The 53,149-nt window shown below is 57.9% G+C and carries 68 protein-coding genes and 1 tRNA gene (1 of these 69 cut by a window edge); 46 read left to right on the top strand and 23 right to left on the bottom strand.

Annotated features, from left to right (window positions below; genetic code table 11):
- Nucleotides 1-52, top strand: the end of a protein-coding gene (locus BLU28_RS17595) for a DUF2087 domain-containing protein (RefSeq protein WP_034495776.1). Its footprint begins 491 nt before the window's first position; only the last 52 of its 543 coding nucleotides appear in the window; the start codon falls outside the window, past its left edge; the stop codon is at nt 50-52.
- 42 nt (nt 53-94) lie between these two features.
- On the opposite strand, the gene BLU28_RS17590 is transcribed toward BLU28_RS17595, so the two are convergent.
- From BLU28_RS17590 to BLU28_RS17580, 3 genes are all read right to left on the bottom strand, one after another.
- The gene (locus tag BLU28_RS17590) at nt 95-2,083 is read right to left on the bottom strand and encodes a bifunctional 2',3'-cyclic-nucleotide 2'-phosphodiesterase/3'-nucleotidase (RefSeq protein ID WP_077987794.1); all 1,989 of its coding nucleotides are present in this window, start codon (nt 2,081-2,083) and stop codon (nt 95-97) included.
- Between the two features lie 207 nt (nt 2,084-2,290).
- Nucleotides 2,291-2,626: a PilZ domain-containing protein gene (locus BLU28_RS17585; RefSeq protein WP_004441225.1), complete on the bottom strand. Its 336-nt coding sequence runs from the start codon at nt 2,624-2,626 to the stop codon at nt 2,291-2,293.
- A gap of 99 nt (nt 2,627-2,725) precedes the next feature.
- Complete coding sequence (locus BLU28_RS17580) at nt 2,726-3,193, bottom strand: DUF1203 domain-containing protein (protein WP_004441226.1); 468 nt, start codon at nt 3,191-3,193, stop codon at nt 2,726-2,728.
- 162 nt (nt 3,194-3,355) lie between these two features.
- Between BLU28_RS17580 and BLU28_RS17575 the strand changes: the two genes are divergently transcribed.
- Both BLU28_RS17575 and BLU28_RS17570 read left to right on the top strand, forming a co-directional pair.
- Nucleotides 3,356-4,243 (top strand): DUF4344 domain-containing metallopeptidase, encoded by an 888-nt coding sequence (locus BLU28_RS17575; RefSeq protein WP_092651359.1) that lies wholly within the window; start codon nt 3,356-3,358, stop codon nt 4,241-4,243.
- A gap of 54 nt (nt 4,244-4,297) precedes the next feature.
- A complete protein-coding gene (locus tag BLU28_RS17570; protein WP_045534286.1) occupies nt 4,298-4,942 on the top strand; it encodes a dihydrofolate reductase family protein in 645 nt (214 codons plus the stop codon).
- A 64-nt stretch (nt 4,943-5,006) separates the two neighbouring features.
- On the opposite strand, the gene sseA is transcribed toward BLU28_RS17570, so the two are convergent.
- The 4 genes from sseA to BLU28_RS17550 all read right to left on the bottom strand — a co-directional run bounded on the left by sseA (nt 5,007) and on the right by BLU28_RS17550 (nt 9,794).
- Nucleotides 5,007-6,428 (bottom strand): 3-mercaptopyruvate sulfurtransferase, encoded by a 1,422-nt coding sequence (gene sseA / locus BLU28_RS17565; protein ID WP_022556006.1) that lies wholly within the window; start codon nt 6,426-6,428, stop codon nt 5,007-5,009.
- Nucleotides 6,429-6,444: 16 nt separating this feature from the next.
- Entirely contained in the window at nt 6,445-7,182 is a 738-nt protein-coding gene (locus BLU28_RS17560) for an alanyl-tRNA editing protein (protein ID WP_077987795.1), read from the bottom strand.
- A gap of 12 nt (nt 7,183-7,194) precedes the next feature.
- A complete protein-coding gene (locus BLU28_RS17555; protein WP_006697960.1) occupies nt 7,195-8,232 on the bottom strand; it encodes a cysteine synthase A in 1,038 nt (345 codons plus the stop codon).
- Between the two features lie 122 nt (nt 8,233-8,354).
- On the bottom strand, nt 8,355-9,794 hold the full coding sequence (locus tag BLU28_RS17550) for a cryptochrome/photolyase family protein (RefSeq protein WP_077987796.1): 1,440 nt from the start codon (nt 9,792-9,794) through the stop codon (nt 8,355-8,357).
- Between the two features lie 188 nt (nt 9,795-9,982).
- On the opposite strand from BLU28_RS17550, the gene BLU28_RS17545 reads away from it, so the two are divergent.
- The 3 genes from BLU28_RS17545 to BLU28_RS17535 all read left to right on the top strand — a co-directional run bounded on the left by BLU28_RS17545 (nt 9,983) and on the right by BLU28_RS17535 (nt 11,500).
- Complete coding sequence (locus BLU28_RS17545) at nt 9,983-10,252, top strand: DUF982 domain-containing protein (RefSeq protein WP_006697962.1); 270 nt, start codon at nt 9,983-9,985, stop codon at nt 10,250-10,252.
- Nucleotides 10,253-10,385: 133 nt separating this feature from the next.
- A complete protein-coding gene (locus tag BLU28_RS17540) occupies nt 10,386-10,943 on the top strand; it encodes a methylated-DNA--[protein]-cysteine S-methyltransferase (protein ID WP_077987798.1) in 558 nt (185 codons plus the stop codon).
- 113 nt (nt 10,944-11,056) lie between these two features.
- Entirely contained in the window at nt 11,057-11,500 is a 444-nt protein-coding gene (locus tag BLU28_RS17535) for a TIGR02594 family protein (protein WP_004441240.1), read from the top strand.
- A 49-nt stretch (nt 11,501-11,549) separates the two neighbouring features.
- Here the strand turns inward: BLU28_RS17535 and BLU28_RS17530 are convergent, their stop codons facing one another.
- Nucleotides 11,550-11,789: a hypothetical protein gene (locus BLU28_RS17530; RefSeq protein WP_077987799.1), complete on the bottom strand. Its 240-nt coding sequence runs from the start codon at nt 11,787-11,789 to the stop codon at nt 11,550-11,552.
- A 170-nt stretch (nt 11,790-11,959) separates the two neighbouring features.
- Here BLU28_RS17530 and BLU28_RS17525 point away from each other — a divergent pair, with 170 nt between their 5' ends.
- A complete protein-coding gene (locus tag BLU28_RS17525; RefSeq protein ID WP_077987800.1) occupies nt 11,960-12,364 on the top strand; it encodes a DUF2934 domain-containing protein in 405 nt (134 codons plus the stop codon).
- Nucleotides 12,365-12,578: 214 nt separating this feature from the next.
- On the opposite strand, the gene BLU28_RS17520 is transcribed toward BLU28_RS17525, so the two are convergent.
- The 11 genes from BLU28_RS17520 to BLU28_RS17470 all read right to left on the bottom strand — a co-directional run bounded on the left by BLU28_RS17520 (nt 12,579) and on the right by BLU28_RS17470 (nt 19,007).
- On the bottom strand, nt 12,579-12,791 hold the full coding sequence (locus BLU28_RS17520; RefSeq protein WP_077987801.1) for a hypothetical protein: 213 nt from the start codon (nt 12,789-12,791) through the stop codon (nt 12,579-12,581).
- Entirely contained in the window at nt 12,788-13,351 is a 564-nt protein-coding gene (locus BLU28_RS17515) for a hypothetical protein (RefSeq protein WP_139190409.1), read from the bottom strand. The genes BLU28_RS17520 and BLU28_RS17515 overlap by 4 nt, the downstream gene beginning before the upstream one ends.
- Nucleotides 13,329-13,745 (bottom strand): DUF4031 domain-containing protein, encoded by a 417-nt coding sequence (locus tag BLU28_RS17510; protein ID WP_077987803.1) that lies wholly within the window; start codon nt 13,743-13,745, stop codon nt 13,329-13,331. The genes BLU28_RS17515 and BLU28_RS17510 overlap by 23 nt, the downstream gene beginning before the upstream one ends.
- A 188-nt stretch (nt 13,746-13,933) precedes the next feature.
- Nucleotides 13,934-15,106 carry a DNA polymerase III subunit beta gene (gene dnaN / locus BLU28_RS17505; protein WP_077987804.1) on the bottom strand — a complete coding sequence of 391 codons (1,173 nt, stop codon included), beginning with the start codon at nt 15,104-15,106 and terminating at the stop codon, nt 13,934-13,936.
- 24 nt (nt 15,107-15,130) lie between these two features.
- Complete coding sequence (locus tag BLU28_RS17500) at nt 15,131-16,096, bottom strand: DUF5131 family protein (protein ID WP_077987805.1); 966 nt, start codon at nt 16,094-16,096, stop codon at nt 15,131-15,133.
- Nucleotides 16,089-16,379: a hypothetical protein gene (locus BLU28_RS17495; protein ID WP_077987806.1), complete on the bottom strand. Its 291-nt coding sequence runs from the start codon at nt 16,377-16,379 to the stop codon at nt 16,089-16,091. Before BLU28_RS17495 ends, BLU28_RS17500 begins: the two co-directional genes overlap by 8 nt.
- Nucleotides 16,380-16,477: 98 nt before the next feature.
- Entirely contained in the window at nt 16,478-16,828 is a 351-nt protein-coding gene (locus tag BLU28_RS17490) for a hypothetical protein (RefSeq protein ID WP_077987807.1), read from the bottom strand.
- Entirely contained in the window at nt 16,825-16,986 is a 162-nt protein-coding gene (locus BLU28_RS26370) for a hypothetical protein (protein ID WP_175477708.1), read from the bottom strand. Before BLU28_RS26370 ends, BLU28_RS17490 begins: the two co-directional genes overlap by 4 nt.
- The gene (locus tag BLU28_RS17485; RefSeq protein ID WP_139190408.1) at nt 16,983-17,183 is read right to left on the bottom strand and encodes a hypothetical protein; all 201 of its coding nucleotides are present in this window, start codon (nt 17,181-17,183) and stop codon (nt 16,983-16,985) included. Before BLU28_RS17485 ends, BLU28_RS26370 begins: the two co-directional genes overlap by 4 nt.
- Nucleotides 17,184-17,564: 381 nt before the next feature.
- Nucleotides 17,565-17,747: a hypothetical protein gene (locus BLU28_RS17480; RefSeq protein ID WP_077987809.1), complete on the bottom strand. Its 183-nt coding sequence runs from the start codon at nt 17,745-17,747 to the stop codon at nt 17,565-17,567.
- Between the two features lie 558 nt (nt 17,748-18,305).
- Nucleotides 18,306-19,007, bottom strand: coding sequence for a S24 family peptidase (locus BLU28_RS17470; RefSeq protein WP_077987811.1), 702 nt, complete (start codon nt 19,005-19,007; stop codon nt 18,306-18,308).
- An 86-nt stretch (nt 19,008-19,093) separates the two neighbouring features.
- On the opposite strand from BLU28_RS17470, the gene BLU28_RS17465 reads away from it, so the two are divergent.
- The 39 genes from BLU28_RS17465 to BLU28_RS17280 all read left to right on the top strand — a co-directional run bounded on the left by BLU28_RS17465 (nt 19,094) and on the right by BLU28_RS17280 (nt 50,162).
- A complete protein-coding gene (locus BLU28_RS17465; protein ID WP_077987871.1) occupies nt 19,094-19,339 on the top strand; it encodes a hypothetical protein in 246 nt (81 codons plus the stop codon).
- 17 nt (nt 19,340-19,356) lie between these two features.
- Nucleotides 19,357-19,432, top strand: a tRNA-Met gene (locus BLU28_RS17460).
- Between the two features lie 324 nt (nt 19,433-19,756).
- The gene (locus BLU28_RS17455; RefSeq protein WP_077987812.1) at nt 19,757-20,233 is read left to right on the top strand and encodes a phage regulatory CII family protein; all 477 of its coding nucleotides are present in this window, start codon (nt 19,757-19,759) and stop codon (nt 20,231-20,233) included.
- Nucleotides 20,234-20,241: 8 nt separating this feature from the next.
- Nucleotides 20,242-20,397, top strand: a complete 156-nt coding sequence (locus BLU28_RS26365) for a hypothetical protein (RefSeq protein ID WP_175477707.1) — start codon at nt 20,242-20,244, stop codon at nt 20,395-20,397.
- The gene (locus BLU28_RS17450; protein WP_077987813.1) at nt 20,394-20,630 is read left to right on the top strand and encodes a hypothetical protein; all 237 of its coding nucleotides are present in this window, start codon (nt 20,394-20,396) and stop codon (nt 20,628-20,630) included. The genes BLU28_RS26365 and BLU28_RS17450 overlap by 4 nt, the downstream gene beginning before the upstream one ends.
- On the top strand, nt 20,630-20,953 hold the full coding sequence (locus BLU28_RS17445) for a DUF2312 domain-containing protein (RefSeq protein ID WP_077987814.1): 324 nt from the start codon (nt 20,630-20,632) through the stop codon (nt 20,951-20,953). Before BLU28_RS17450 ends, BLU28_RS17445 begins: the two co-directional genes overlap by 1 nt.
- The gene (locus BLU28_RS17440; protein WP_077987815.1) at nt 20,950-22,464 is read left to right on the top strand and encodes an MT-A70 family methyltransferase; all 1,515 of its coding nucleotides are present in this window, start codon (nt 20,950-20,952) and stop codon (nt 22,462-22,464) included. Before BLU28_RS17445 ends, BLU28_RS17440 begins: the two co-directional genes overlap by 4 nt.
- On the top strand, nt 22,461-24,380 hold the full coding sequence (locus BLU28_RS17435; protein ID WP_077987816.1) for a DNA cytosine methyltransferase: 1,920 nt from the start codon (nt 22,461-22,463) through the stop codon (nt 24,378-24,380). The genes BLU28_RS17440 and BLU28_RS17435 overlap by 4 nt, the downstream gene beginning before the upstream one ends.
- Nucleotides 24,377-24,670, top strand: coding sequence for a hypothetical protein (locus BLU28_RS17430; RefSeq protein ID WP_077987817.1), 294 nt, complete (start codon nt 24,377-24,379; stop codon nt 24,668-24,670). Before BLU28_RS17435 ends, BLU28_RS17430 begins: the two co-directional genes overlap by 4 nt.
- A 13-nt stretch (nt 24,671-24,683) precedes the next feature.
- Nucleotides 24,684-25,928 (top strand): helix-turn-helix domain-containing protein, encoded by a 1,245-nt coding sequence (locus BLU28_RS17425; protein ID WP_077987818.1) that lies wholly within the window; start codon nt 24,684-24,686, stop codon nt 25,926-25,928.
- Complete coding sequence (gene nusG, locus BLU28_RS17420) at nt 25,915-26,568, top strand: transcription termination/antitermination protein NusG (RefSeq protein WP_077987819.1); 654 nt, start codon at nt 25,915-25,917, stop codon at nt 26,566-26,568. The genes BLU28_RS17425 and nusG overlap by 14 nt, the downstream gene beginning before the upstream one ends.
- Nucleotides 26,569-26,930: 362 nt before the next feature.
- Nucleotides 26,931-27,554, top strand: coding sequence for a winged helix-turn-helix domain-containing protein (locus BLU28_RS17415; protein WP_077987820.1), 624 nt, complete (start codon nt 26,931-26,933; stop codon nt 27,552-27,554).
- Nucleotides 27,554-29,572 (top strand): phage terminase large subunit family protein, encoded by a 2,019-nt coding sequence (locus BLU28_RS17410; protein WP_077987821.1) that lies wholly within the window; start codon nt 27,554-27,556, stop codon nt 29,570-29,572. Before BLU28_RS17415 ends, BLU28_RS17410 begins: the two co-directional genes overlap by 1 nt.
- A 5-nt stretch (nt 29,573-29,577) precedes the next feature.
- Entirely contained in the window at nt 29,578-29,778 is a 201-nt protein-coding gene (locus BLU28_RS17405) for a phage head-tail joining protein (protein WP_077987822.1), read from the top strand.
- The gene (locus BLU28_RS17400; protein WP_077987823.1) at nt 29,778-31,274 is read left to right on the top strand and encodes a phage portal protein; all 1,497 of its coding nucleotides are present in this window, start codon (nt 29,778-29,780) and stop codon (nt 31,272-31,274) included. Before BLU28_RS17405 ends, BLU28_RS17400 begins: the two co-directional genes overlap by 1 nt.
- On the top strand, nt 31,267-31,896 hold the full coding sequence (locus BLU28_RS17395; protein ID WP_077987824.1) for an HK97 family phage prohead protease: 630 nt from the start codon (nt 31,267-31,269) through the stop codon (nt 31,894-31,896). The genes BLU28_RS17400 and BLU28_RS17395 overlap by 8 nt, the downstream gene beginning before the upstream one ends.
- An 83-nt stretch (nt 31,897-31,979) precedes the next feature.
- The gene (locus BLU28_RS17390; protein ID WP_077987825.1) at nt 31,980-33,614 is read left to right on the top strand and encodes a phage major capsid protein; all 1,635 of its coding nucleotides are present in this window, start codon (nt 31,980-31,982) and stop codon (nt 33,612-33,614) included.
- 63 nt (nt 33,615-33,677) lie between these two features.
- On the top strand, nt 33,678-34,013 hold the full coding sequence (locus BLU28_RS17385; protein ID WP_077987826.1) for a DUF2190 family protein: 336 nt from the start codon (nt 33,678-33,680) through the stop codon (nt 34,011-34,013).
- Nucleotides 34,014-34,017: 4 nt separating this feature from the next.
- Nucleotides 34,018-34,419 (top strand): hypothetical protein, encoded by a 402-nt coding sequence (locus tag BLU28_RS17380; protein ID WP_077987827.1) that lies wholly within the window; start codon nt 34,018-34,020, stop codon nt 34,417-34,419.
- A 15-nt stretch (nt 34,420-34,434) separates the two neighbouring features.
- Entirely contained in the window at nt 34,435-35,160 is a 726-nt protein-coding gene (locus BLU28_RS17375; RefSeq protein WP_077987828.1) for a hypothetical protein, read from the top strand.
- A 12-nt stretch (nt 35,161-35,172) separates the two neighbouring features.
- The gene (locus tag BLU28_RS17370; RefSeq protein WP_077987829.1) at nt 35,173-35,355 is read left to right on the top strand and encodes a hypothetical protein; all 183 of its coding nucleotides are present in this window, start codon (nt 35,173-35,175) and stop codon (nt 35,353-35,355) included.
- A 4-nt stretch (nt 35,356-35,359) separates the two neighbouring features.
- Nucleotides 35,360-36,838, top strand: coding sequence for a hypothetical protein (locus BLU28_RS17365; RefSeq protein ID WP_077987830.1), 1,479 nt, complete (start codon nt 35,360-35,362; stop codon nt 36,836-36,838).
- 49 nt (nt 36,839-36,887) lie between these two features.
- Nucleotides 36,888-37,259, top strand: a complete 372-nt coding sequence (locus BLU28_RS17360; protein ID WP_077987831.1) for a phage tail tube protein — start codon at nt 36,888-36,890, stop codon at nt 37,257-37,259.
- Nucleotides 37,260-37,268: 9 nt separating this feature from the next.
- Nucleotides 37,269-37,589, top strand: coding sequence for a hypothetical protein (locus tag BLU28_RS17355; RefSeq protein WP_077987832.1), 321 nt, complete (start codon nt 37,269-37,271; stop codon nt 37,587-37,589).
- 124 nt (nt 37,590-37,713) lie between these two features.
- Nucleotides 37,714-38,256: a hypothetical protein gene (locus BLU28_RS17350; protein ID WP_077987833.1), complete on the top strand. Its 543-nt coding sequence runs from the start codon at nt 37,714-37,716 to the stop codon at nt 38,254-38,256.
- 9 nt (nt 38,257-38,265) lie between these two features.
- Nucleotides 38,266-40,290: a phage tail tape measure protein gene (locus BLU28_RS17345; RefSeq protein ID WP_077987834.1), complete on the top strand. Its 2,025-nt coding sequence runs from the start codon at nt 38,266-38,268 to the stop codon at nt 40,288-40,290.
- Between the two features lie 24 nt (nt 40,291-40,314).
- Entirely contained in the window at nt 40,315-40,773 is a 459-nt protein-coding gene (locus BLU28_RS17340) for a DNA circularization N-terminal domain-containing protein (RefSeq protein WP_077987835.1), read from the top strand.
- The gene (locus BLU28_RS17335; protein WP_077987836.1) at nt 40,773-41,396 is read left to right on the top strand and encodes a hypothetical protein; all 624 of its coding nucleotides are present in this window, start codon (nt 40,773-40,775) and stop codon (nt 41,394-41,396) included. Before BLU28_RS17340 ends, BLU28_RS17335 begins: the two co-directional genes overlap by 1 nt.
- Nucleotides 41,396-42,460 carry a phage baseplate assembly protein gene (locus BLU28_RS17330; protein ID WP_077987837.1) on the top strand — a complete coding sequence of 355 codons (1,065 nt, stop codon included), beginning with the start codon at nt 41,396-41,398 and terminating at the stop codon, nt 42,458-42,460. Before BLU28_RS17335 ends, BLU28_RS17330 begins: the two co-directional genes overlap by 1 nt.
- A complete protein-coding gene (locus BLU28_RS17325) occupies nt 42,457-42,945 on the top strand; it encodes a phage baseplate assembly protein domain-containing protein (protein ID WP_077987838.1) in 489 nt (162 codons plus the stop codon). Before BLU28_RS17330 ends, BLU28_RS17325 begins: the two co-directional genes overlap by 4 nt.
- A gap of 10 nt (nt 42,946-42,955) precedes the next feature.
- The gene (locus tag BLU28_RS17320) at nt 42,956-43,492 is read left to right on the top strand and encodes a phage GP46 family protein (protein ID WP_077987839.1); all 537 of its coding nucleotides are present in this window, start codon (nt 42,956-42,958) and stop codon (nt 43,490-43,492) included.
- Nucleotides 43,464-44,549 (top strand): baseplate J/gp47 family protein, encoded by a 1,086-nt coding sequence (locus tag BLU28_RS17315; protein WP_077987840.1) that lies wholly within the window; start codon nt 43,464-43,466, stop codon nt 44,547-44,549. Before BLU28_RS17320 ends, BLU28_RS17315 begins: the two co-directional genes overlap by 29 nt.
- Entirely contained in the window at nt 44,539-45,243 is a 705-nt protein-coding gene (locus BLU28_RS17310; protein ID WP_175477706.1) for a putative phage tail protein, read from the top strand. The genes BLU28_RS17315 and BLU28_RS17310 overlap by 11 nt, the downstream gene beginning before the upstream one ends.
- 12 nt (nt 45,244-45,255) lie before the next feature.
- Nucleotides 45,256-46,512, top strand: a complete 1,257-nt coding sequence (locus BLU28_RS17305; RefSeq protein ID WP_077987842.1) for a hypothetical protein — start codon at nt 45,256-45,258, stop codon at nt 46,510-46,512.
- A 7-nt stretch (nt 46,513-46,519) separates the two neighbouring features.
- Nucleotides 46,520-47,101 carry a hypothetical protein gene (locus BLU28_RS17300; RefSeq protein ID WP_077987843.1) on the top strand — a complete coding sequence of 194 codons (582 nt, stop codon included), beginning with the start codon at nt 46,520-46,522 and terminating at the stop codon, nt 47,099-47,101.
- 187 nt (nt 47,102-47,288) lie between these two features.
- Nucleotides 47,289-48,092 (top strand): methyltransferase domain-containing protein, encoded by an 804-nt coding sequence (locus tag BLU28_RS17295; protein WP_175477705.1) that lies wholly within the window; start codon nt 47,289-47,291, stop codon nt 48,090-48,092.
- 218 nt (nt 48,093-48,310) lie between these two features.
- On the top strand, nt 48,311-49,312 hold the full coding sequence (locus BLU28_RS17290) for a glycoside hydrolase family 19 protein (RefSeq protein ID WP_077987845.1): 1,002 nt from the start codon (nt 48,311-48,313) through the stop codon (nt 49,310-49,312).
- The gene (locus BLU28_RS17285) at nt 49,312-49,566 is read left to right on the top strand and encodes a hypothetical protein (protein ID WP_077987846.1); all 255 of its coding nucleotides are present in this window, start codon (nt 49,312-49,314) and stop codon (nt 49,564-49,566) included. The genes BLU28_RS17290 and BLU28_RS17285 overlap by 1 nt, the downstream gene beginning before the upstream one ends.
- 164 nt (nt 49,567-49,730) lie before the next feature.
- Nucleotides 49,731-50,162, top strand: coding sequence for a hypothetical protein (locus tag BLU28_RS17280; RefSeq protein WP_077987847.1), 432 nt, complete (start codon nt 49,731-49,733; stop codon nt 50,160-50,162).
- Between the two features lie 19 nt (nt 50,163-50,181).
- Here BLU28_RS17280 and BLU28_RS17275 read toward each other — a convergent pair whose 3' ends face one another.
- The 4 genes from BLU28_RS17275 to BLU28_RS17255 all read right to left on the bottom strand — a co-directional run bounded on the left by BLU28_RS17275 (nt 50,182) and on the right by BLU28_RS17255 (nt 53,049).
- The gene (locus BLU28_RS17275) at nt 50,182-50,853 is read right to left on the bottom strand and encodes a phosphoribosyltransferase (protein ID WP_077987848.1); all 672 of its coding nucleotides are present in this window, start codon (nt 50,851-50,853) and stop codon (nt 50,182-50,184) included.
- Between the two features lie 4 nt (nt 50,854-50,857).
- The gene (locus tag BLU28_RS17270; protein WP_077987849.1) at nt 50,858-51,613 is read right to left on the bottom strand and encodes a DNA-processing protein DprA; all 756 of its coding nucleotides are present in this window, start codon (nt 51,611-51,613) and stop codon (nt 50,858-50,860) included.
- A gap of 144 nt (nt 51,614-51,757) precedes the next feature.
- Nucleotides 51,758-51,940, bottom strand: a complete 183-nt coding sequence (locus BLU28_RS17265) for a hypothetical protein (RefSeq protein ID WP_077987850.1) — start codon at nt 51,938-51,940, stop codon at nt 51,758-51,760.
- 482 nt (nt 51,941-52,422) lie between these two features.
- Nucleotides 52,423-53,049 (bottom strand): hypothetical protein, encoded by a 627-nt coding sequence (locus BLU28_RS17255; protein WP_077987852.1) that lies wholly within the window; start codon nt 53,047-53,049, stop codon nt 52,423-52,425.
- Between the last annotated feature and the right edge of the window lie 100 nt (nt 53,050-53,149).

Below are 53,149 nucleotides of genomic sequence, written 5' to 3'. Positions count from 1 at the left end.
GCCGCCGCAGGAACTGCCGATGCTGTTACGCACGTTGGCTGGGCGCGACTAGGAAAATACCTCCCGGCGACAGGTCGCCGGGAGGGCACGGTCGTTAAAGAATCAGGCGGAACTTCGCGAAACCTTCCGCGCCGTCGCCGGCATCCTCGATCCTGGCGCCCTTGATGTCGGCTGCGTAATGGCGTCCCTTGGGCCCGGTCTCGAAGACGGCGGTGGTGTTTTCCACCGGTGCAAAGGACCAGTTGGCATCCGCGGACGGGTTGATGGTGCCCTGATCGATGATATAGCGCACGATCACGTCGCGGTTTGTATCGGGCGCGACGAAGATCACCTTGTCGCCGGCGATATCGGGGAATTTGCCGCCGCCGCTTGCACGGTAATTATTGGTGGCAACCACGAATTTCTGTTCGGGATCGATCGGCTTGCCATTGAACTGCAGATTGACGATGCGGTTGCTGTCCGGGTTGACCGCCTTGCCGTCCTTGTCAAATTTCGCCGGTTTGGAAATGTCGATCTGATAAGTCACGCCATCGATCACGTCGAAATTATAGGACGGGAAGTCTGGGTTGAGCAGTGGCGCATCCTTGGCACCGGCCTCAACCGTATTGAACATGCCGGCGGACATTTCCAGCCAGTTCTTCACCTGCGCCCCGTCGATCAGCACTGCCTGCACCGTGTTGGGATAAAGATAGAGATCGGCGACGTTCTTGATGGCGATGTCACCGGCGGGGACATCGGTGTAATAATCCGCGCCGCCACGACCGCCCGATTTGAACGGTGCCGCTGCCGAAAGCACGGGCAGATCCTTATACTGCCCTTCCTTCAGCATGTCCTTGATGTACCAGGTCTGGGCGTTGGAGACGATCTGCACGGACGGATCGTCTGCCACCAGCGCGAAATAGGAATAGAGCGGCGCGGATGTCTTGCCGACCGGGCGGCGCACATAGGCAAGGGCCGCTTCGTGATCCACCTTGGCTGCGGCGAGAACCTCCGGCTTTTCGGTATAGTCAGCAACGACCTTGCGATTTTCATCGCGATGGTAGATCGGGCGGGCTTCTGAGGTGAAGTCGACGATCTTCCAGCTCTTGCCATCCTTTTCAAGCAGCAGGTCGATAAGGCCCATATGGGAGCCCCAGAAGCCGGCCATGACCGCCGGCTTGCCCATCAGCGTACCCTTGACCGCATCAGCACCCTCGATGCCGTCCCAGGTCTTCGGACCGGGGAAAACAAGGTGCTGGTGGCCGGTGAAGATCGCATCAATGCCTTCAACGGCTGCGAGATACAGCGATGCGTTTTCCATGCGCTCGGTCTGGCCCTTGCCGTCGATGCCGGAATGGGAAAGGGCGATGATGATATCCGCGCCTTCCTCCTTCATGACAGGCACCCAGGCTTTCGCCGCCTCGACGATGTCACGCGTCTGCGCCTTGCCCTCGAGATTCTTGGAATCCCACATCATGATCTGAGGCGGCACGAAACCGATGATGCCGACCTTGACCGGGCTGGTGACGCCGCCGCCATCGCGGATCTGTTTTTCCAGAATGACATAGGGCTTGAAGAACAGCTCGTCGTTCTTCGGATCGGAAGCCAGCTGCCCCTTGGTGAGGTTGGCGCACACATAGGGGAAACCGGCGCCCGCCAGCGTGTTCGACATATAGTCGAGACCGTAGTTGAATTCGTGGTTGCCAAGCGTGCCGCAATCGTAGCCCAACACGTTCATGGCGTTGATGACAGGGTGCTTGTCGCCGGCCTTCATGCCGCGCTCATAGGCGATGTAGTCGCCGAGCGGGTTGCCCTGCAGGAAGTCGCCGTTATCCACCAGCATCGAGTTCCCGGCTTCGGCGCGGATGGTGTCTATGATCGAGGCAGTGCGCGCCAGACCCATCGTGTCGTTCGGCTTGTCGGCGTAATAATCATAGGGAAAGACGTGAACATGGATATCGGTCGTTTCCATGATGCGCAGATGCGCCTGGTTGGCCGCCGCACGCGCAGCAAAAGGGTGCAACATCACCAGCGCCGAAGTGGCTGCAATGCCACCCAGAAGCGAGCGCCGGGTAATGGGGTGGAGGGCGAGAAGCGACGACATGGGAACTCCTTCGGATGAAGCTTGCTCTGTCTTTAAAGACGACAGGGTAGAAGCAATCGCAGAGGAGTCCATCACCAAAATGACAGGCCCATGACAGATGGGCCGGTTTTCAACCGTTTGATAAATTTTTTGTCAGTGACGTGCGGCGCAGGTTCCGCCGCACTGGAAAATGCGCGTCATTTGTTCCGCGCATTGTAATGCTCCGGATCAGCGGGCCAGTGTCGGTTTCACGTCTTCGTGGAAGAAACGGAAATAGGAAGAGAGCTGTGCCAGCGTGTTGGTGGAAAGCTTGAGCTGCAGACCAAGACGGTTCATGTGTTGCCACTGCACGACGCCCTCGATGAAGCCCAGATCCTCACTCTGCACCTTGACCCGGCTACCCTTGGCGGCAGCGAAAGGCCCGTCCAGCTCGAGCGCCATTCCGGTTGCCGACAGATCGACGACACGTCCTCTGGTCGACTGGCTGAAATAATGCACAGTCGCAAAGATCCTTGTCTTGCTGCGAGGCGCGGTCCGGGTCGCCATATTGAGGTTGTTTGTCATTTTGCTACTCAAATCAATTGTTTCCGATGCATGCAGATTAACCTGTAAAAGTTTGAAACCCGTTTAGCCGTTCGGTTAAAATTCTAGACAATGCTGTGATTATGCTTTGGCGATACGGCATTGGTAACAGTTGTTTCGTGCGGAACGGACGTGGACATAGGCGACGTCTTCGCGCCCCAGAAGTGCCCGCGCCCGCGAGGCGATCTCGCCGGTGGCCGTTACCGCACCCGTGCCATAGACAATACGGTCATCGTCGCCATATCCGCGCACGATATAATCGGGGCTGTCCAGCATCGGCGGAAGGATATCTGTCAGTGGATAACGATCGCAGGCTTCGGCATGCAGGAAGACCGGCCCAGTCTCGGCGTAGGGCTGCAGCGAGGGAAACGGCCGGTAGGCGAGTACGAGCATGGCTTCACCCGCGCCGATCTGGTCGAGGCAGTGGCGACACGGCATGCCGCCGGGAGAAACGGCTGTTTCCGGTCGATTGCCATAGGCATCGGCGGCGCCCGCGCGGAAATCCTCGGCGTCCTTAGCCGGCATTGCGGTGAAAACGATATTGGTCATGGCGGCCTCTTCTGGCTGGGATCGGCGTTGCTTCTTTGCAGCTATGGTCCCGAAACGCGCTGCTATCCACCCGATTCTTGACAGCTGATGCAACCAGCCCATTGCGTGACTCGTTAGGTTCGGGAATCAGTGACGCTCCTCGTTCCCGGAAGGTCTGATTTTATGTTCCGTCGTTTTCTGGCCGCCGTTCCGCTGGCTTTCGTATCGTTGACGGCTCCGATTGATGCCGAGGCGCAGGTCGCCTCCGGTCTCGACGGCCTGTCCGACGATCAGCTCCAGCAGGCGGTCAATTTCGTCATCGGCAACGCGATTTTTTCGCTCTACCATGAGGGCGCGCGCATGCTGATCTCGGATTTCGGCACGGCGGACACGGGAAGTGTACAGGCCCCGGCCGACCAACTGGCAGGAACGCTGATCCTGCAGGCCAATGAAGAATGGCTTGACACCGCGCTCGTGAACGCCACCGACAGCTGGTATCTCGCACGTGAGGCGGAGACGCTTCCTGAGCACGAAGCCCCTGTCTTCTCCGCGTTGGTGCCCGACAGGAGCCGCGACCGCAACATGGCCTGCCTGATGGTGGGCCGCGACAAGGACGGTTATGGCGATCTCGCCGCCATGATGGGGCTTCCCAATGCCGAATTTGACAAATGCGCCGCGGCCTATCCGGCGGTCGCTTCGGCCTGGGATAATTTTCTCGCGCCCCACCGCAGTCAGACGCCTTCCAGGTTCTCCGTCAGCTACGTGCCGCCGCGCGATCCGGAACTTGAACCCTATGCCATCATGATCAAGGAATCGAAGGTCCTCGATCTCATCAGCCGCAGCTTTGGCGGTTATGGCCTGAAAGGGGACGTGAAGCTGACGGCCAAGTCCTGCGGTCGCCCGGATGTCTACTGGTCGGCGGAAAAGCGCGAGATCACCTATTGTTATGAACTCGGCAAGTTCCAGGCGGAACTCATTGCCGATCATCTATTGAACACGGTCACCGAAGACAAGGGCGCAGCCGGCGGGCAGATCCCGACTGCCGCGGTTAATCTGGAACGGGAAATCTGAGGCCAGGGTTGCAGTCGCGGATAGCCTGGCCTCCTCATGACGGAGGAGAGTGCCGTGCCGAAGGTTGTCGTTCGCAATTTCGCCATCTCGCTTGACGGATATGGGGCAGGACCAGATCAAAGTCTGCAGAACCCGCTGGGTGTGAAGGGTGAAGAATTGCACCAATGGGCCTTCAAGACCCGCACCTTTCACCGCATGTTCGGTAAAGACGGCGGCTCGACCGGCACCGACGAGGATTTTTCCGAAAAGAGCTTTGAAAATATCGGAGCATGGATTTTAGGCCGCAACATGTTCGGGCCGGTGCGCGGCGCGTGGCCGGATGAAAACTGGAAAGGCTGGTGGGGCGACGAGCCGCCTTATCATGTTCCAGTCTTCGTCCTGACGCATCACGCGCGACCGTCCTTCACGATGCAGGGCGGTACTGTCTTCCATTTCGTGACCGACGGCATCGAGGCGGCGCTCGACATGGCGCTGGCGGCGGCAAATGGCAGGGATGTCCGCATCGGCGGCGGGGTTTCCACTATCCGGCAATATATGACGGCGCGCCTGATAGATGAGCTGCATCTGGCGCTGGCGCCGGTTTTTCTCGGGCGCGGCGAACAATTATTCGAAGGCATGGATTTGCCCGCCCTCGGTTACCGCTGCACGGGAGCGGTGGCGGGCGAGGGCGCGACACATCTGATTATCGACAAAGCGTGAGCGCCGCGTCCCTTTTCCCTCCCGTGAACAACACGGGATGATAAGGCGCGTAAACCGCTACCCCTCAATTGCGTAGCGATATCTCCAGGAGCTCCGTATCGGCCAACGGCTCCACCCAGGCCTCATAGGTGCCCACGGGCGAAAAGCCCATCATCTGGTAGAGCTGCAAGGCGCGCGGATGGTCGAGCGTGTTGGTCGTCACCGTCACCCGCTGCGGATTGTCCTGCCAGGCGGCGTAAAGCGCCTGCAACAGGAACCACTTGCCGACACCAGCGCCGATCGCTTCTTCGAGCAGCCCGAAATAAGAAAGCTCTGTCACCTCGTCGCTTGTCTTGTTCAGCTCGAAGAAACCGGCGGGCGCACCGTTCATATAAAGAACCGTAACGCTGTTTTTCGGATCGCGTAGGATGGCGGAAAGTTCAGCATCGCTCATGCGCATGCGTTTTTGCCAATGCCATCGCTTTCCAACCCGCCAGTACAGATAGCGGTAAAAATGCAGGGGAATATTGTTGACCCGCATCAGCGCCGTCTGGATGTTGACGGGGATCGGCAGGCTGACCTTCGGCGGTGCCGTCATTTCGAGCTGCGTCACGTGCGCCTTCAATGGGCCGTGCGACAGCGTGGGGATCGCATCCGCCGGACCGGTAACCACCGGCGTGTCCTGTAATCCGCCCCATTCCGACCATGAGCCGTCATAGAGAGAATTGTCCTGATGACCGAGCGATTCCAGCGCCAGGGTAATGACGGCTGCCGTTACACCCGAACCGCAGCTCGTTACGACGGGCTTCGTAAGATCGATGCCGGCATCGGTCACCATTTTGCGGATTGCCGTAAGGTCCTTGAAGTGGCCGTTTTCGGAAAAGGCTGTCGCCGGCAGGCTGCGTGCACCGGGCATATGGCCCGAACGCATGCCCGCACGCGGCTCGGCTTCCTCGCCGGTAAAGCGGCCAGCACCGCGAGCATCTGCAATCTGCTTTTCGCCGCTGTCGACAATACCGCGCATGGTGCCAAGCGAGGTCACACGTTTTTCGTTGAAATCGGGTGTGAAGGTTGTGGGCTCAATTTCCGGCGCGCCGGTTTCCAGCGGCCGGCCTTCGCGCTTCCAGCCGTCCAGTCCGCCATCCAGCACATAGGCCTTGCGCACGCCCATTACCCGCAGCATCCACCAGACGCGGGGTGCGGAAAAGAAGCCCGGACCATCATAGACCACGATCGTATCGGTCTCGCTGAGGCCGAGCGCGCCGGCCTGTTCCGCGAAAAATTCAGGCGAGGGCAGGGAGTGCGGCAGGCCGGTCGTGTGATCGGCGATTTTATCCTGGTCGAAGAACACGGCGCCAGGAAGGTGACCTGCCGCATATTCTTCTGCGCCGTTGCGCTTATGCGCCGGCAGATACCAGGAGGCATCGACGATGCGAAACCCGGGCGTGCCGAGCTGTTTCTCAACCCAGTCCGCCGAAACGACGAAACGGCTCTTATCCGTGCTCACGATGTCTCTCCCGATCTCAGGCAACAGCTTCAGGCGCGCCGAAACGAATGCGGAACCGCCTGTTCTCCTTGCCCTTCTTTTCTATCTTGGCAATGTGAATATCGCCCACTTCCTGCGTTTCGGATACATGGGTGCCGCCGCAGGGCTGGCTGTCTATGCTGGAATTTTCACCGATGCAGACGAGGCTGACCCGACCGAGGCCCATTGGCGGACGCACATTCTTGGATTTGACAATGCCGGGATTGGCCTGAAGCTCCTCGTCCGTGATCCATTGCAGGAAAACGGGATGATTGGCTCTCACCAGTTCCATCAGCCTGGCGGTTACGTCGTCTTTGTCAATGGTCTCCGACATGTCGAAATCGACACGCGACTCGTCCTCACCAACGGCTGCTCCCGTGATCGGCCATTGGCAGACGACGGAGAGCAGATGGCAGGCCGTGTGCATGCGCATCAACTTGTAACGACGCGGCCAGTCCACATGCAGCGTCAGCTTTTCCCCGACTTCAGGAGACGGCTGATCCTCAAGCGGGACATGGATGATGACGCTCTTGTCGGCGCCATGCTTTGTAATGCCGAGCGCGATGCGCGAACCATCAGCGCGCTCGAGAAAGCCGGTATCGCCAGGCTGGCCGCCCGAGGTGGCATAAAAACAGGTCTGGTCGAACTCTATGCCGCCGTCCTCATGCACCGCCGTGACGATCGCTTCTGCGGTGGAAAGATAAAAATCGTCACGGAACAGGGCATTCACAGGCATTTCGGCATGTCCTCAAACGGTTTCGTACGGAACCGAAATATCGGTTTTCGTCGCCAGCCACTGCGGAACGGGAAGGCCCTTGGACCGCAGGAACTCTGGATTGAAGAGCTTCGACTGATAACGATTGCCGTAGTCGCAAAGTATCGTCACGATTGTATGCCCCGGACCAAGCTCACGGGCAAGCCGGATCGCGCCAGCGATATTGATGCCGGTGGAGCCGCCGAGGCACAGGCCTTCCTTCGTTACCAGATCGAAAAGGATGGGCAACGCTTCCGCATCCGGAATGCGATAGGAGAAATCCGGTGTGAAACCCTCGAGATTGGCGGTGATGCGCCCTTGCCCGATGCCTTCCGTGATGGAGGTGCCTTCCGATTTCAGGACGCCATTCTTATAGAATTCGTAGAGGGCCGCTCCCTCGGGATCGGCAAGGCCGATCTTGATGTCGGGATTGAAATCGCGAAGGCCGTCCGCCACACCCGCCAGCGTTCCGCCGGAGCCGACCGCGCAGATGAAACCGTCGACCTTGCCATCCGTCTGGTCCCATATTTCGGGAGCAGTGGTCTCGATATGAGCCTGTCTGTTGGCGATATTGTCGAACTGGTTAGCCCAGATCGCGCCGTTTTCATCCGTCGCCGCAAGCTGTCTCGCTAGCCGGCCGGATACTTTCACGTAATTGTTCGGGTTGGAGTATGGAGCTGCCGGGACTTCGACCAGCTTTGCGCCGAGAAGCTTCAGCGCGTCCTTCTTTTCCTGGCTCTGCGTTTCGGGAATGACGATGACCGTCCTGTAACCGAGCGCATTGGCGACCAGCGAAAGGCCGATGCCGGTATTGCCCGCCGTGCCTTCCACGATGGTGCCGCCCCGGCGCAATTGTCCGCGCCTTTCGGCGTCGCGGATGATGTAGAGCGCGGCGCGATCCTTTACGGACTGGCCAGGATTGAGGAATTCCGCCTTGCCGAGGATTTCGCACCCCGTCGCTTCAGAAGCAGCTTTCAGACGGATGAGCGGCGTATTGCCGATGGCACTGAGCGCAGAGGGGTGAATGGTCATGATTGAGCCTTCTTGTCTGAGCGGAAATTAGGTGCCGTTATGTCCCGGTACAACCGCTTCAAGGCAAGAAATTATCTTCCCGGCTTCGGCTTCGCCACGCAAAATTTTGCCGATACCCAGTTTTATGTCTTCTTCTTCACTCTGGCATAGGCAGCAAGTGCTCTCTCCCGCGCCCTGCCATGGTCGACAATGGGGTTCGGGTAGGTTTCCCCGAGCGTGATGCCCGCTTTGGTAAGCACCTCTTTCGGGGCCTCGAAGGGCTTGTGAATATATTTGCGCTCTAGCCTTGCAAGCTCCGGTACGAAACGGCGGACATAATCGCCGTCCCCATCGAATTTTTCGCCTTGCAGGATAGGGTTGAAGATGCGGAAAAATGGCGAGGCATCCGCTCCCGAACCCGCCACCCACTGCCAGTTGGCGGCATTGGAGGCCGGATCGGCGTCCACGAGCGTATCGCGGAACCATTTCTCACCCTTGCGCCAATCGATCAGCAGATGCTTGATGAGGAAGGACGCCACGATCATGCGGACGCGGTTATGCATCGTGCCGTGGCGCCATAGTTGCCGCATCCCGGCATCCACGATCGGATAGCCGGTCATGCCGCGCGTCCAGGCCGTGAAGGATTTGTCATCGTCCCGCCAGTTGAAGGCGTCGAAACTGTCGTTCCAGTTCTTTTCGTCCAGCTCGGGAAAATGAAACAGGAGGTGATAGCAGAATTCCCGCCAGACGATTTCCTTGCGAAAACGGCTGATATCGTTTGAGGCGATGTGGCGGGAAAGTCCCTTCGTGGCATGCCAGACGGTGGCGGGTGAGATTTCTCCTAATGCGAGGTGCGGTGAAAGCCGGGAAGTCGCGTCCTTCGCCGGCAGGTCGCGGCCCTCTTCATAACCTTTCAGTGCGCCGTCAATGAAATCGGAGAGCTTCTCCCGGGCCCCGTCTTCGCCAGGCGTCCAGATATCGCTAAACTCCCTTGCCCAGTCAGGCCCTTTGGGCAGCAGCTGCCATTCGTCGAGCGTTTCCGATCTTGGCCAATTCCTGGGCGCGTTGAGTCTGTCTGGCGCATCCGCAGGCGCGTGGGGCTCTTCGCCGCCCTCCAGAGCGCGCCAGAACGGTGTATAGACCCGGTAGGGACCACCGGATTTCGTCTGCAGCTTCGATGGCTCATGCAGCAGATGTCCGGAAAAGCTTCGTACCGTCAGGCCTTCATCCCGGAGCACGCGTTTTAGGGCCTTGTCGGTCGAAATACCTTCAGGATCATAGCGGCGGTTCCAGAATACGGTGTCTGCGCCGGTTTCCGCGACCAGCCTGCGCAAAACCTCCTCGGCGTCGCCGCTGGCAAGCACGAGGCGGCTGCCTGTTTTCTTGAGCGCGGCATGAAGCGCAGTGAGCGAGTGGTGAAGCCACCATTCCTGCGCACGCCCCAGCGCGCCGCAACATTTTTCCCTGATATAGACGGGGATGACGGGACCTTTATGGTCGGCCGCCGCAAGCAAAGCGAGGTTGTCCAAAAGGCGGAGGTCCTTGCGGAACCACACGATGACGGGAGAGGCTTTTGTCTGCATGGGAGGGCCCGGTTCACTTCCGTTTGAACGAGTGTTGAAACGCTTTGTTCCGCAAATCGGCTAGAATGGAAAGATGGGACACATGGTTTCTCGAGGGTTATTTTTTCGCTCTTGAAACCGCAGGTGAAGGGAACCAACTGGAGGAGCCAGCGTTTGTCGCGGGTTAATAGAGCATGGAAGTGCAATCAATGTTGCTGAATGACGTTAAGTGGGAAAAGCCCGTTACCATCTCCCTTGAAAACGGTGCCCCTCGAATTTTCACAGGCGTTTACGAAGCCTTCGATTTTCTCCAGCATGAGTGGCCCGAGCGGGGAGACAAGGCGCACGAACAGGCGCTTCGCCTGTGCCGCGCCTCGCTCATGGGCGATGTGGCGGGAGAGATAGCCCGCACGGCCTTCGTCGCCGCCAGCCGGCAGGCGCGCTGCCTCGTTGAGGAGCCGGAAAAAATCGCATCCTGAGCCGATTTTGGAACTGACGTGTGAAAGGCCACCCGCCCAAAACGGGTGGCTTTTTTGTTGTGCGGCAGGAAACGGGTTGTTTCGAATGCGGGATATGGCATCGTGCAGGCGAAAAGGCGAATGAGTGACGGTGATGGGCAGCCACTACGGCTATATTGTTTTTCCAACGGCGCTTGGCCATTGCGGCCTCGCATGGGCGGGGCGAGGTATCGTGCGTCTGCAATTGCCGGGAGCGGACGCCGGCGAAACGGAAAAGCTCCTTCAGAAGCGCCTGCCGTCCGCCTCCATCGCCGTTCCCGAGACGCGGACACGTGAGGTGATTGCGATGATCACCCGTTATTTCGGCGGTGAGGCAATCGATTTTAAGGCCGTGGACCTTGATCTCGCCGGGCAGGAACGATTTTTTCTCGACGTCTATGCCGTCGCGCGACAGATCGGTTGGGGCAACACGACGACGTATGGCGGCATCGTGAAGACACTCGGTCTTGGCATGGAGAGAGCACGTGACGTCGGCCAGGCAATGGCGAAAAATCCGGTGCCGCTGATCATTCCGTGTCACCGGGTCCTTGCCGCAGGTGGCAGGCTTGGCGGCTTCTCCGCACCGGGCGGAACCACTACCAAATTGCGGATGCTGGACCTTGAAAATGCCGGCCGTAGCCGTGCGGATGATGCGCAGGGCAGCCTGTTCTGAAGCAATGACAGATCAGCCCGCATGAATAGGCGTCTGATTTCTGCCCATTTCTCGTCAAATTGTCGCTAAATTGTCACAATACACGAACGCCCGCTAACATAAGGGCGAGACGTTTGAGAGTATCCGCGTTAATTCTATCCGTTGCCTTGTCTTTTACAGTCGTGGCACCGGCCTCGGCTGGCATGCTGAACCAGGCTGAGAAATACACCGGGCTGCATGAGTCCAAGAACAACAAGAGCCTCAAGAACATTCTTGGGGCAAATCCGAGAAGTACGCCGTGGTGCGGCCTTTTCCTGCATGCCGTAGCCAGCAAGGCCGGCCGGCAATCACCCAAATCCTACGGATTTGCGAAATCCTGGAGTTCCTTCGGTTATGCCGTCCCGGTCGGCCAGGCAAAGCCCGGTGATGTCGTCGTCATCCGCAACGGCCGGGGATATCATGCTGGTATTCTAAAGAGCATGAGCGGCAAGACCGCACAAATCCTGGGCGGCAACCAATCGGGCAGGGTGCAGGTCTCGAATTTTAACCGCAAGGCCATCGTTTCGGTTCGGCGATAAATTCCCTGCATTTCCTTGATAAAGGCGGGCCTCGACCCGCCTTTTCCTTTTAAGGCTGTTCTCTCGTGCCTGGCGCCGCCTCGCGCTGGTCGTCGTCCTCCAGATCGGTGGCGACAATGAAAGCATCCTCGTGCTGCCTTGCAGCCTGCCGGCGTGCACGCAGGTTCATGCTCTCGTCCGGATAAATCTCGCCTTCCTTGTCTTTCAACTCGCTGTCTGTCTCGAAACGCGCAACGTTGTCGTCTTCAATATCAAGCGGTTCGGTTTTCGGCTTCTGCGGGGTGTTCATGAAGCGATCTCCTGCTGGTTTCTGCGGGCCAAACGCTCGGCAGCCGATGCCGGTTCCCTTTCTCGCCAAAATGCTCATTCGTCGCAGGTCGATGCGGAACTAACTCTGGCATTTTTTGTTTTTTCAATGGCACAATTGAAGCTGGTGCAACGCAAAGAGGGAGGTCCGTTATGAGCCACGACCGCGAAGCCGCAATCCGTGAAAAAGCGCGCGCAATATGGGAGAGGGAAGGAAGACCCGACGGGCATCATGAAAGACACTGGATCGAGGCGGAACGGGAAATCTCCGCGGAGGCGGAACCGGCAAAACGCAAAAGCGGAAATGGCGTGAAGAAGTCCACTTCCGCCACCGCGTCAGGGGAGAAGGGGCCTGCAAAAAAGTCGCCCACGAAAAAAGCCAATTCGGCAAAGGTGAAATCTCCTGCGGTAAAATCGCTGGAGAAAGAGCAGAAATCCACGGACAAGAACAAGGAAGACGATTTGACCGAAAGCCTTGAGGAGAGTTTTCCGGCCAGCGATCCACCGGCATTGACCAACGCCACGAAGGCAACAAAACGGGCGGTCAAGAAAAGCTGATGGCCTGACGGCCGCAGAGAAGGAAGTCACGAAAACTTCTAGGTCACGTCGGGCGAATTGCAGCTGCACTTCGCTCGGCTGACACGCTTTTGAGAAAAATGGCTCCCCGGGCCGGTGTAGGATCTAACTCTTTCGCAACGGCGTCTGGTATGAAAATCAGATAGTTAGTATGCGGTGGCAGAATATTGCGGGCGTCGTGTAGTCAATTTTGTATCTAAATTGTAGCCCGATTGGCTCCTATTAAATTGCGGATGCGGTCGCTTTGGGAGCCTCTCTTTTTTGCTTCTATCGCCGCTAGGTACTCGCGCTCGACACGGTCGAGTAACGGTTGCGCAATCGGCCCCTTCACGTCGACGACCTTGGCGGCGAACACGAGCATTTCCTCAAGTCTCTCAATGGTGACACCCTGGTAGGTAAAGACGGTCATCGGCCGTCCTTCCATGCGTAATAATCCCGGCGCAGTCGCTTCCAGCGCGCTGCGGCCTGTTGGTCTGTTTTCAATTCGGCCCGAGACCGGATGTTGAGGATATGCCGCACGCGAGTGTTGACCCGCTCGTCGTCGGCCGCGTCTGCGAGATCGTGGCACTGCATGAGATAGCGGCGGAAGTCCTGCTTCCCGCAAAGCATCGCGCACTCTGCCGGGAAGTCCTTTTCCTTGGGCTGTGGCGGCGTTTGCGCCGGTTGCTGTTGGCTCTCCAGCCTGCGGATCTTCGCGAAGGCTTCATCAATCACCATCATCAGCGCGCGGAAATACGTCAGTGATTTCTCGACGAGCTGGCCGTCGTGGTATGGACAATCCGGGCGGATGATGACGATCGGAAAGATTTCGCCGGTCATGTCATCGCGCTGGCAGATTTCGGCCTGGCTGGTCGCGGGATTGTAAGTCCGCTCCCAGTCGTCAGAGACGAGTGGCAACAGCTCCCTGGCTTCTCGGTATGTGCGCTTGGCTTCGTCGAGGTCCATTTCAGAATAGACCTCGCTGCTCATTCTCCGCAGCCTCCTCGGCCATCATTGCTCTGCCGGTGCGGATTTCCTCGATTTGGATAATCATCGATCGTGCTCGCTCGACGATATCGGGTCGATTATTCGCCTCTCCCCAGACGATTTTAAGATTACTCGTGTGGATTACCGGGCCAAACTCATCGGTCAGGATGGCGCCCGCTGCGATTGCGAGCGCCTTTTTTGAGAGCGAAATATCGAAATGCACCCAAGAGGCATCGCGGTGTTTACCGAAGGACAGAGTTTTGTGGCCCTGTATCCATTTCCGCTGGACGCCAATCCTGTCCACCATTGCCAGAAGTTCGTCATCGGTGTCTGCCCAGAGGTGGCACATTACCATGTTTCCGAACTTGTGACGCACATCATCTACGTAGACGCTCATGCTGCGCCCTCCAATCCAAGTGGAATCTCGTATGAATGAAGACGATCTTTGCAGGCCGGGTTAACCCAAAGAACCTCTGTGCGAGTGCGGGCGCCGTCCGCCAGCGCTGTGCGTGTCACCCGCTTCCAGTCAGAAAGCGCCTTGTCGTAAAGCGATATCGCTGTCTACTGTCGCTAGCTGGTTCATGTCTAAACCCTCATCGGCATGAGGAGCCGGGTCATTTCCGAATCCTGATCTGCAAGGGCAATCGGGCCGCCATCGCCATTCAGTTGCATGGCGACAGAGCCTTGGCAGCGCTTCACCATGTCGGCCATATAGCGGCTGTTGACGCCGATCGGTGCGAGATCATCCGGCCAGTCGCAGGAGGTGGATACTTTAGCGGTGCCCAGCTCCTCGTTTTTCACCTCGACATGCAGCTTTCCCGAAACGCCGTGCAGCCGGATTGCTGAGCCGCGCCAGCCGCCAATAGCGGTAGCTTGCCGGATCGCCGGCAGCATCTCGTCGGTCCGGATCTCAAGTCGGTGGGCAAACTCTTTCGGTATCACCCGCTCGATATCGGGGAACGTGCCGTCGATAAGCTTGCTTCGCAGGACGAGTCCCGGCCCCTTGAATTCGAGAACGGTGTCGATGATCTTGTTGCCGTTGCTTACGGAGAAGATCTCTACGTCGGCGTTGGCGAGGTACTGGGAAATCACGCCCACGGTTTTGCGTGGGATGATGTAGCTGAAGGCGGTTTCGTCTTCGTTCGCTGCGTACCTGCAGAGTGCCAGGCGGTGACCATCCGTGGCGGCCATCCGTCTGCCGTTCGGCGTGGATGCCCAGTTGACGCCGTTCAGGTAATAGCGCGTCTCCTCTGTTGAGATGCAGCCGGACACTTTTTTCAGTGCAAGCGCGAAATGACCGTTGGTGAAGCGCTCGACCATTCCGGCCTTTTCGCCTGCGATCGTTGGGTAGTCCTCCGGCGCGTGCGCCTCCACCGTGTAAGAGGCAACGCCAACGCGGATCTCGGCGCTGTGTCGGACCGACGTGGCGCCTGTCTTTTCGTTCTTCGTCTCGACCTGAGCGGGCTCAATGTGAACCCATCCGGTTCCTGCGGCAGATGCAACGGCAGCAAGGAACCGAGCGGGAATGCACAGCGACCAGGCGCCAGCGCCCTCGATCTCGTCGACGTGGATGGTTGCATGCAGGTCCAGATCGGTTGCCTCGACGGACAAGCCTTTCTTGCCGTAGTTGAGGCGAATGTCGTTCAGTATCGGGATGGTGTTTCGCACCTCGATAATCGAGTTCGCCAGCTTAAGCGCCGATGCCAGTTCCTTGGCTTCAACGGAGACGTATTTTGATGCCGTCGTTTGGCTGATCATTCCCGTGGCCTTTCGTTTCAGACGTTAAGGGGTGAGTGCAGGCGGCGCGGGGCAATGCCGAACGCTGACTGTCGCAACTTCGATTTCTGGAAAAGCGTTGTGCTCGATGCCATCGAGCGTGCGGCCGGATCTTCTTTTGCCGACGCGGACAGCACCGCAACCATCCGGCCATTCGCGGTCGTCAAACCAGTGGGTGTCGGCCTTGGCGAACGCAGGCACTTTCACGCCCGGTTCGTCCGGCTTGAACACGGCCACGTCGCCGAGATCTTCAAAGAAGCCCGTCGCCCATTCGCCATTTTGCTTATGGTGAAAGGGTTTTCCTGCGGCGGCCGAAGCATCGCGGATCATGCGAAACCATTCTGGGTGCGTGGGCCGCGCCTTGTGCGTGCCTTGGTCGGTCTCGCCGCCGGTTATCAGCCAGTCAGGCAATGTGGTGCCTTCGAACCTGATTGCTCCCAGCAAAGGCTCGTAGGAGCCGAATGAGAAGATAGCGCCGGTCGCTTCCTTCGCGCGCTGCAGCTTCAGCCAGTCGCGGCTCCATTCGATCTGATTGCAGAACGTGCCGCCAATCGCGATGTTGCGCGGCATGGTTTTCCCGCTCGTCATCTTCTCGATGTTGCCGATGCGTTTCGTCAGCAGCAGCCAGACAAGAAAAGGCGTGTTGTCGATCAACTGGAAAAAGCGCTCCCGCCACTCCGCGGGCACGGCGTTGTCGAAGGGATCGCACAGCGACGGGAACACGAAAGGCGGGCGGGCAGCGTTAGCCTTTGCGGCCTTGCGGTTCCACGCGAGCGGCTTTTTCCAATAATCCTCGGACATGATACTGCGGGTGCCTTCACCGGACCCCGGCGCGCCCCACTGGGCGCGATGCATGCGGGTGTCCATCAGCTGTGCGGCATAGCAGCCATCGCATGCAGGGCTGACGCGTGCGCAGCCGGTCCACGGCGACCAGGTGTAATCCGTCCAGGAGATCGCCGTGGTGTCAGCCATGGGGACTCTCCAAGGCGGCCGCATAGATCGCAGGGCAGGGCAGGGTAATGCTGCTGCTGAAACGGCGCACAACGACCGTGTCAAAATTGAACCGCGCCTCGCGCCATGTCTTGCCATAGAGCGGAGCGACGACGCCCAGCTCGCGCAGCCGCGTCGTGACGCGCTTGATGCTGGCGCTGTAGTGGTCGGCGATCTGGGCGCGGCCCATGCCCATCTGCGCGCAGCGAGTGAGCATGACGGCGGACGGCAGCTTCGTGCCGCCAAGTTTGTTGTTCTGGCGCATGTCAGATCACTCCAGCCAGCATGCCCGCCACCATCGCGATGGTAAAGACAGAGCCGACGAGGGTCTGAAGGATGCGCGCTTCGCGCTCGATCGCGGATTTAGTCATGGTCTAGGCTCCCGTTGACCTGGAGCCATTGGCGAACGGCGCGCGAAAGATCGCGGTCGCGGTTGCTGGCTCCGGAGAGATTGAGAAGGGGAACGGCGGCACGCAGGACCGATTCCAGCGTGTCGCCCATCATCGTGGCGTCGTGTTCGGGCAGGGTTCTGCCGTTGGTCACGACCTTGAAGGCGTGCGCGATGTCGGACTGCGCGCCGATCAGGTGCGAGTTTGCTTCCGCGAGCTGGCGCTCGACGAACACGTCGCTTTCCGTCTTGCGCGGACCACCTGCTGAAAAGACGAGGCGTACGGGAGGCCTGCGAACGGGCAGGGTGAAGATCTCGGCGCTCATTGCCAGACGCCCTCCTGCTTGCGAAGGTTGATCTGCGGCGCACGGAATGCGCTGAGCGTGATGACGAACACGTCGATCTTGCAAAGCTCGACCATGTCATCGCGCATGGCGTCGGCGGCTTCGTCCAGTCGGATTCTGAGGAGAACGAGCCGGATCATATGCGCGTCGCCTGTTCAAGCTGGCGCTCAACCTCGACGACACGGACGCCGCACAGAGATGCAGCCATGAGGAGCGCCAGAAAGGCGGCGCCTGTCATGCTCACGATAGTGATGCGGGAATAGGGTGCTGGCTTGACCTTGTGAAAGGTACCGAGGTTCTTGCAGGCTAAGGGGTATGCGGGGGATATCTGGGTCACGTTGGCCTCCATCCGTTCTGGAACCGCCTCGCGTGAGGCGGAAACCGGAGCGGACGTGTCAGGCGGGCAATGGCGTCAGCCGCCGCCCGTTGTGCAGGTCCTTCCGCGCATGGAGGAGGGTGATGTAGGAGAGACGCAACGCATCGTTCGCTCTCATTCGACCTGCGACATAACGCTTGCGGATCTCCGATGCGGCTCTCAGTCGACTGAAGGCGGAAATGATGTGAGGTGCGCCAGCCGTCCAGCCGTCATCAATATACGATTGTCTAAATGCGGGTCCGCATGTTGCCTTTCGGCGCTGTGCTGGTGATGGCTTTGCCATGTCTGTCTCCATCCGTTCGGGAAACCGCCTCGGACGAGGCGGAAACCGGAACGGACGTGTCAGGCGGCTTCAAGAAGCGCGTCGTCGTTCGCCTTCATGCGCGCCTGTTCGTGCAAGCGGTCGATATCGGAGTTCAGGAAATAGAGGTTCAGCTGCTCGCGGGTGCAGCCTTCACCGAAGCGGCGCATCGCGGCGGCCATCGCTTCGATCTTTTCATTGTCATTCATCGCACTGACATTCATGCCGGTCTCCATCCGTTGAAGGGAGACCGGACGGCATCGAGGCGAGGGGAAAGGGTGCCGTCCGGTCTTTGTCCGGGCCATGTGGTTTGCTCGGATGGGGACGTTATAGTGGGATAAATCCCACTTTGCAAGATCAAAAAGTGGGATGCATCCTACCGGCGTTGAGTGATCCCACGAGCACCCGAAATTTCCTTTGTAAATTAGAGGTTTGCGAAACGGCGAAAAAAACGAATCACTTTCGACTCGACTCTCTGATTGAGTCATGTCTTTTTAACATGAACGAAATGAGAACAAACAGGAGAGGAATATGGCAACGCCGCCAGTCAGCCACCCAGACGCCATGCGGTTGGTCATCGAGCTGGATTCGCTCTACGTCGCCTGTGATGACTGCGGGCACTCGCGGTTGCTTGGATATCGAAACCTGAGGGAGGCGGCCGCCTTAGGGGTGCATAACTACATGCAGCTTTGCCGCAAGATCCGGTGTTCAGAATGTCCGAAGGTTCCTCCGACGCAGAGGAACCTCACGATCCGACCGAAGTGGATTGAATTGCCAGTCGCTCAGACTGTTGCGTGAAACACGATCTTGTGGACCGAGAACACAGACGAAGAGGGGAATGTCACCTCATTTGTTTCGCCTTCGTCTGGGTTGTGTTGCCAAAGTCGCGTGACCTTGCTCGACTGTGAGCGGAACTCCTTGATATAGCTTTCGCGCTGATTTTCTTCGTCAGTCGCTACTTGGACGATTACATCGTCGCCCGCACGGACAGGCTCGTTCGGATTGATCCAAACCGTCTCTCCGGCCTTAAAGCGAGGCTCCATCGATGTGCCGTAGACCCGCACAGCGTATGCACCCTCAACGCCTTCCAGCATCGGCGGAACGAATAGCCGGCCCACCTCAGACCCGTTCAGGATGAAGCGGCCATTTGGGCCGCCGATAGACTGCCCCAGAAGCGGAATGTAGCCGTCGCTCTCGAATTTCTGAAACCTTGGCGGAAAGCTTGCGTTCGGCTTTGTCGCGGTGGGCGCCGCGCCATCGTCTGGATGACTTAGTCGAACAACCTCTCCTCTCATCAGCGCGTCCGCATCCAGTTGAAGTGCTCGCGCCAGGTCGGGCATCTTCTTCAGCGTGACCGTGGATTTCTTGCCGTCGACTAAGTCCCGCAGGAAGGTCCGTTCCAGGCCGGCTTTCACCGCGGCCTCAACGGGTCCCAGGTCGAGTTCATTCAGTCGTTGGATCGCGATTTCTTGGAGCTTGCTCATGCCTGCATAATAGGAAATTTCCCCCTCCAAACGCGAATGGGATGTTTCCTATTGCAAAGTGGGATGCATCCCACTATAAGGGCGGCATGGAAACGCAACTCGCCGATCATCTGCTGACGCTTTCGAATGCCTTTTGTGAGGCCAAGGCTCTTGGCGAGTCCACGGTAGGCAGGCATTGCGCTGCCGACAGTCGCTTCTTCTCCCGAATCAGAGACGGGAAGACCTTCACCGCCAAAAAGTATGACGAGGTTGTTAGCTGGTTCAGCAGCAACTGGCCCGATGGATGCGATTGGCCGAACGCTGTTCCTCGCCCCCTGGAGGCCGCAGAATGACGGTGCTCCAGCTTTTCCGCTGCGTAGGGAAGCGGTCATCCCGCGTGGTTCATACCCACAATGTCGCAGGTTCGAATCCTGCCGCTGCAACCAATCCCGGCGCTTTCCTGGCAGAGCGCGCACGGGATACCGGACGGAAGAGGCTTTGCACGCCTGCGGACCCTTCCGTCCGGATCGCCTTTCCTGTTGCGCGAGAGTTCTTCCTTTCTTCTCCGCGCACCCGCCGTGACGCTTTTCCTCCGAGCTCCGGCGGCCCTTTTCTTTCATTGTCACCATTGTTGTCACTCCAGCTTGCGTCGCCGCTGATGTGGCGCGGCTGTGGTTGATCTGATGAGCAACGAATAGGCCGCGCCCGCGCGGGCTTCACCGAATCCTTTTCCGATTTTCTTTCCTTGACGCGTTTTCAGGGGTGTTTTCGTGCGCACTATTTCCGAAGAAGAAATCCGCAGCCTGAAGGGTGCAACCGAGGCAAGCTACAAGCTGGGCGGCGGTGTGACCGATTTCCCGCTGTTGACCCGCGTGAATGTCTCGACGCTGTCGAAGTATGCGAGCTTCAACGAGGAAAACAGCGAAGCTCTTATCCCGATCGATGTTGCAGTCGAGGCGGACCGCCGCGCGAAAAGTCCTGTCATTGTTGGCGCCATGGCGCGCAAGCTCGGCTTCAAGCTTGTCGTGGACGACGAGTTGCAGCCTGAGGCGCGGCCCATCAATGAAACCGACATGATGGACCTGATGTCGGAGTTCGCTGACGTCATCAAGGTTGTTCAGGAGGCCAAGCAGAGCGGCACGCTCGGCACTGCCGCCGTAACCAAGCGCATCACCAAGGAAGTTCACGAGCTTATCCGTGAACTGAAGGACCTGATGGTGAATGCACCGCAGAGGCCGGACCGATGAGCCTCTGCATGGCCGAAACAAGCCGTTCGAAGCTCGTCAAGGAGGCCCGCGCCGCGCGGGTTTTGGAGTTTTGGCGCGCCGGTCGATCCACCCATGAAATCGCAACGGAGCTTGGCCTCGACGAGATCGAGGTCTGCCGCATTGTCGAGGAGGCAGGACATTGAAAACCAGTGAAAGCGCTCTGACCCTGACGTCGATATCGGACGCCGCGCGCGCAATGCTGCGCGAAGTTCGTGCGGCCGGTGGCAAGTGTACGATCCGTGCCTCGTTTCAGGCTCGCGCGCTGGCGGCGGAACTGAAAAAGGCTGGATACGTCCAGATCGATCAGAGCGGTTCCGAGCTTCGGCTGACCGGAATGGGGCAGGCTTACCTCGATCGACTGATGAGGGCCCACTAATGTCCGATGATTTCGATCCGTACGCCATTCATCAGCCAAAGCGCGCAGGCGAACGCCCCGGAGACAAGCTGGAAAGCGAGCCGGTCGCAGCGTCGCACCTGCGTTCCTTCATCGAGCGCATGGAGCGCCTCGCTGAAGAGAAGGAAGTCATCAAGGATGACGAAAAAGCAGTGATGGCCGAAGCGAAAGCCATGGGCTTCGACAACAAGGCCATTCGCACCATTCTGCGCATTCGCAAGAAGGACCCGCAGAAGCTTGCCGAGGAGCTCTCGATTCTGGACGTCTATCTCGTGGCCCTCGGCATGGATGAGGGGCTGCGATGACGATTCAGGGAGAAAGAAAGCAGGCAATCCTCGCGGAAGCTTGCGCTAACGGCAAATTCGATGTTGCCAGCGAAGCGGATCGCAAATCGGCGACTATCCTGCATATGGCTGGTTATCTGGCGCGAGATCCGAAGGTCTCTGGGCGTTTCTATCCGACGACTTCGGGATATGACGAGGCTGGCGTGGCGCAAAAAGTTAGCGCCGGGGTGGAGCGGAAGATCTCGTCTATCATCGTGGGCAAACGACTGCGGACGCTCGACGAGGACAAGGTCGCGGCGCTTATGGTGTCGATACCGGAGCATGGTCTGCGCAATCCGGTTTCGGTCTACGGATTGGAGACCGACGAGACTGTCGAGTTATCCGCCGGAGAGCACAGACTTGAGGCAATGCGTCGCCTCGGCAAGCAAACCGTGCCTTGCGTCCATTACCAGGGTGACGCGCTTGATCGCGAGCTTTGGGAAATCGACGAGAACCTGATCCGTAGCGACCTGACGCCCGCCGACCGGGCACTGTTTGTCTTCCGTCGCAAGGAAATCTATCTCCTGAAGCATCCAGAGACGGCGCACGGCGGAGATCGATCAAGTCGCCAGATTGGCGACTTGAAAAACGACGAGGCAAAAAGGTTTACTGCCGCCACTGCGGAGGCAACTGGTCAATCGGAGCGCGCCATCCAGCGCGACGCGGAGCGTGGCGAGAAGGTCTGTGAGCGCGCGCTGCGCATGGTCTCTGGAACTCCGCTGAATACCGGCGCGACACTAGACCGACTGAAACGGCTCTCGCCAGAGGAGCAAATCGTCTGGATAGACGGCGCATTGCGCGAGCGTCGCCGGGTGCAGGATGAAGCAAAGCAGATCCGCACCGAAACAATGAAGATCAACCGGACTGTGCGCAACGAGCTCGTCAGCGCCATTGCGTCCAAGGGCCGCGTTTCGCCTGGTGAGTTGCCTCGCGCTGCGTTCCCTGTCGGCTACGTCGACGCTCCCTGGCAGCAGGAGGCGTGGTCTGACGAAACGGGGCAGGATAAGGGCTTGATGTATCCCTCGATGCCTCTGGAAGAAATCATGGCGCTTTGCGCCGGCGACAAGTCGCCATTCACGCCTGACGCCGTTCTTTTCTTCTGGGTGCCGATGAACCGGCTCGATGACGGTATTGCTGTGATGCGGGCGTGGGGCTTTGAGTTTGTCTCCGCGATCGTATGGGACAAAATCGATATTGGCATGGGCCGATGGGTTCGCGATCGTGCGGAAATTCTCCTGATCGGCAAGCGCGGCAAGATCTCGCTTGCGCCAGAGATGGGAACGCAGCCGCCCAGCCTGTACTCCGAAAAGAAGGGGCCGCATAGCCGAAAGCCGGTGTGGTTCGCTGAGCAGATCGATCGGCTTTACCCGACATTGCCCAAGCTCGAAATGTTCCAGCGCCGCGAAAGTCTCGCGGATGGCGACGTGCGCCTGAATGGAAAATGGGAGTTTTGGGGAAATCAGGCCGGTGCGCCGGAAGGCGGTGCGGCATGAACGCTTACCCGGGAAATATTTTTGACCTTCGGCATTCTGTCGCGGTGCCCGCACTGGGTCCGCATGGACCTTACATCATCGATAGTTTCGCTGGTGGCGGCGGCGCCTCGACTGGTATTGAGCAGGCTCTCGGCCGGTCTCCTGACTACGCCATCAACCACAATGCAGCGGCTTTGGCGCTGCATGAGGCAAACCATCCTGAGACCATCCACCTCTCGGAAAACGTCTACAAGATCGATCCACTCGATCACCTGCGCGGCAAGCATATCGGCCTCGCCTGGTTCTCTCCGGACTGCAAACATTTCAGCAAGGCGAAAGGCGGAAAACCGGTTGAGCGCAACATTCGCGACCTGTGCTGGATCATTCCCGGCTGGATCGAGCGCATCCAGCAGAGCGGCGGCAAGGTCGATGTCGTCATCATGGAGAATGTCGAGGAGTTTAAGGACTATGGCCCGCTGATCCAGACCGAGAAGGGTCTGCGGCCGGATCCGGAGCGCAAGGGGCAAACTTACCAGAAATGGTGCAAGAAACTGCGTCAGCTCGGCGCGAAAATGGAAAGCCGCGAGATCCGTGGGCGCGATTACGGTGCCACGACCATCCGCAAGCGGCTCTTTGTCATCATGCGTTTCGACGGCCAGCCGATTGTATGGCCGGAAAAAACGCATGGAGCGCCAGACGATGCTGACGTCATCGCCGGTCGCAAGCTTCCCTGGCCGATCATGGCCGATGAGATCGACTGGAGCCTGCCGTGCCCGTCTATCTTCGACTCGTCTGCCGAGATCTGGGAAAAATTCGGTGTTCGGTCGGTTCGGCCAATTGCCGATGCCTCGCAAGCACGCGTTGCCCGTGGGTTTGATCGTTTCGTCCTGAAGGCCAAGAGGCCGTTTCTCGTCCAGATCGGCTATGGAGAGCGAGATGGGCAGGCGCCACGATGCATGAGCCTCGACGAGCCGCTTGGCACAGTCGTCGCCGGCGGCGTCAAACATGCGCTGATTTCCCCATCCGTCCAGCGGTTCAACACTGGTGCAACCGGTGTTGCCATGGACGATCAGCTGCCGACGATCACGGCAAACAGCTACATCAAGCGTCCCGGCGGTGCGGCACCGCTCGGCTTGCTGGCGCCGGTTCTGACCTATGCTCAGCAGGGCGGCGCTTGCCGTCCCGTGGATGGGCAGTCGCATACCATCACCGCCAGCAAAAAAGATCAGAATTCCGTTCTCGTCGGCTACATGGCGCAGGCCAACAATGACAGCCGGCGCGTGGGCGGTGTCAATCCGGGGCGCTCACTGGATGAGGCGCTGTCGACGGTCACTCAGACGGGCAGCCATCAGCAGCTTGTGTCCGCCTTCATCGCGCGAGATTTCGGAACCTCGACAGGTCACAGCGTCACGGAGCCTTCCGCGACAATCATGCCGGAAGGGCAGGGCAAGAGCCGTCTCATCATGCCCTATCTGCAATCCTACTACGGGACCGGAGAGGGTGCCCGCGAGGATGACGCATGCCGCACGATCACGACGCGTGACCGCTTCGGACACATTGAGGCGACCGTGGATGTCCCGCCGTTCACTGAAGCTCAAGCGGCGCGGGCTCGGCAGGTTGCGGACTTCCTGCGGGCGCATGGCGTCTGGGATGAACGTGAATTTGTCACCATTGAAATCGATGACGTGCTGTTCGTTGTTGTCGATATTGGCATGCGTATGCTCTCGCCGCGCGAGCTGTTTAATGCTCAGGGATTCCCGCGCCACTATCAGATAGACGGGTACTTTGATCGGCCACAGGGCCACGCCCCGGTATGGGTGCAGTTCTCGAAAGAAGTGCAGGTTTCCTGCGTGGGTAACAGCGTTTGCCCGCCAGTCGCTCGGGCGCTTGTCGCTGCGAACTGCGGCCACCTTGCAGTCACGGCGGTGGCGGCATGATTGCGATTATCCCGAGAATTGAGCAACTGGAGGCGGCCAGAACGCACGAGGAGCGGGCGGCCTGGCTACTGACGTGCCCGCTCGACGTTCTGCTCTCATGTGAAATGACCATCCGCAACCGGCTGCTGAGCGCCCGGTTCCGCGAGGGCCTCGAATATCTCGAAATTGAACTGACGGATCTGCGGCGCGAGCGCGGCGCGGACGGTGACAAATCATTGCGAATGGAAGTTGGCGCAGCGCGTGGACGTATGGAACGCATCGCGCTGGGGCTTCCGGCTGCGCGCTATTAAGGGGAAGGGGCAGATGAACGAGCCAAGACTATCGATCATTCCCGGTTGGATCATCGCGGATCCACGGCTGAAGGGAAAAGACCTGCAAGTGCTGTGCATGCTTGGTCGCAACGCCAACACTCGCCACGGCTGGTGCCGTCGCAGTCAGGTCAAGCTTGCCCAGGCGCTCAATTGCTCTCGCTCGACGGTGCAATCAGCTATCGCGCGCCTGGTGGAAATCGGGGCTGTTGAGCGTCGCGAGGTCGTAAGCCAGAACGGGCGCGACAGCGCGCATTGGTATCGCGTGATCTACGATTCTGCCGTCGCAAGCTCTGCGTTTGATGCATGGGATGAGGAAGACGAAAAGGAATTTGATCCTACTTCCGAGTTCGCAAACGAGGCACCCCCTGCCGGTATATCGGCACCCCCTGCCTGCCCAGAGTCGGCACCCCCTGCCTGTTCTGGACCGGCACCTATTAACGCCTCTCCTTTAACGCCTCCTGATGAACGAAAAGAGAGAGAGACGCCTGCCGGCGCGGCTGGAAGGATTGAGGAAGAAAACCCGAAAGCCGTGGAAGCTGCGTTCAAACGGTTCTTCATCGGCTGGAAAACGGCGATCAGCGACAGCGAGCCGGAAGCTCGGAAGGAATGGCTGGCGCTTTCGCCTGATGAGCGTGGTCTGGCGCTGGAGCATTCGGAGGCGTATCAGGCTGCAGCGCTATCGATCGGTCGGAAACACCTTTGCTCTGCGGCAAAGTACCTGAAGGAACAACGCTGGACGAAGCTCTCCCAGCCCAAGCCGGTATCTCCGCAGGCCGAAAGCTCGGAAACCTTCACGGTGTTCTCGCGAGCTGGTCGCGCCATGCTCATGTCAAAGCTGCTCCAGCCCATTCGGGCGTTGTCGCTCACTCCGCTTGAGCAGAATATCGTTAATCAGAAGCCCGAAAAGCACGACCTCATCTGGCGCGATAAGAAGGAAAAACAGGGGTGGCCGGAGGCTGTGCAGCTCATAGAGCGCAGACGCTTCACGGTGGTGAACCGGATCATCGAGATCAGTAAGGATTTCGAGAAGGTCGCTGTTGGTGGCGAGGTTTGGGAAGCATGGAAACGCGCCTATGCGGAGCGGTGCTGGCCGTGGCCTGTTGCTCCTGAGCGCTTGGAGTTCGCTCAATTCCCTCCGTTGCCTGACGATGTAAACGACCTCGACGAGGCAGTGTTCGTCGCAATCGAAAACTTCAAACACAGACTGAACGAGGGACGGAACGATGATGCAGCATAAGTTTGATGATATCTCGCGCCACGTCTCTCTCAAGGGAATGCTTAAGCTTGATCGCATCGCTCAGGAGGCGGCGAGGGTCGCTCATGAACGCGAATCGGCGTCGAAAGAGAGGGCGCGAACCGTGTCTGATTCTGCTTGGGTAATAGCGCGCGTCGAGTATGGACGCGAAAAGGCTGTTGAGAACGCCATGATTGAAGCCGGTATAGAGGCGTGCGTCATCATGCGAATGGGACCTGAAAGGAAGCGCCACGGAAGGCGACTGCCTGCATCCAGACTGCCCGTCTTCAACGGAATTGTGTTCGTCTACTGCCTCCCAGACAACCACGCTTTGCGTGGCATCCTGTCGTTCGATGGCGTCAAAAGCATCGTGATGGGCGGAGAGAAGGCGGTCAAGGTCACTGTCGAAACGATCAATGAGTTCAAAGAATTGGCCGCAGATGGTGCATATGATTACGGGCGTCGATCCGACGCGATCAAGAAGGGCGACAAGGTCAGGATCACAAGTGGTCCGTTCGTCGGTTACGAGGTATCGGTTGATGCGTTTGGCGAGGGTGGGCACGGAGACGCAGTCGTAACCATCGTGATCTTCGGAAAACCATCCGTGTTTAACATGCCGCTTGCAATGCTTGAGAAAGTGTGAGTACAAATCTGCCCACGGTCGATGCGGTTCTTAGTGGCGATTACGTTTCACGCCCGCACCCAGTCCTGACAGTCTCACAAGCGAGACACCGATTCAGGGCCAGTGCTACAGCTATGCGACGATGAATGACAAGGCGGCCAGACGGTCGCCTTTTTGCATTGTGGGTATGGGCAGTCGATCGGCGACCATCGGGTACTGCCGACCAGCCGAGGCCCCTCCCTCCGGGTCGAACCTCCACCCCTCACGGGTCCTCCTCCGATCCCCTCCCCATGCGGGCCGGGACGACCCCGAAAGTTCGCTAGTTACGGCGCGCAAAAAACTGACCTGACTCACCTGACTCGAAAGCTGACGACCTGACTCAAATGGCAACAGACGCACAGCATAGCCTGCCGATGGATGGCGGCCTCTGGATTACCGTTGCTGAACTTGCCCGCCGGAAGGGGGTGAGTAAGCAGACGGCTGCCGAGAAGGTGAACCGATTGGAGACCGAGGGAAGGATTTCGACCCGCAAAGAGGGACGGTCACGGCTTGTCGAGTTGGCGGCTTATGATCGTGCCGTCGGTACGTTTGGGGATGCTGCTAAGGAGATCGGCGCGCAGACGAAGCGTGATGACGCTTCTGGTGAGAACTCCGCTTTGCGAGATGCCCAGACGGACAGGGCAAAGTACGAGGCTCGCCTGAAGGCGCTCGATTTCGCTGAACGCAGTGGTTTGGTTATTCCGCTTAAAGGCGAGCACGGCATCGAGGGCGCGTTGATTAAGATCTGCGACCAGGTGCTTCGAGATCTTGGCACGCCGATGCAATGGGTTGATGACCTGATGGAAGCAAGCCGGAAAGGTGAGCCGCACTTTCGCCGTGTGATGCGCGGGAAGGTCGCGGATCTCCGGAAGCTTGTTGCCGAGCACTTGCTGGCACTTTCGGGCGAAGCAGCCAAGGCCGAAGCGGACGGCATCAACATCAACATCCATTTCGACGGCGACGAGTAATGCAAATTTCTCTTAAGCGTTCTGCGCTCGCGGTTATCGCGGCGACGCTGGCTGCTGCGATCATGCCGCCCGAACGGCTGGATGCGGTCGAGTATGCGCGCACCATTGTTGTTCCGGATGGGCCTCGTGCGCTCGATACCTGGGATGACAGCCTGACACCGCACATCCGCGAACCATTGCTTATGACGATGGTAGAAAGCGGCCATAATGAAATCGCGGTTCGGAAATCTGCACAGACGGGTTTCACGACCCTGATGCTCTGCTCGGCAGCTTATTCGATTGCGCAAGATCCTTGCCGCATGATGATCGTCCAGCCGACGACCAACGCACTCGCGGAGTTCAACCGCGAGAAGCTCTCTGTCATGCTGCAGCAGACAGAGGGACTACGGAAGCTGGTTCGTGACCAAACCAGCAGGTCCGGTGAAGGCTCAACGGCGCTGGCAAAGCGCTTCCCGGGCGGATCACTGAAACTTGCTATCGCGAATTCTGCCGCTGATCTTCGTTCGTCCACGATCCGAAAGGCGTTCCTCGACGAGATCGACGAGTATCCCGATGACCTCGACGGGCAGGGCGATCCATTCGCTATGATCGAGGCCCGTCAGGAATCATTCCTCACCTCTGGCGACTGGCTGCGGACTTACGTATCCACTCCGACCGTGAAGGGGTCATCGAAGATCGATGACAAATTCATGGCCGGCGATCAGCGCTATTGGAACATGCCATGCCCTGGCTGCGGTTCGCATTTCAAATTCGTATTCGACCGGAAGTACTTCCGGTTTAATGACGAGTTTCCTTACGATCCGTACTACGCGACACCATGTTGCGGCACCATCATCCAGAGCCACGAAAAGGTGTCCCTGTATCGCAAGGGAAAGTGGATACCCGAGGCTTCGCGTCCCGGCGCATATCCGTCCTACCACTTCGATGCACTGACTTCTCCGTTCGTGCCGTGGGAGAAGATCGCCGAGCGCTTTATCGGCTGCAATGGCGATCCGCAAAAGCTCAAAGCTTTCTTCAACCTGACCCTCGGTCTCGCTTTCGACATGAAGGGCGACGCTCCCGACCACGTCAGACTGATGGAACGCCGGGCCAAGGATCTGAAGCGAGGCCGAATTCCTGCGGGTGGCATCGTCTTCGTTGGCACCGCCGACGTTCAGATGAAGGGCATCTGGTATCTATTTAAGGCCTACGGGCCGGATCGTCAGAGCTGGCGTGTGGACGCTGGCTATATCGAAGGTGATACGGATGATCCGCATGCAGGCGCGTTCCTCAAGCTTGAGGAGCTGCGCCAGAAACATTGGCCGGATGCTTTCGGAAGAACCCGCCAGGTTGATGTTTTTGGTATCGACTCCGGTTACCGCGCCCATGTCGTTTACACCTGGGCGCGCGGTAAGGCTGGTGTTTTCTGCCTCAAAGGCCTCGATGGATGGTCGCGTCCGCCTATGGGGCAGCCGACGCCGCAGGACATCAACTGGAACGGCAAGCGCATCCGCGATGGCGTGATGGTCTGGGGTGTTGGAACATGGTCACTAAAAGGGGCTTTCTATTCCAATCTCCGCAAGGAGGGCAGGGCCGCCGGGCATGACGTTGACCCACCCGGCTATTGTCATTTCGGCGACTGGATGGACGAGGAATATTTCAAGCAGATCACGTCCGAGTATCTTGGCGTCGAGAGCCGCAAAGGCAAAAGCAAAGGTAGAGGCAAGGGGCAAACCCAGCAGAAGTGGGTTCCTCGTATTGGATACGAAAACCATCTGCTCGACTGCGAGATCTATGGTGATGCGCTTGGGGACTATCTCGGTATTTCGCGCATGACGCCGGAAGAATGGCAGCGACTTGTCGCAATGCGGGGGGTCCCCGAAGAGGTCTTCCGGGCAGACATGTTCGCTCCGGCGCCACTCGCCGTTCAACAGGCAATTGTCGAGACGTCCTCAGGTGCTGCGAAGGCAACTGCGGAATTCGACGCGGACGAAACAGAGGGGGGTGACTGGCACCAGCCCGTATCATTCTGGGATTGACGCTCATGGCATTCACGCAGGCGGACCTCGACGCAATCAATAACGCGATCGCCACCGGCGCCAAAAAGGTTCGGTTCCAGACACATGAGGTGGAATATCCGAGCGTTAGCGAGATGCTGAAGGTACGGCAACTGATCAAGGATGAACTTGAGGGGGCTGGCGAACCGGATGGCGCGATGTTCGCTGAGTACCGAGGTGGATACTGATGAACGTCCTCGACAAGGTCATATCATTCTTCAATCCCGTGTCCGGCGTAAGCCGTGCCGCAGCGCGGCAGATGCTCACTTCATTTGAGAAGCGGGAATATTCTGCTGCCCAGTTTGGCCGCCGAAACAAAGGGTGGCGATCACGGGGGACTTCAGCAACGACCGAGGTTGCGGCAGCAATGTCCACATTGCGCGACAGGTCGCGTGACTTCGTTCGGAACGGTTGGGCGGGGCAGCGTATTCTGGATGTTCTGACGTCTCACGTCATTGGCACTGGTATTTTATCGATCCCGAATACCGGATCTGATCGGATCGACAATCGCTATCGGCTTCTTCGTGAGGAGTGGGAACAAAGCTCTGACGTGGAGCGAGTCCTGGACTATGGCGGTCAACAGGCATTGGTCCTGCGATCCATGGCGGAAGGCGGCGACAGCGTCTTGCGGTTGCTTCCAATCAAGCTGGAAGAGGCCGGAAAAACGGTCCCCCTGCGGCTTCTTGGGCTTGAGGGCGATCTGATAGATACGTCTCGCGACAGTGTCATGGTCGGTGAAAATAATGTCCGTCTCGGCGTCAAGCTTGGTGACTGGAATGCCCGAGAGGGTCTTTATCTCCATCCTTCCCATCCTGGCGACAGTGGTTTTTCATTCGGCAATAAGATGTCCAGTCTGGTTCCGTGGGATGATCTTTGTCACCTTTACCGTCCATTGAGGCTGGGGCAGCTGCGCGGCATTTCATGGTTCGCACCGATCCTTTTGAGCGCGAAGGAAATACAGGATCTGATGGAGGCGGCCATTGTCCAGCAGAGAACGCAGGCGAGCTTCGCGGGATTTCTGAAACGTCAGCCGGGATCCTCAAACCCGCTGGCGCCGAAAAAGGACGCAGATGGCTCGAAGGTTACGCGCATCGAGCCGGGACAGATTCAGGATATCGGAGACGCTGATATCGTTTTTGCCAACCCGTCGTCTCAGTCTGTGTTCGGCGAGGCCTATAAGGCTGGACTTTGGGCGATGGCAGCCGGTGCTGGCATCACCTACGATCAGCTGACGGGCGATCTCACACAAGCCAATTACTCCTCGCTGCGTGCAGGAAAGATCGAATTTCGGCGTCTCGTTGAGCAAATCCAGTGGCACATATTTGTACCCTCGGTTTGCCGGAAGGTTGATCGTCGGTTTGAAGAACTTGCGGTTATGTCGGGAAAACTACCGGCCCGCCGCGACGGGTATCGAGTTGATCACGTCATGCCTGCCATCGAACCGATCGACCCGAAGAAGGACCTTGAGGCCGATATTCTTGCTGTTCGAGCCGGGCGAATGTCGCCGCAATCGTTCATCTCTGCATGGGGCCACGACTGGCGGAAAGTTGTGAGCGATTTCGACGCCTTCTTCAAATTTGCAGACGCAAACAACGTGCTGCTCGACATCGACCCACGGAGGCCCGCTGCTGGGGCAAAAACAAGTGCCGCGCCACCTGCGGCGGAAGGAGCGCAAAATGAGTAACATTATCCGGTTGCCCCAGCTTCTCCGCGATGCGGAGGTTCGGGCGGCTTCATTCAATGAGGCTGATAATACAATTGATGTCGTCTGGACAACGGGCGCCCCAGTCCGGCGGGTCAGTTGGATCGATGGTGAATTTGATGAAGAGCTTGTCGTTTCACCGAACGCAATCCGGCTCGATCGGCTTAATGCCGGCGCTCCTTTCCTTGATACGCACGGAACTTGGAGTCTCGCTGACGTTATTGGATCGGTCGTAAAAGGTTCGGCCAGAATAGAGGGCGGCGTTGGTGTCGCAAAGGTTCGTCTCTCTACTGCGGCCGATGCTGTCGATCGGGTCGCGAAGATTAAGGAAGGCAGCGTTTCCAATATCTCGGTTGGCTATCGCATTCATGCGGTGGAGAAAACGGAACGGGAAGGACGCATTCCCGTGCATCGAGTCATTGATTGGGAGCCATGGGAGATTTCAGCTGTCCCCATTCCGGCGGATCCCGGAGCGCATGTGCGTAGCGGCAAAGATGACGCGCCGCTCTATGCCTGCCGCGTTGAGCCGGATCTCTCGACTGCAAACAACATTCGCCGCATCCGTATGCAAATGCAGATGCGACAACAGCAATTGGCAGGCTAGCGCAGGCTACCGCATGCCATGGCCGTAATTGCGGCCTCGCCCTTCCTCGCCTTTGGGCAAGGCATTCTTCAAGGAAAATATCGATGATGAAGAAAAACGTTCTGGCGGTAGCCTGCACGCTCGCTATCGCAATGGTTATTGTCGGGTTCGGTCTTTCGACCGATGCCTTCGCGGCCATGCCGCACGTGCCGTTGCATGTAACCGGGCTTGTGGTTGACGGCATCCGTGACCTCACCTCCTACATGGCTATCCCGCTGGTTGCGATGCGTGCCAATCTGGAGGACCTGCAAAAACGGGCGGCGGAAAAGCTGCTTGAGCTGAAAGATGACACCGCTCCCGATGCTGCACGCACCATTGAAGCCGATCACAAGAAGCTGCTCGAAGAAATCGAGAAGCTGAAAGGCGATATTCGTCAGGCCGAAGTCGACGAGGAAACCCAGCAGGGGGATCGCAACAATCCCCCCAGCAATACGGAAGGTGCTCGGGCAGCGGATATCCTGGATCTCGGCACTCGAGCAGGCATGCAGATTGACGCGATTCAGACTGCGCTGCGTAACGGCGTTTCGGTCGAGTCCTTCCGGTCTCAGGCTTTCGATTTCATGGCGCAGCAGGCATCGCGTTCGCCGTCCAGTTCGATCCACGTTGTCCGCGATGAAGCCGAGGCCCGCCGCTCCGGCATGGTGACTGCGATGGCGTTTCGCCTGGGCGGAATGGATCAGCCCACCGGTGATGAGGCGACGCGCGCGCGCAGCTTCATGGACAATCATGACGTTGTCGAATTCGCCGCGGCAGCCATCGGCCACCGTGGTGCGGCCCGTACCGTGCGCGAGCGGGAAGATATTCTCGTCCGCGCATTCCATAGCACGAGCGACTTTCCGGCGATCTTCTCCAGCGCCATCAATACCGTCCTCGAACGTCGTTACGCGCTGGCGCAGCCGACCTATCGTCGTATTTCGCGGCGGCGCGACTTCGTCGACTTCCGGCCGCATTACGCGGTTTCGGTCGGCGAGTTCCCGATGCTGGAGAAGCTCACGGAAGCAGGTGAGATCAAGTTCGGCACCTTCGGTGAGGGTAAAGAACAGATCGCCGTCGCGCCTTACGCGAAGGGTATCAGGGTCACCCGCCAGATGATGGTCAATGATCGGCTGAATGCTCTCGGTGAAGTCCTCGGCGGCTACGGCCGAACGGTCGCTCGTTTCGAGGAGCTGACGTTCTATACCATGATGTTGTCCGCAAATACGAAGCTCTCGGACGGCAAAACGGTATTCCATGCCGACCATGCGAACCTTGCCGGGACGGGTTCTGCGATCAGCGTCGCCAGCATCGGCGCCGGCAAGGCGGCGATGCGCAAACAGAAAGGCCTCGATGACGCCATTCTGAACCTACAGCCCTCCATCCTTCTGGTTTCTCCCGATAAAGAAACGGAAGCGCTGCAATATCTGGCACCGATCACCGCCAACGACTCTGTGAAGGTGAACCCTCATGTCGGTACGCTGGAGCCGGTGGTATCGGCCCAGCTGACCGGAAACGCCTGGTATCTCTTTGCCAGCCCGGACGAGGCGGCAGTCTACCAGTGGGGCCTTCTTGATGGTTACGGCGCGCCGCGCATTCGCTTCGACGAGCCTTTCGGTACGCAAGGTCTGGCTATGACCGTCGAGCACGATTTCGGCGTTGGTGCCATCGACTTCCGTGGCGGGTACAAGAACCCCGGCGAATAAGCCGGGATTCTTCCTCTCCGTTGTTTGCGCCTGAGCGCGCCTGATGAAGTAAGGATTATCATTATGAAAAACTACGTTCAGCCGGGTAAGGCTATCGACATTACAGCGCCGACCGGCGGCGTTGTGTCGGGCCAGATTGTCGTCATCGGATCCCTCATTGGCGTTTCTGCCTTGACGGCCGCCGAAGGTGAGCCCTCTGTCATCGACACCGAAGGCGTGTACGAAGTACCTAAGACTTCGGCCCTCGCAATCAGTGTCGGCGACAAACTCTACTGGGATGCGACAAACAAAGTGGTCAACAAAACCGCAAGCGGCAATACCCTCGTTGGTATAGCAGTGGCCGCCTCCGCGAACCCGTCGCCCACAGCCAAGCTGAAGCTCGGCGCCACGACGGTCTGACGACATGGCGTCGCTGTTTGAGCGGCTGGCGAAAACCAGCCGCTCCACCGTTGAGCGCGTCCACGGCGTAGATGTTACCGTCTTTCCGATCAGCAATCGTGATCCGAACGCTGGTGCCAAGCTGGACGGCTCTAATCCTCCCTATTCGACGGTTGCGTGTTTCTTTGAGAATACGGAATTCAAGGGAGAGCAGAGGGCGCAACCATCGGCAGACGGGCGGAAGCTCATGCATCGCGCCCCGCAGCGACAGGCGTCTATCCGGCTCATCGACGGGAAGCCGCTCAAGACGGATTTTTATCTCCGCAGGGAAAGCGATCAAAAGCTTTTTACGATAACGCAGTTCGACCCGGACGGGTCCGGTAATGTCATGGCATTGCTTGCCGTCGCCGCGTCGCTCCCGACTTGATGAACTGGAAACATCATGCTGGCTCCGGAAGCGCTCAGACTTATCACCGTTGAGGTTCTGCGCCCCACGGCGTCGCTGACGTCAGGGGTATACCCGACGGTTGCGGGTCGTCTTGTATACGACAGCCGCGAAATCGCTGTGCAGGACATTTCGACGGAGCGTCCTTATACACCCGTTCTTGCTCTGCACAGTTCAACCGCTGCGCTGAAGCCACGGGGCGAGCCTGCCGCCCTTGACGATCTGGAGCATGAAGCGGTTCTTGATATCATCGCTGAACTCGCTGTTGTGGCGGGTGATGAGTCCGGGGCATATGCCGATGCTCTTGCCGGAACGGATCCCAACGCGAGGCTTGTTTTAGCGGCTCTGTGTTCCAAGGTCCGCTTTTTGCTGGAGAGATCATCAGCCGGTGCGCCGTGGCGACGGCTGGTCAAGCGGATCGTCTCCGTCGAGGCGATACCTTTTGCAATTCCTGATCTTGGGTGGCGCTATCAACGTACAACGTTGCGGTACACCGTTGAGCTGGCTGCTGACGTGTACAACATCAACGAGGGCGGTTTGCCGGAGCCGATCCGGACGGTGTTTCAAAGCCTCCCTGCGGACTCTTACGCGAAGCAAAAGCTCGCCGAGCTGGCGGGCTATTTCAGTGCCGAGTCCATTGACGAACTCGACGAGATCGGCGGCGCGGTGAACGCGCCCGGTGGAACCGTTATTCCCGTCGGTCAAAACAATCTCACCCTCTGATCGGAGATTTTCATGTCCAAAATTTACGTGGCCGCCGCAGGGTGTGCCATCCCCGGAGGCTGGCCTGATGAGGGCCGACCGATTGACCCGCTGTCCCGTCAGCATCGCCGCATGATCGAGACCGGTGACCTGGTCGAGAAACAACCGGTCGCCGAGAAGCCGACCGACCCCGCAAAGCCGTCCAGGAAGGATTGATCCGATGGTGAACAACATCCCCGACAACATCGTCGCACCGCTGCTTGCCTTCGACATCGAGTCCGGTGGGCAGTTTTCGAGCGAACTGAATGAAATACTTATCGGCTTTGGTAGCGCTGGCGGTGCCCTCGGCGAAGGCCAGGTCGCCATCTGCGGCACGGTCAACGAAGCCCGCCGCCTCGCTGGTCGCGGCTCGATGCTGGAAAGCATGTTCATTCGGGCCCGCAAGAATGCGCCGTCTCAGGTGATTTATCTGGGTCGCGTGGCCGATACCGGTACGGCGGAGATCCGAACGATGACGGTTGGCGTGGTACCGGCAGCTGGTGGCCAGGCCGTTGTTCAGATCGCTGGCGAGAGCGTGTCGATCGACGTCGCAGCGGGCACGTCAGCCAATGATACCGCTGCAGCATTGGCGACGGCGATCAATGACTATTTCAACCCGCTCTCAAAAAAGAGCCTGCCTTTCACAGCGATCGCTGCGGCCAATGTCGTCACCATCACGGCGCGCCACAAGGGCGTTTACGCGACCGACCTGGATATTTTTATCCCCGTACTGGAAGGCGGTAACGTCTTCACCGGCGCCAACCTGACGATGGCAACGACGACGCCGGGCGCCGGAAATCCCGACATTGCACCCATTCTGGCGGCGATGGGCGATGACCCTTTTGAGGCTATCGTCTCTCCGTTCAATGATAATGCAAACGTCGCATTGCTCGACGCCTTCGTTACGGCGCGCTGGGGATACGACCAGCAGCTTTACGGCCACGGCTTTTACCCGTTTGCGGGCACCGACAGCCAAATCAATGCGAAGGGCCTCGCGCGCGACACGTGGCACCTGTCATTGATCCCGATCCTGTCAGGGGGAGGCAGTGGGACACCGGCATATGAGGTGGTTAGCGCGGTCGTATCACGGGCGCTTCCCTTGCTTGGCTCTGGTTCAGATGGTCGGGTCTCGGCAAACCAGTCCGGCCTCGTCGTCAGCGGTGTAATTGCGCCGCGCGATCGCAACTACTGGCCCGATTATCCGACACGCAACGGCTGGCTACAGAATGGCGTTTCAGCCTGGAAGGTCGACCGCAGCGGCGACGTGGTGATTGACAAGATCATTACTCAGCAGCAGACGACGAGTGGCGTTCCGGATACGGCGCTTCGCGACATTCAGGCGGTGTACCAGCTGACCTATGCGCTCAAGTTCATCCGGTCACGGCTGGCTTTCGAGCATAGCAATAAGGCAATCGCCAACGACAATCCGGCGAACCTGCCGAGCATTGTCACGGTGCGGGATATTAAGTCGACGCTGGTTCATTCTTGCATCGACCTTTCCCGGCGAGGAGTGCTGGAGTTCGGCAACGACATTGCGGGGCAGATTACGGTCACCCGCAACCTCGATAACCCGAACCGGGTGGATATCGTCCTTCCGATGGATCGAGTGAACCCGCTCGACATCTTCGCTGGCCTTGCTCGCGTCTACGCTCAAATCTGAGGCGGTATCCGCCTCTTCCTTTTTTTGACCCCATCTGCGGAGAATATCGATGGCAGGAAACGATTTCGGCGGACGCATGACCGTTCGCCTTGCGAGCGGCGCGCTTCTCGCCTTGCGCGGCAATTTCACGGTCTTGTCGGCGGGACAGTCGAACGAGGCTGTCACCAATCAGGACGGCTCGACGGATCGCGTCGGCACTCCAACCGCGCCGCGCGCCGAAGTGACATTCAAGGATGCCGGCGACGTCGATTTCAACGCGTTGATGACTGCCGGGCGCCAGAACTTCACCATCCTGGAGGAGTTTACCGGCGTGACACATTATTACTTCAATGCCTTCTTCAGCGGAGAGCCCAGTTCCAACCGGCTTAACGGCGAGCTGTCTGGTCTCCAGATCGTCGGCGAAACCTATCGGCGGGGATAAAGTATCGCTATGGCAGAGAAAATCGTCGAGCTCTCCCGGAAGTATGAGGTTCCGGGCGTTGAGCCGTTTGACAAGGTGCGCCTTCGGGCGCCGACGTACCGTGAAATATTCATCAACGGTATCGGTGAGCCGCGAGAAGTCCATGTCGTCGCTGGCCAGCCGATGGTTGTGACGCACTACGAGGCGATCGACGGCCATCTGCAAAACGTCTGCCTGTCGCCATCTTACGACGCCCTGGCGGCTCTGGAAGCTCACGACGCGATAGAGGTCGCGAACGCGGTGTGCGATTTTTTTACGCAGCGGCCGGAATTGCCGAAGTCGCCGACCTGATGGTGTTTCGTCTCGGATGGGACGCAATGCGTGTCCAGGACATGACGGCCGATGAGATCGCGCACTGGTGCAATCGAGCCATCAAGTTCTCCGAACGAGGGCGAGACCGGTCATGAGACTGGAGATGAACAGCAAGGATTTCGAGGAGCTGGAGCGCGCTTTACGGCGGCTCCCCGGCGAAATCCGCACCAAGGCAATGCGACGGGCGATGACGCGCGTCGCCCAGACAGCACGGTCCCGTATCGTTGCCCGGCTTGGGCCGCATACCCAGATGCCGCGCGACCTGGTCGCGGCGCTGACGACGGCGCATTTCAACGCCGGCGGAAATACCTCGAAGGTTGTTGCAGAGTCCGGCTGGATACCGTTGCAGCGTCTTGGCGCTGTTCAGAATGCGACTGGCGTGTACGCAAAGCTTCGCGGCTCTTACCGTCATGCCTTCATTGCCGCCATGAAAAGCGGTCATGTCGGCGCGTTTCGTCGGGTGCCGGGCACACAGATGTCATCTGCAACGGGCAAGCGCGAGCAGATCCGCGAATTGTTCGCCGCCAACCCTGCCCATGCAATCACGAACAATCCGGATGTCTATCTGGATGTCCTCGCCGGCGTGATCGAAGACTATTTCTTTCCGCGTGTCGTTCACGAAATCGAACGCCTCTTACCTCGATAGGGTGCATCCATGGCCAATCGGAAAATCCGGGCTGAGCTTGAGATTGACGGCAAGGACAGCACCAGTCCTGCCTTTCGCTCTGTCGCAACCCGTATGGGCCAGATCGAGCGGCAGATGTCTCGGTTCAACAAGACTGCCTCTGATTTCGACCGGAAAGTTGCGTCGATCAATCGGCACTCGGCTGGCATGCAGCGCGCCGCAGAAGGGGTCAATAAAGCCGGAACAATCCTTAGGACAGGTATTGCTGGTTACGGGGCTTATGAGGTGGGTCGCGCGATTGCGGGGACGGTCAAGGATTTTGCCGCGCTTGAACGCCAGATGAGCCGTATCGGGCTCACAGCCGACGCATCGGCAGATGCGACAAAGGCAGCTTTTGAACAGGCCCAGAAGCTGGCGAAAGACTTCGGTTATGATAGTGTCCAGCCTGCTATCGAGGGTCTCGATACCCTTGTAGCTTCCGGGGAATCTCTTGAGGAAGCTCTCGCTTTCCTCCCTGCGGTGCTTGCCACAGCGCAAGCATCCGGTGCAGCTGTAACCGACATCGCCAACACTGCCCAAAAAGCATCGTCCGCGTTGGGCATCCAGTCGAAAGACCTACAAAAAGCTTTCGATATTATGGTCACTGGCGGCAAGGCGGGTCAGTTCGAGTTAAAGGATATGGCCGCCAATATACCAACTCTGGCGAACTCTTTCGCAAATCTTGGCTATAAGGGTGAGGATGGTCTGAAGAGGCTCATCGCAATCCTTCAGACGCTGCGTGAAGATACTGGATCTTCTTCTCAGGCTGCGACTCAGGCTCAGAACATTTTCTCCAAAATGTTCAGTCAGGAAACCGAGAAGAATTTCAAGGGCTTTGGCGTCAATATACGCGCAGAAATTGCGAAAGCGCAGAAGGCCGGAGAAGGTGCGATTGAAGCATACGTTCGTATTTCTCGCCGGGTGATGAAGGAAAATCCGACAGCAAAGCTTGTGGATTTATTCGCCGATCAGGAATTTCAGCTTGGCATGCAGTCGCTGATGACGAGTGGCGAAAGCATGGAAAAGTTTATGAATGCCGTGAACGGAGCTCAAGTCGATGGAACGGTGTTCCGTGACCTGAAGCGGGTTCTTTCCGACACTCAGGCATCAATCGACAAAATGTCGAGCAGCTGGGAGAAAATGAAAACTTCCCTGGGTGAAAGTATCGCCCCGGCTGTCACGCCCTTGATGGACGGCGGCGTCAAGCAACTTGATCGTTACAACGCTCGTCAGCGCGGCATGGAAAAGCGCGGATGGGGCTGGTTCAAACGGAACGTTGGGGTGATATCGGCACAAGAGGAGATGGATCTCGCCTATGAAGGCGGATATCGCGACGAGAAGTTTCTCGGCGAATATTGGGCTTCAAGATATGGTGCCGGCAGGGACGATCCTCGGCGACCTCGTGCCTCTACGGGTCGTCAGGGAACACCGGTTGTGATCGGTGATTTCCCGGGGGGTGGGCGTGGATATACCAACCGCACATTACCGGCAGACGCCGCCCCTGTTCCTGCGCCACGCCCGAGAGAGATTCCTCGGAGCCCGTCTGCGACAAGCGATCTGCAGCGCCAATACATGGAGTATGGCAAGGGTCGGGCGGCCGGGCAAAAGATATCGACTGAAGTCGCGAATATGGATGTGTTCCGTGGCATTCGCGAGAAACTAGAAAGGCCCGGTGACACTGTCATCGGCTTCGACGAGATGGCAATCCCATCCAAGCAGCAGCTCAAAGATGCGTTGAAGATCGAAATCGCGAGCCTGAAGGACTCTGGTCAAGAGGCTGGCCAGCATGTCGCCGAAGGCGGCCGAGAGGCAGGTGGTGCGATCAAGGAAGCGGGTGAAAGTCTGGTTAGTGGACTTCTATCCGCCGTACGGCAATTGAGCGATGTGGCGAGTAAGCTTCAAAACATCAAAATCAATGCGACAGCGATCGGGGCACAAGGTGGCCGGGCTCTCGCGAACGCTGACACCGGCAGGACGTTCCCGCCGGATATCTCGAAGCCGACTGGCGCACAGTAAACCCGTTAAGTGGAGACACGAAGAATGAGGGACTGGGGATCAACACTCAGGCGAGCCAGCTTTCGTGGTGTCAGTTTCTGGGTAGACTATGAGGATCTTTCCGGCGGCAAGCGACTGGCGCGGCATGAATATGCTGGCGGCAGGCGCACACGTATGGAGGAGATGGGTCTCAAGACGCCGTCATTCGGTGTCACGGCCTATCTGCTCGGAGATGCGAGCGATTTATCAGCATCGTTGCTGACAACGGCCTGCCTTGCGGCTGGACCCGGCAGGCTCGTTCTCCCTATGGATGCCGGACAGCTTGCATACGTCGAGGATTTTCATCGGTCACGCGAGCGAGATCGCCGTGGATATGTCGCGTTCGAATTCACGGCGGTACCGGCTACCGGGGAGATATTGTCGTCAATCAGCCTTGCCGATGTCGACACCTCTTTCCTTGGTGCATTGTCGGCTGCCGCGTCCGCGTTTGGAGGGTTGTTCTGATGCCCGCTGATAAACAGGCAATATGCGACTGGCTTGGCAGCCTCGCAACAACCTTGGTTGTCGATGATCTGGATGCGGAGAATATGGCCGCGCGGCTTGAGTCCGCGTCCGATCTCTCCGCGGATGCTTTCGCGATGGAAGCCCTGTCGCTTATGCGTATCATTGCCGAGAGCATTTCAACGGCTTCGGGTTTCGACACGTTGCGCTCCGGACAATTCAGCGACGAGGAGACTGCGAATGCTGCCGCTATCCTTTTTGCTGTCGGACTCGCTATTGCGGGGGGACGTGCGGACTGGATTTCGCGACCTCAGGCGCGAGCCGGAAGAGACCGGATTGCTTCGGCAGGTCACGTTGCCCTGAGTGTGGTGTCCGCCATGGGTGCAGACGGAGTTGATCTTTACGTTTGGCTCTCCGCGCTGACGAATATTGCGGTGCGTCTGGTATCGGATCAAGCAGCAGACGCTGTTCCGGTGGTCCGCGTCGAGACGGGCATATCGCTACCGTCAACGTTTCTGGCTTATCAGCTTTATGGCGATGCCGGCAGGGCTGGAAGCCTCGTCGATATCGCCGGTGTATCCACGCCTATGCTCATACCTTCTGCATTCAACGCTTTGGAGAAGTGATGCACGAACCTTCGTCAGGGCCATTCGAGACGGTTGTCTGCGACGGACTGCCGCCGATTATCCGCATCAATATCAGGGTGTCGGCTGAGGAGGCGGCGCGTAGCGCGAGCGCTGATTTTATCATCCTGGGTCCGGGTCTGCCGGTCGCTCCGGGAAAGCCGACAAAGATTACCGCAAGCGGCGACTTGTTGCTTACCGGCTATGTTCGCGACGTCGATACCGGCTACGACGAAGAAAGCCGATCGCTCACCTGCGGTATAGTTTCGCGCACGGTCGATTTTGTCGAGTGCTCGGCTGAACATGCGAGCGGGGAGATCCTCGACAAGAGTCTCGATGATATCGCGCGCGAACTGGACAGTTACGGGATCGGTATTGAGACCGATGGCAGCAACTTGCCAAAGGAAGCGCGCCATAAGCTCATGGTCGGCGAAAGCGCCTTCTCCAGCGTAGAGCGGCGGTCGCGCGGCCGCGGTGTTTTGATCCATGATACGCCGGAAGGCCGTGTCCGGTTGGCGACGAAACCGGCGGGGAAACACTCCGGAAGACTGAAGCGCGGCGTGAACATCCTGCCGGGATCCAGTGCCAGCTTTACGGAAAAAGGACGGTACAGCGATATCAAGGTTCGCGGGCAGGCGACAGAAGGCAGCGACAAACAGCAGTTGCGTGGCCAGTCTTCGGCGAAGGATAGTGGTATCAGCCGCAAGCGGACATTGATCTTGCGGCACGAAGGTGAAGCATCGTCGGGCCGTATGAAAAAGAGGGCTGCCTGGCACGCTCGGCGGGCCGCAGGGAACGGGGTTACGGCGAGTATAATCGCCAGCGGATGGCGGGACGATGCCGGTAAGCTCTGGCAGCCAAACTACCTTGTCTACGTCGATGATGACTGGCTGGGCCTCAATGGTTGGATGATCATAAAGGACATCGATTTTGAGCAGGGCGACATGACAAAAGCGACGCTATCGCTTGCCGATCCTCGTGCTCTCGGCGGCGAAAACCCGCGTGGCAAGACGGCATCTGGTTACTCCGCTGCGGCGGTCGACGAAGGGGACTTTGAGGACGAATGAGCGGCTTTATACGTTTTGACTTCGATGGCCGCCTCGAGGAAAAGGAAGGCCAGCAATTTGTCTCCGGACGCGGCATGTACGGCGACGGCTATACGCGTATCCATCGACCGGAGCCTCACGGTTTCATCTCCTCGCCGCCCAAGGGCTCGAAAGGCTTGCTCCTGCCTTCGCCGGGCAACCCGGATTTCGCAGTTGTTCTTGGGCTTGAGCATCCCGGCCACCGTCCGCCCGACATTCCGGGTGGAGGGTCAGCACTTTATGATGCTGCGGGCAACATCATAAAGGTGGTCATGGGGGATGGCATCGTGGTGGATGTGGCAGGAAACGCCTATCAGATCCGAAAGGGCGGCGTGACATTCACGGTTTCGGCCAATGGTGTCGACATTGAGGGCGGCATGGTCCGTCATAATGGCAAGGATATCGGTGACACCCATCGCCATACCGGGGTCGTTCCGGGAACCGGTCAAACGGGCGTGCCTGCTTAGGAAAAATCAAATGCTTCGCATCATACCTCTCGACGAGGCGGACGAAATATATCGTTCGCCCGATCTCGGCTGGGACGGCCTTCTGGGCGATCTGCTGCTGAACGGCCTCACGCATCAAACGGCACCCGGAGATTTCCGGGCGGAACAGGGCCTGGCAACGCAAGTGCTGATCCTGTTGATGACCGATCGCCGTGTTGAAGACAGCGAGTTGAGAGACGGTGAACAGAACCGGGGTTGGCTTGGAGACAGCTTCGACCGCCTCGATGGTGAGGACGTTCTCGGTTCCCGCCTTTGGCTGTTAAGGCGTCGCTCGATCTATGACGGCATCGAGGTCGATGCTGAGGACTATGCCCGAGAAGCTCTGCAACCTCTCGTCACGCAGGGAGTAGTAGCCCGTATCGACGCGACCGCTATCGCCAAACGCGCGGAAAATCGTCTCGAACTCGATATCGCGCTTTATGGCCGCGACGGCGAGACAGTGTTCAACCAGAAATTCGGACTGTTATGGAGACAGATAGATGGCGTGGAATATCCGCTCGCTGGATGATGCCTCGGCTGCTGTGCGTGGTGCTTTCCGGCGATACATGCCAGGCACGGATACCGCCCTAAAAAACAATTTCGTGACGATTGTTGTCAAAGTTCTGGCGGCAATCTCTCATGAATTTGAACTGCGCATGGGGTGGCTGTCGAAACAGATACTGCTATCGACATCGACAAGCCTTGCGTGGATCAAATTGCACGCGGCCGAAGTCGGTATTTACCAGCGTCCGGCGGCCGCGGCTCGCGGGGAAGTTATCGGAACAGGTGCCATCTCTACGACCTATCCTTCCGGCATTCGCTTCGTTTCCGGTAATGTGACTTATGTTTCCACGTTGCCTGCGACGTCGGGCGTCGACGGTGTCTTGGTTGTACCGGTCGTCGCAGAGGTGAAAGGCTCGGTCGGAAATCGTGCAAGCGCCGGCCTCCTGTCGCTTGCCGACCCCGGTCTTTTCCCTACGCTTGGAACAGATTGGCTGGTCGACAATGACGGGCTGGGTGGCGGAGCGGATGCAGAGGATGCGGACAGCCTCAAAGAGCGAGGGCTGCAACGAAAGCGCAATCCGCCTGGTGGCGGAACGCTGACGGATTATGAGCGTATTGTGATGGGTGTCTCCGGCGTGCTGAAGGCTTGGGCCTTTCGAGTTCCGGGATCACCTGGCGGGATTGTCGTGCATTTCCTTTTCAACGGGCGCGAAGACAACATTCCTCTCCCCTCTGACGTCGAGGCAGTGCAGGCTGTTATAGATGAGCAGCGGCTTATCCGTGTCGACGACAGCGTCGCCACAGCACCGGTAGCTCGACCTGTTGATGTGACTATTACAGGGCTTGCTGGTGATACGGCTGAAATCCGCGCGGCGATAAAAAGCGGCATTACTGCGATGTATCTGGCGAGATGTCGGCCCGGCCTTACCGGCGACAGTTTTACGGTCTCGCGCAGCTGGTACTCGGAAGTGATCTCTGGCGTTACGGGAGAAGACCGGCACACCCTCATCGAGCCGTCTGGTGACATCGTGCTGACCGGCGGGCAATTTCCTGTAAACGGGGAGTTTGATTTTGGCTCGTGATCCCGGATTAGATACGCGAACAACAACCCCAAGCGCCGGCGCATCTTTTGGTGGGGTTTCGAATGCCTGGGACAGTCTCGCCGCTCCGACGAATGATGATCTGATCGGTGGAGCGGTCTCTTTCTGGCCCCCAGGGGCCGCGTTCGGCACGCCCGACGGGCAGGCGCTTTCCCTCACCAGTCTGCTTGCGCTGTTTACGCGCGTCCTCATCTCGCCGTGGGAGTGGCTGTACGCCAGAGCTTACAAGCTCACGAGCGAAAGCACCGTCTACGGTGTCGATGAGATGCTTGCCGACTGGGAGACGGAGTACGGCCTCCCGGATGCGTGCGGGGTGGATGACGACAGCGTTGCCGGCAGGGTACGCGCACTGGAAGCGAAGCTGATGGCTGTGGCCGTCATCACGCCAGCGGACTTCATTCGCCTGGCCGCCTCCTACGGCTTCACCATTACGATCGAAGAACCGGCCGTTTTTGAGTGCGGGTTCTCCGAATGTGGTGGCGAGCACACGGTCGGCGATGCCTCGCAGGAGGTCTATTGGCTTGTAAGGGTCACGGATCTGGCAGTCGATTATTTCCGTTGCGGTGAGAGCGAGTGCGGGTTCGATCCGCTGTTTTCATTCGGGGAGGCAGAACGTTTGCTTTGCCTCTTGCGTCAACATTCGCCCGCATGGGCCATTCCAGTTCTGGCAAACTAATCGGAGCCAATCATGAAATACTACGCCCCTTACGGCTCGCCTGATCCAGATGCGCCGTATGTCGACAAGGATGTGCCGGGAGCTATCCGAGGATCTGCGGTGCCTGCAAAGGCAGTAGAAATTCCCCAGCGCGAGATCGTCGACGTAATCTCGAAATCCGGGCTTGTGCCGGCTGATGGTCTGCAGCTCGGCCTGGCTATTCAGGCTGGAAAAATCACATACGCTGTTGCCCTTGGTACGCCTTCCGCTTTGGTGGCGGCTCTATCGCCGGCGCCGGCAGCCCTAATTCAGGGAATGGCTGTTCGCATTCGTATTGCTGCGACCAATTCCGGCCCGGCAACGCTGAATTTAAACGACACGGGAATATTGCCCATCAAGACAATGCGCGGAAATGACCTAAAGCGTGGTGACTTGCCTGCCGGCGCGATCGCGACGCTTATTTTCGCGGGAACGGCTTGGCTGATGGATGGTGTCGCCTACGGTGATTTCCGGCCAATCGCCGAAACGAACCTGAACTTCTATGTAAGCCCCACTGGTTCGAACAGCAACGACGGGCTTAGTGCCGCACAACCTTGGGCTACCCTGCAATTCGCATGGGACACTATCCGAGACCGATTTGACCTCAACGGGAAGATTGCAACGGTTAACTTGGCGGCGGGCGTCCACACATCCGGCCTCATTGCTCGTGGACAAGTCCTCGGCAACGCTGGCCAAGCCTCCGTCACCTTCCTTGGAAACCTTGCGGACTTAACGTCAGTCTCGGTTACGCCTCCAGCGAGTGCGGCGTTTGCGGCATCCTCAGGGGCGTCATTCACCGTACGTGGTATCAATCTGGCCGGGAAAGGCCCGTCCATCGGTGACTACCAGGGATGCGCTCTCCTCTGCCAGTCTGGTGACATCTCTTTCGGAAATGTTCGGTTTTCGTCGTCTGATGTAGCTCACATATATGCCCAAAACGGGGTGGCGCTTGCTATTGGACCGATGACCATCGTTAATTCCGCGCCGGCAGCGTTCTGGGCTGCCGGGGGCGGGACAATTCAGCTTGCGGCGCAAAACGTCAATCACGTGAACAGCTTCGCCTACACTGACTATGCCCGAGCTGCGTTCGGATCCATTCAGGCGGGCGGAGCTACTTTCACTGGCGCGACGCAGACTGGGAGACGATACTCTGCAACTACCTCAGCGTTGATATCGACCAGCGGCGGTGGAGCAAACTTCTTCCCCGGAAATACAGCTGGCGTGACTGACGCCACCAGCACCTATCAGTGAGGTTCATATGTATAATCCCCTCGATCATTACTGGCTGCGCGAAGACGGCGTTATCTTCTCTTCCCTGCGATCAGGCACTGTCGGTGTGAATGATGAAGCGTACGCAGCGTGGCTGAAGAACGGTGGAACTATCACGGTTTGGCCAAGAGACGCTAACGGTGAACAGACGGACGATGCTCTCCAAGAGGTTCTTTCGCCACACGGTGTGTTCATGGCATCCATTACGGGGCTAGCGGCCTTGCAGACCGCCATGAAGGCGGTCGTTGACGCGAGGGCGGAGAGCGAACGGCTGAAATACATCACGCCTGGTCAGGGGCAGGCGCTTACGTATCAGCGCAAGTCTGAAGAAGCTCGCAGGGCCGCGCTTGAGGATAACCCACGCGCTGACGATTTCCCCTTGCTGGCGGCGTCTCTGGGTATCGAAGGGGATAGTATTGCGCAGATTGCGGAGTTGGTATTGACGCAAGATGCAGCGTGGGCCTCTGTCGGTTCAGCGATAGAGCGAGACCGATTGATGGCAAAACGCGCGATAGACGCTGCTACTACGCCCACCAAGATCCAAGTAATTATCGACGCCCTAAAGTGGTGAAATAAAATCTTCCACCGCGGAAATTGTTGGTGTAACAGTTCCCGTACGACCGTACGTTGAAGTCTTGGGGGCTGGGATGCATTGCAATATCTGCGGAGGGAATTCATTTGTCGCTATGAATAAGCGGCCAAATGTAAGGTGTTCGTCATGCGGCTCGGTGGAGCGAACACGCGTCATAAAGATGGTCTTGGATAAGATCGGATTTCCAAAACCGGGGATGCGTGTTCTTCATCTCGCTCCGGAAGAAGGCCTCGCAAATTATCTACGAGGTATCGTCGGCGAAGAGAACTACCACGCTCGTGACATTGATTTAGAGCGATACAAGAAAATCAAGGTCGAATATTTTGATCTGGTAAAAGATGTCGATAAGCTTCCAAGCAAGACCTATGACCTGATCATCCATAGCCATGTTATGGAGCATCTGCCGTGTAATGTCACCGCAGTCCTGTTTCATCTTCATCGGTCCCTTACCGATAACGGCGTGCACGTCTGCAGTATTCCGATCTGCGACGGCCACTATGAAGAGTCGACGTTTCCATTATCGGACGCAGAGAGAGAACGCAGGTTCGGCCAGTTTGACCATGTCCGCCGCTTCGGCACAGATGATTTACAGTTAACTCTGGGGATGCTTTTCAAGATTCCCCAGGTTTATGACCTTACCGCTGAGTTTTCAGAAGCAGACCTCATCGAGGCGAATATTCCCCGCACAACGTGGCGTGGTTATTCACCACACAGTGTCCTCACATTGAGAAAGTCCGATCTGCTGCTGAATTCAGAGTTCTCTCAGCCGCCTGTATGGGCGCATAGGACGCAATCTGTGAGGGTCGAAGATGTTCGGCGGGCAGGCAGAACTTTCCGCAATCTCAAGCGCTTTACCCGCAAGCAGCTTTATCAACTTAATCGCGGTCCGTCAGAAAGTGTGACGCCTGCTTCGAGGACATTCCGAAACTTTTTTCGGTTTATAAAAAAGCGTCTTTATCAAAAAATCTAGCCAGAAGATCGGGGAACACGCAACGTCGTGGTGTCTGATCGCAGCTTATGAAAGAGTAGCAAAAAAGCGCCTTCTGGCGCTTTTTTTATAGAGCGAGTGAGGCCCGTCGCTCCTCGAAAGCGACCCTGCCTCAACGCCCAAGTCCGTTTCACCGGACGTGTGGCAAGCCCCATGGCGACCATCTAGCTCGCCATCAATCAACAATCAGGAGAAACCCCATGACGGCAGTAACCGCCGCGCATGTGCGCGCCGCTGCGAAATCGCGCGTGAATGAAAGCAATCTTAACTCCGTAATGATGGCGCTGAACAAGTATGGCGCCGAGTTCGGTCTCGATCTGCCGCATCGTGTCGTAGCCTTCCTCGCGCAGCTACTCCACGAGAGCGGCTCATTCCGGTATGATCGCGAGATCTGGGGACCCACCCCGTCGCAGGAGCGGTACGACACCCGAACCGATCTCGGCAACACGCCAGCCAAGGATGGTGACGGCTACAAAAACCGGGGTCGTGGTCCTATTCAGGTGACTGGCGGCTATAATATCCGGGCCTTCTATGACTGGTGCAAGCGCAGGGATCTCAATCCGACGGATTTCGTCGCCAATCCGGATATGATCAATACAGATCCGTGGGAAGGGCTTTCCGCGATTTGGTACTGGGATGAGGGCAACCCGGACCGGAAAAGCCTGAATCGTTATGCCGATCGCAACGACGCCGAGATGATCACGCGTCGCATCAATGGTGGCCTGAATGGATACGCCGACCGGCTCGACTATTACACCCGCCTCGGCCTCGTGGTGTTGGGGCACGATGTCGAAGATGTTCGCGGCTTCCAGGGTGCCGCAAAACGGGCAGGGTATTACAAGGGTAATCTGGATGGCCTGGATGGTCAGCAAACGCGAGCTGCCATCCATCTGATGCTTGTCGATCTTGCGCCGAGAACGCAGGTCGCTCAGGTGCAAATCAAGGCCGCACCAGTGACCGAAGAAAAGCCCGTTGCGGTCACGCCGCCCAGCCTCGATGCGCCATGGTGGAAGTCGAAGGAGGTTATCGTGCCCGTTGTAACCGGGGGCGGCCTTTCATCCGGTCTGGCGACGGTCGGCTCGATGCCCTGGCAGAACCTTGCCCTGGTTCTTCTGGCGTTCGGTATCGCCGGCGCTTTCCTCCTCTGGCGCAAGAAGGCCGACGCAAAGGCTGTGTCCGCCCAGGTCAGGGAGATGGCCTAATGTGGAAGCTCGTTCCCGGTTGGGTCAAGCTCGGCGCCGCGGCGGTTCTCGGCGCTGCGCTTCTATCGATTGCCTCGTTTCAGGTCGGCAAGCGCGAGGGGAAGTCCGCCGCGCAGATCGAGGCGGCAAAGGAAGCGGTCAACCGCATCAATAATATGGAGAAAAACAATGCCTCTTTCCGCAACATGTCGGATCGCTATCGCTGCCTTGTTTTCATGCGCGACAGCGGCTTGCCAGACAGCGCCTGCGACTAACGGATCCGGATATCAGTTTATTCGGTTCTCGGATCCGCATGCCGCCCGCCTCGCATCCCAGGACGAAACCGCAGGGCCGGCGATCAACTCAAATAACAGGCAATGCGCAGCCGACGCTGCGTGCCGGAAATGATGACACTGAAGGGTAGGGGCAGACTTAACGAATGGCGGAGAATACGAACATGCAGATAAGTCGCGCTCCCAAACTGGAATGGAACCTCAACACAATCATCCAGCTTTTCACGCTCGTGGGCATGGTCGTTGGTGGCGTCGCCATCTGGGTCGACAAAAGCCGCGACATTGAGGAATTGCAGACTTGGCGACAGAGCCATGAACAGCTTCATAAAGAGCGGCTGGTGGAAGTGAAAACCATCGAGGCCCGCGCTGACGAGAGGTTCAAGAGCATTGAGGCCGATGTCCGGAGGCTTTCCGCAAAGTCTGAGAACCTTGATTATCGTTTGACCAGCAGCGAGCAGGCTGTGGGCAGTTTAGTGCAGACCACCAAAGATATTCAGCAAGCCGTGTCGGCGCAGTCTGGCGATCTACGGGAAATCAAGGTCATTGTGCAGAGGATGGAGAAAGGGCAGAGACCGTAACGGAGCAGGTTCTGCCGCGTCACTCCTCATCTGGCTGATATTCATGTATCTCTTCGTCGAAATCAAAACTTTGTCGACCGAACGGCGCAAATTTGAAGTTGTAGACGGTTTTTCCGCAGGTCACGCCACAAATCACCTTTGCGCCGCTCTCTTCAAGAAGATCTCTGACAGCAAGCATTGAACTGCCGGTAGAAATCAAGTCGTCCACGAGGACAATTGATTTGCCTTTCACGTCTGTCTTTAGCTGTAAGCGCTCCTTGATGAACTGACGTCCGCGCCCACCGCCCTCATGGGCCTTTGCCAGTTGTTCTTTCCACCGACAAGCGTCGAGAACCCTGTAGTTCTCTTTGCGGCCCTTCAGTGAATCTTGCACCATTTTAAGGCTTCGGTATATGTCAGTCGACGGCAGGCCATCCTTTGACGGAATCGGAACAACATAGATGTCGTCGCCCTCCTCGTGCTGCTTAACCGAATAGCTAATGAAATCTCCAAACCATTTTCTGGCGTCGCCGATATTGGACGGGGTCATCAATACCTTGGTAGCGTTTCGATGGTGCGCGAAAAACTTGTGTCTATATTCTCCTGTCTTGACCGCCCACACATAATTTAGAGCGTCCCAGTATGGCTCTGGTCGTCTTTTCTTTTTGTGGGCTAGATCGGAGTAATAGCCGCAGATAAAGTGAACTTTCATTCGTTTAAATCCGCGTCAATACGTCTTCGATCTTGCTAAGAACCACCGTTCTTGGATTGTTCAGGAACCGCGCTGGCCAACTCAGTTTGTCATTATTGACCACCGACTGCATGATGAATAACCACCGGCCAAGCCTTATGCATTCTGCAGCTTGATGAAGCGTTCCAGATGTGTCCGAAGCCTCAACTATCACGCTACCATCAGACAGAGCGGCCATGAGCCTGTTTCTTTTTGGAAAATCTGACTGGAATGTGCGCTCGCCCCGCCGAAACTGAGAGATAAGTAAATGCTTGCTGTATATGGTCTGTTGCAGCGATGAATTTTCAGCAGGGTAAACTTTATCTAGCGGCGTTCCAATAACTGCCATGGTGCTACCGCCGACATCAATTGCTCCGCGATGAGCTGACGTGTCTACACCTTTTGCAAGGCCGCTGGTTACCACCACGCCAGCCTTCGCGAGTTCCTTCGCGACACGAGACGCTCGTGCTCGGCCCTCGTCGGAAACGGACCTTGCCCCGATGACGGAAATGCATGGTTTGGTCAGAAGCTCAATGTTCCCGGCGCAGTAGATAAGAGGGTCGCGCTCCTCAGGGCGGCTGAAAAGGGATTTCTGATCCTCGTTGATTGTGCGCTTTGCGAGAGATAGTAATTCCGACAGATGCCATTCTTGGATATGCGAAGGCGATATGTAGCCGCTCCCGCGGCTCGCCTTCGCCCCACTAGATCCTAGTGCATGTGGCACGCTTACATCTCCAAGCATCCCCGGCCCCCTGAGTGCTGCGCTCTACGTAGAATCGTACTGTGATTCGTATCGAACGCCTACAAGCGTGTTTGCCTGCTGGTCCACCGGTATTTGCGTTAATCACACCTATTTCTGCTGCTAAGCAACGATGAGAAGACCTGATCACGCCTTTGTAGGCATCTTGCCGATATAATCCCGTTGCGGATAGTGTTCCCAGCAGTGCCAAGACGACTTCTCGGCCTTCGACCGACTGTAGCCGAAACCGCCCCACTGCTTGCAGCCAGGATGCTCGCACCAATGGTTCTCATGAATGCCATCGCCGGCCTTGTTGGTCTGGTCGCTCATTGATCAGTCACTAGCTCCCGAAGTCGCCAGCCTCCAGGTGGAGGAGAGGACTTCAACTTGGTGGCGCGCAGTGTAAGCTTCGCCGCAGCAATAACCTTCGCCTCCCGCTTCGATGTCGCCTGAACGCTCACGACCCACCGGCCGGATTGAAAACGATAGGGCTTAGGCTTGGCGCTATCGACAAATTTGCATCCTGCGACGAAAGCAAGGCGCATTCTGGCTTTGTCCTGTTCGGTTGCGCCCCTCACAGTCTTCCACCAATTTTCAAAACTTTGATCGATCTCACTCTTAAGCATGTTCCTATTATGTTCTCTTCCGAGCAAGAGTCAATCGAGCGGCGACAGATCGCGCACGCGGACCGATTGCGTACCGTTTCAGATGAATTCGTTGGAACGGAATTAGAGCGGATCGGTGCTTCAGCCCCGTAAAATTTGGGTTCTCAGGAAGCAATCGCCGTTCGGGACGTGGGCGCCAGAAGCTAATCAGCCTAACAGACGTGCTAGTTCTTCTAGGCGTAACGCTGCTTCGTCAAGAGGGTTTGGTCCGGCAAGTGAACCATGTTCAAAGACAAAATCGTATCCACGATCTGAACTGGCGTCTACGCCGCGCTCATTTAGGCGCTTAAGTAACTGTTCGTGCAATGCGCGCGCCATTGGAAACAGCGTAGTTTGGAACTCAAGGCGCTGCCGGTCATGCAGACCAATTATTTCATTCGTGTAATCACTGAAGTTATCTTCAGATCTCTCACGATGCAGCAGGCTATTTCTTTCTGAGTTGAACTTAAAAGACATCTTCCTCATGTCGGTGACGCATTCCAGCACCTTTTGCCTAAGAGCGTCATCCGGTACATTTTCGAGACTCCGGGTGGCGCCTAGGTCAATTTCAGATGAATGCGCTTCGTTGGTCGCCTCACTTAGGCGCGCTTGATCGATCGCTTCTTGAATGTGTTTGGCAAAAGAGAGTTCATTTTCCCCAACCTTCAAATGTGCATACGGTAGGAGGCGGCGAATGTCGTCTTTGAGTATCCATACAACTGAGATGATCGCGCCCGGCCAAGCCATCGACGCAATAGACTGCACTATCGCAGCTGCAAAACCCCAGCCGTTCATATTAAGTGACCTTGCCCCCAAGTTTTATCCAGTTTTGAGTTCGCTCCAGCGGTTTTGGGTTGCTGTATTCGGGGCGGTAGCGGCGGGGTGTGGTGCGGAG

Source organism: Agrobacterium pusense (assembly GCF_900102105.1).
GTDB classification, from domain to species: Bacteria; Pseudomonadota; Alphaproteobacteria; order Rhizobiales; family Rhizobiaceae; genus Agrobacterium; species Agrobacterium pusense.
The sequence above is the reverse complement of the archived record's forward strand: the minus strand, read 5'-3'. Positions and strand labels throughout refer to the sequence as shown.

What these genes read in the sequence shown, in the direction of transcription:
- BLU28_RS17280 (WP_077987847.1), top strand. Translation starts at nt 49,731, where the DNA reads ATGGCGGAGAATACGAACATGCAGATAAGTCGCGCTCCCAAACTGGAA.
- BLU28_RS17415 (WP_077987820.1), top strand. Translation starts at nt 26,931, where the DNA reads ATGGCAACAGACGCACAGCATAGCCTGCCGATGGATGGCGGCCTCTGG.
- BLU28_RS17385 (WP_077987826.1), top strand. Translation starts at nt 33,678, where the DNA reads ATGAAAAACTACGTTCAGCCGGGTAAGGCTATCGACATTACAGCGCCG.
- BLU28_RS17545 (WP_006697962.1), top strand. Translation starts at nt 9,983, where the DNA reads ATGTTGCTGAATGACGTTAAGTGGGAAAAGCCCGTTACCATCTCCCTT.
- BLU28_RS17480 (WP_077987809.1), bottom strand. Translation starts at nt 17,747, where the DNA reads ATGAATGTCAGTGCGATGAATGACAATGAAAAGATCGAAGCGATGGCC.
- BLU28_RS17270 (WP_077987849.1), bottom strand. Translation starts at nt 51,613, where the DNA reads ATGCTTGGAGATGTAAGCGTGCCACATGCACTAGGATCTAGTGGGGCG.
- BLU28_RS17320 (WP_077987839.1), top strand. Translation starts at nt 42,956, where the DNA reads ATGCTTCGCATCATACCTCTCGACGAGGCGGACGAAATATATCGTTCG.
- BLU28_RS17490 (WP_077987807.1), bottom strand. Translation starts at nt 16,828, where the DNA reads ATGAGCGCCGAGATCTTCACCCTGCCCGTTCGCAGGCCTCCCGTACGC.
- BLU28_RS17555 (WP_006697960.1), bottom strand. Translation starts at nt 8,232, where the DNA reads ATGACCATTCACCCCTCTGCGCTCAGTGCCATCGGCAATACGCCGCTC.
- BLU28_RS17590 (WP_077987794.1), bottom strand. Translation starts at nt 2,083, where the DNA reads ATGTCGTCGCTTCTCGCCCTCCACCCCATTACCCGGCGCTCGCTTCTG.
- BLU28_RS17275 (WP_077987848.1), bottom strand. Translation starts at nt 50,853, where the DNA reads ATGAAAGTTCACTTTATCTGCGGCTATTACTCCGATCTAGCCCACAAA.
- BLU28_RS17360 (WP_077987831.1), top strand. Translation starts at nt 36,888, where the DNA reads ATGGCAGGAAACGATTTCGGCGGACGCATGACCGTTCGCCTTGCGAGC.
- BLU28_RS17580 (WP_004441226.1), bottom strand. Translation starts at nt 3,193, where the DNA reads ATGACCAATATCGTTTTCACCGCAATGCCGGCTAAGGACGCCGAGGAT.
- BLU28_RS17400 (WP_077987823.1), top strand. Translation starts at nt 29,778, where the DNA reads ATGAACGTCCTCGACAAGGTCATATCATTCTTCAATCCCGTGTCCGGC.
- BLU28_RS17345 (WP_077987834.1), top strand. Translation starts at nt 38,266, where the DNA reads ATGGCCAATCGGAAAATCCGGGCTGAGCTTGAGATTGACGGCAAGGAC.
- BLU28_RS17430 (WP_077987817.1), top strand. Translation starts at nt 24,377, where the DNA reads ATGATTGCGATTATCCCGAGAATTGAGCAACTGGAGGCGGCCAGAACG.
- BLU28_RS17365 (WP_077987830.1), top strand. Translation starts at nt 35,360, where the DNA reads ATGGTGAACAACATCCCCGACAACATCGTCGCACCGCTGCTTGCCTTC.
- BLU28_RS17395 (WP_077987824.1), top strand. Translation starts at nt 31,267, where the DNA reads ATGAGTAACATTATCCGGTTGCCCCAGCTTCTCCGCGATGCGGAGGTT.
- BLU28_RS26365 (WP_175477707.1), top strand. Translation starts at nt 20,242, where the DNA reads ATGGCCGAAACAAGCCGTTCGAAGCTCGTCAAGGAGGCCCGCGCCGCG.
- BLU28_RS17350 (WP_077987833.1), top strand. Translation starts at nt 37,714, where the DNA reads ATGAACAGCAAGGATTTCGAGGAGCTGGAGCGCGCTTTACGGCGGCTC.
- BLU28_RS17255 (WP_077987852.1), bottom strand. Translation starts at nt 53,049, where the DNA reads ATGAACGGCTGGGGTTTTGCAGCTGCGATAGTGCAGTCTATTGCGTCG.
- BLU28_RS17290 (WP_077987845.1), top strand. Translation starts at nt 48,311, where the DNA reads ATGACGGCAGTAACCGCCGCGCATGTGCGCGCCGCTGCGAAATCGCGC.
- BLU28_RS17390 (WP_077987825.1), top strand. Translation starts at nt 31,980, where the DNA reads ATGATGAAGAAAAACGTTCTGGCGGTAGCCTGCACGCTCGCTATCGCA.
- BLU28_RS17340 (WP_077987835.1), top strand. Translation starts at nt 40,315, where the DNA reads ATGAGGGACTGGGGATCAACACTCAGGCGAGCCAGCTTTCGTGGTGTC.
- BLU28_RS17335 (WP_077987836.1), top strand. Translation starts at nt 40,773, where the DNA reads ATGCCCGCTGATAAACAGGCAATATGCGACTGGCTTGGCAGCCTCGCA.
- BLU28_RS17300 (WP_077987843.1), top strand. Translation starts at nt 46,520, where the DNA reads ATGTATAATCCCCTCGATCATTACTGGCTGCGCGAAGACGGCGTTATC.
- BLU28_RS17500 (WP_077987805.1), bottom strand. Translation starts at nt 16,096, where the DNA reads ATGGCTGACACCACGGCGATCTCCTGGACGGATTACACCTGGTCGCCG.
- BLU28_RS17375 (WP_077987828.1), top strand. Translation starts at nt 34,435, where the DNA reads ATGCTGGCTCCGGAAGCGCTCAGACTTATCACCGTTGAGGTTCTGCGC.
- BLU28_RS17520 (WP_077987801.1), bottom strand. Translation starts at nt 12,791, where the DNA reads ATGACCGTCTTTACCTACCAGGGTGTCACCATTGAGAGACTTGAGGAA.
- BLU28_RS17380 (WP_077987827.1), top strand. Translation starts at nt 34,018, where the DNA reads ATGGCGTCGCTGTTTGAGCGGCTGGCGAAAACCAGCCGCTCCACCGTT.
- BLU28_RS17435 (WP_077987816.1), top strand. Translation starts at nt 22,461, where the DNA reads ATGAACGCTTACCCGGGAAATATTTTTGACCTTCGGCATTCTGTCGCG.
- BLU28_RS17470 (WP_077987811.1), bottom strand. Translation starts at nt 19,007, where the DNA reads ATGAGCAAGCTCCAAGAAATCGCGATCCAACGACTGAATGAACTCGAC.
- BLU28_RS17445 (WP_077987814.1), top strand. Translation starts at nt 20,630, where the DNA reads ATGTCCGATGATTTCGATCCGTACGCCATTCATCAGCCAAAGCGCGCA.
- BLU28_RS17515 (WP_139190409.1), bottom strand. Translation starts at nt 13,351, where the DNA reads ATGAGCAGCGAGGTCTATTCTGAAATGGACCTCGACGAAGCCAAGCGC.
- BLU28_RS17585 (WP_004441225.1), bottom strand. Translation starts at nt 2,626, where the DNA reads ATGACAAACAACCTCAATATGGCGACCCGGACCGCGCCTCGCAGCAAG.
- BLU28_RS17285 (WP_077987846.1), top strand. Translation starts at nt 49,312, where the DNA reads ATGTGGAAGCTCGTTCCCGGTTGGGTCAAGCTCGGCGCCGCGGCGGTT.
- dnaN (WP_077987804.1), bottom strand. Translation starts at nt 15,106, where the DNA reads ATGATCAGCCAAACGACGGCATCAAAATACGTCTCCGTTGAAGCCAAG.
- BLU28_RS17440 (WP_077987815.1), top strand. Translation starts at nt 20,950, where the DNA reads ATGACGATTCAGGGAGAAAGAAAGCAGGCAATCCTCGCGGAAGCTTGC.
- BLU28_RS17410 (WP_077987821.1), top strand. Translation starts at nt 27,554, where the DNA reads ATGCAAATTTCTCTTAAGCGTTCTGCGCTCGCGGTTATCGCGGCGACG.
- BLU28_RS17355 (WP_077987832.1), top strand. Translation starts at nt 37,269, where the DNA reads ATGGCAGAGAAAATCGTCGAGCTCTCCCGGAAGTATGAGGTTCCGGGC.
- BLU28_RS17530 (WP_077987799.1), bottom strand. Translation starts at nt 11,789, where the DNA reads ATGAACACCCCGCAGAAGCCGAAAACCGAACCGCTTGATATTGAAGAC.
- BLU28_RS17510 (WP_077987803.1), bottom strand. Translation starts at nt 13,745, where the DNA reads ATGAGCGTCTACGTAGATGATGTGCGTCACAAGTTCGGAAACATGGTA.
- BLU28_RS17465 (WP_077987871.1), top strand. Translation starts at nt 19,094, where the DNA reads ATGGAAACGCAACTCGCCGATCATCTGCTGACGCTTTCGAATGCCTTT.
- BLU28_RS17525 (WP_077987800.1), top strand. Translation starts at nt 11,960, where the DNA reads ATGAGCCACGACCGCGAAGCCGCAATCCGTGAAAAAGCGCGCGCAATA.
- BLU28_RS17560 (WP_077987795.1), bottom strand. Translation starts at nt 7,182, where the DNA reads ATGCCTGTGAATGCCCTGTTCCGTGACGATTTTTATCTTTCCACCGCA.
- BLU28_RS17265 (WP_077987850.1), bottom strand. Translation starts at nt 51,940, where the DNA reads ATGAGCGACCAGACCAACAAGGCCGGCGATGGCATTCATGAGAACCAT.
- BLU28_RS17425 (WP_077987818.1), top strand. Translation starts at nt 24,684, where the DNA reads ATGAACGAGCCAAGACTATCGATCATTCCCGGTTGGATCATCGCGGAT.
- BLU28_RS26370 (WP_175477708.1), bottom strand. Translation starts at nt 16,986, where the DNA reads ATGATCCGGCTCGTTCTCCTCAGAATCCGACTGGACGAAGCCGCCGAC.
- BLU28_RS17325 (WP_077987838.1), top strand. Translation starts at nt 42,457, where the DNA reads ATGAGCGGCTTTATACGTTTTGACTTCGATGGCCGCCTCGAGGAAAAG.
- BLU28_RS17495 (WP_077987806.1), bottom strand. Translation starts at nt 16,379, where the DNA reads ATGCGCCAGAACAACAAACTTGGCGGCACGAAGCTGCCGTCCGCCGTC.
- BLU28_RS17315 (WP_077987840.1), top strand. Translation starts at nt 43,464, where the DNA reads ATGGCGTGGAATATCCGCTCGCTGGATGATGCCTCGGCTGCTGTGCGT.
- BLU28_RS17550 (WP_077987796.1), bottom strand. Translation starts at nt 9,794, where the DNA reads ATGCAGACAAAAGCCTCTCCCGTCATCGTGTGGTTCCGCAAGGACCTC.
- BLU28_RS17370 (WP_077987829.1), top strand. Translation starts at nt 35,173, where the DNA reads ATGTCCAAAATTTACGTGGCCGCCGCAGGGTGTGCCATCCCCGGAGGC.
- nusG (WP_077987819.1), top strand. Translation starts at nt 25,915, where the DNA reads ATGATGCAGCATAAGTTTGATGATATCTCGCGCCACGTCTCTCTCAAG.
- BLU28_RS17540 (WP_077987798.1), top strand. Translation starts at nt 10,386, where the DNA reads ATGGGCAGCCACTACGGCTATATTGTTTTTCCAACGGCGCTTGGCCAT.
- BLU28_RS17405 (WP_077987822.1), top strand. Translation starts at nt 29,578, where the DNA reads ATGGCATTCACGCAGGCGGACCTCGACGCAATCAATAACGCGATCGCC.
- BLU28_RS17575 (WP_092651359.1), top strand. Translation starts at nt 3,356, where the DNA reads ATGTTCCGTCGTTTTCTGGCCGCCGTTCCGCTGGCTTTCGTATCGTTG.
- BLU28_RS17305 (WP_077987842.1), top strand. Translation starts at nt 45,256, where the DNA reads ATGAAATACTACGCCCCTTACGGCTCGCCTGATCCAGATGCGCCGTAT.
- BLU28_RS17330 (WP_077987837.1), top strand. Translation starts at nt 41,396, where the DNA reads ATGCACGAACCTTCGTCAGGGCCATTCGAGACGGTTGTCTGCGACGGA.